The following is a 57,671-nucleotide window of genomic DNA, read 5'->3' on the forward strand; positions in this document are numbered from 1 at the left end:
TATTGGTGTGGTGTCGTTTGTTAGTGTAGCGTTAGCTTTATCTCATGGAAGCGCTTATTTTATCGGTATGGAGCCAGAGGTAGAACATTTACTACAAACCTTCTCGATATTGCTATTTGCATCACACGCTTTGTCTCATGATGAAGAGCAAGGGGGCCAAGTATTTTCTAGGTCTTGGTTGCTAGCATGTGCAGCTTGTTTAGCGACAATGCCGATAGCTTTGTTTTCTTTAAGTAGTTTTTTCATGGTGAATTTGCTGCTCTTTATTGCCAGTCGTTTGCTGTTAAACGGCAAACAGTTTGCTTCGCTAAATGTGGTGTTGGCGATGCAATTTTCTTCGATGATAGTTCTATCGGAACACGCCCAGCAAATCTCGCCTTTAGGTATAAATGGCAGTGTTGAATTGCTTTTTGCAGTATGTACATCTTTATTTTTGTTGACTGTTTTATTGGAGCATGCACGTTTTCAGCATAGTTTCGAGTACAGTCAGGTAATGTTAGTCACCATTGATGAACAAGGGCAAATTGTTCATGCAAGCAAGGGGTTTTTAGATGCCATGCAATGTGATTTCGAAGGCTTACAAGGGCGTTATCTGAGCGAGTATCTGAGCGAAGAAAATGCCAGTGATTTACTTAAATGTGGTGCACAAGGGCAGTCACATTTTTATTTACCAGAAGTGAAACTAACGACCTTCTCAAAACGCAAACTGTCATTAAGCCTATTTGCAGATGTGGTAGATGATAAAGACACACATACGCAAACAATTATTTCATTTCAGGATATCTCTGACAAGTTGATGCTAACCCAAGCGCTGTCTGAAGAAAAGGAGCTGTTAGAAGTCACCTTAAGCTCTATCGGTGATGGTGTTATCTGTACCGACAAATCTAGCCGCATTACCTATATGAACCCCGTTGCAGAAGCGGTTTTGGCGAAATTAACTAAAGAAGTGAAGGGTAAGCCATTTTCTGAGGTTATGCCTTTATTCAATGAGGAAACCTTGGAGCCCATTGATCAAGTGACAGATCATTGTATGAGGCAGCGTGCGACTTTAGGCTTGCCTGAGCTCACTTGCATTAAGAATCACTTGGGCTTGGTGTTTGCTATTCAAGACTCTATCTCACCAATTTATAGTAAATCAGGTGAAATCATTGGCTCTGTCATGGTGTTTCAAGATGTAACAGAGTCTCGAATGATGAGCAGAAAAATGAATCATCTGGCTCATCATGATGCTTTAACGGGCTTACCAAATCGTTTGTTATTACAAGATAGGCTGGCACAAGCTTGTAAGCGAGCAGATAGAAATCAACATGCTTTTGCTGTTATTTTTATTGATCTTGATAAATTCAAAAATATTAATGATTCTTTAGGTCATGATGCTGGTGACTTGCTGTTACAAGAGGTTGCGCACCGGCTAAACAGAGGTTTAAGAAGTTGCGATACCGTGGCGCGTATGGGCGGCGATGAATTTGTTATTTTAGTCGACAGCATTAAAGAGCGCGCGCATATCCATACAGTGATTGAGAAAGTACTGCTGACTTGTAGCGGGGAGTACGAGCTAAAAGGTATTCAACTGAATGTGACCTTGAGTGCTGGGATTGCTGTTTATCCTGATGATGGTACTAATTCTGAAATGTTGATGAAGCATGCTGATACGGCCATGTACAGAGCTAAAAAGGTCAATAAAAGTAATTACCAGTTTTACAATTCCCAGCTAGACAAAGAGGTCGAACAACGTATAGAACGAGAAGCTGAGCTGGTTCAGGGTCTCAAACATGGTCAGTTCGAGCCTTACTTTCAGGCTATCGTCAATGCGAAGAGTTTTGCACTGGAGAAGCTAGAAATGCTCGCTCGCTGGCAAACTCAGGAAAAATTAAAAGGGCCCCATGAGTTTATAAATATTGCTGAAGAAGCTGGCCTGATGAATAAGGTGACTTTGCAATTACTAGAAAAAGCCATGACGTCGTTAGTGCGCTGGATAACAACATCGGTGAGTTTGCAGCTCAGTATTAATCTAACGGCGGAGCAGCTATTAGATAATGACTTTTTGCGTGACTTTGAGCTTTTGCTAGATAAATATCAAATACCCCCTAAAAATATTGAATTAGAAATCACTGAAACTTCATTGATAGCGAATTTAGAGGACATGAGACATTCACTAGAAGTGCTTCAAGACAAAGGGTTTAGTATCGCCATTGATGACTTTGGCACAGGATATTCTAGTCTAACTTACCTTAAACATTTGAAATTTAACACACTGAAAATTGATAAAAAGTTTGTTGATGATCTTAATTTTGAAAGCGAAGATGATGACCTAGCTGTGGTGATCATCAATATGGCGAAAAGTTTAGGGGTAAGTACCGTTGCTGAAGGGGTTGAGTATTGCGGGCAAGCAAAGCGATTAGCTGATGCGGGTTGTTCCCAACTCCAAGGGTATTGTTTTGCCAAGCCTATGCCCATAGATGCCATTAGTAATATGGTCGAGCTGGGCACAGTGATGAGTCAAATACACAGAAAGATGACTTAATTAGGCTGAGCTTAAGCCTATGCTATTTATCTATATGCCCTAAGTCTCTATTTGGATCGAGTTTGTCTCGGACACGACGTTTTAGCTCTTTTGCCTCGGGGAAACCGCCATCTTGTTTTCTACACCAAATTAACTCGTCATCGTAGTAAATTTCAAACACGCCTTTTGAAGCCGGGGCCAGTGCTACCTGTTGTAAGTCATCAGCAAATGTTGAGAGTAGCTCTTGGGCAAGCCACCCGCTCCGCAGGAGCCACTGGCACAAAACACAGTAATGAATAGTAATGGTCGGTTTTTTCATTGTTTTTTAGCGTAAATTGGTATGATGCGCATATTATGTCTGAAAGGGTTTTGTTGTGAAAGCCAAGCTATTATTGATTTTAATCTTGTTATTTAGTCCTTTATTAAAAGCACTAGAAGTCGGCGCTGAGCGAGTGCAAACATATTTACCATTATTAAAAGATAAACGCGTTGCTTTAGTTGTGAATCAATCAGCTCAGGTGAAAGGGCAGCATCTACTAGATGTGCTATTAGAGAAGCAAATTGACGTAAAAAAAGTATTTTCTCCGGAGCATGGCTTTCGAGGAAAGCAGGACGCTGGCGCTAAGATCAATGACCAAATAGACGGTAAAACGGGTTTGCCAATTATTTCTTTATATGGAAAATCGAAAAAACCAAAGTTAACTGATTTGGCTGATGTGGATGTCATCATTTTTGATATTCAAGATGTGGGCGTTCGTTTTTACACTTATATCAGCACCATGCATTATGTACTTGAAGCTGCCGCTGAAGCCGGTAAAAAAGTCATAGTATTAGATAGACCAAACCCTAATATCAACTTAATTGATGGGCCAGTTTTAGAGCCTGAGTTTCAATCATTTGTTGGTATGCACCCAATCCCAGTATTGCATGGCATGACAGTTGGAGAGCTGGCAAAGATGATAGTGGGAGAGGGCTGGCTAAACACTGAAAAGCAACCTGACTTAACCGTGGTCGCAGTATCTGATTACGATTTATCCGAGCCGTTTGAGTTACCCATTAAGCCAAGTCCGAATTTGCCGAATAGTCAATCTATAGCGCTTTATCCCTCGTTGTGTTTTTTTGAAGCGACGCCTGTGTCAGTTGGCCGTGGTACCTATTTTCCATTTCAAATATTCGGCCACAATGAAGTGAAGCTGGGTAAATTTGAATTTACGCCCGTCTCGACGCCGGGTGCTGCGCTAAATCCAAAACTGAAAGACACAGTCGCTTATGGTCAAGACCTAAGAGTTCATCAAAGCGCAGGGTTTGACTTAGCTTGGTTTGTGGGTGCTTACAATAAATTTAAGGCAGAAAATAAGGTGTTCTTTAAATATCCAAAGTTTATGGACAAGCTGGCTGGTACAGATAAATTAAGAAAGGCGATGCTGTCAGGGCGGTCTTTAACTGAGATTGAGCAAAGTTGGCAGCCTGAGCTTAAGGGCTTTATGTTGCGCCGCCAACCTTATTTAATATATGAGCGTTAGTTGTGACGAATCGCACGCATATTGTCTGTGGCAAGGCTAGCGCGCTTTTGCCAACGACTGTGAGACTGGGTTAAGCCCAAAAATAACACATCGGTGATCAGTGTGCTTGCGGTACGAGTGAGAATACCCGCATGCTCTACAGGTTCTTTTTCGAAAGCAGTAAACAAGTTTAATTCAGCTTGCTCAGTTAATGCATTGTTTCCGTATTTAGAGATTGAGACCACACAGCATTCATTCTTTGCAGCTTGCTCTGCTAATGTCACGATACTCTTACTGTCGCCAGATGTGCTAATCGCAATAAACAAGTCGTCTTTGTGCATGGTTGCTAAATAAGCCGATGCACTGATTTCATCCACTTGTGATAGCGCCGGTAAGCCAATTTGTTGTAGTTTTAAAGCAAAGTCATTTGCTACTAGATTGCTGCTACCAATACCACAAATCAAAATTTTGCGTGCACTTTTAATTTTTGCAATGACCTGATTAAGATCTTCACTGTGGTTTAATTGTAATGTTTCTTCTAACACTGTGGTTTGGTGTTGGATCAGTTTAGCTGCCAAATCAGTAATAGGATCGTCGCTGTTTGAAGGTAGTCGCTCATTCGTATTTAGTTGTTTTAAGCTTTGTAAGTTTAGGTCATCGACGATAGCCAGTTTAAAGGCAGGAAAGCCCTTATAGCCTAGTTTTTGCGAAAACTTGATGACACTTGATTGGCTCACGCCTGCAGCTTGAGCAAGCTCGATAGATGATAGCGTTCTGATCTGCTGTGCGTTGTCTAGAACAAAATTTGCTAGCTTGGCTTCGCTGGTTGAAAGCTGAGGCAATAAGGCTTTAATTTTCGAAAATGATGACATGATGTTTACTTCTTAGATAACGTTGTACCTATTATAGGGTTTTATCTCAAAAAAGGTAGTACGTTTATTATTGTTATTTCCGATATAGTGTACCACTTTTGGTGAAAGTGTGACAAACGTGTTTTTCTTAAAACGCAAAAGCTTGGTTTTTCAAATATTACTCTTTAAGCTTACTCGTTTAATCGTGCTTAACGAATTACACTTCATTACAGTAATTTGTGGAAAATAATAAACCGCACTTAAGGAAATTTATGTCTTGGTATTCAATTTTACCGCCGCTGATAGCTATATTGGTGGTGTTCTGGCGTAAAGAAGTCATCATGGCTTTGTTATTGGCGGTAATAAGCTCAGAGTTTTTATTGCTATATACGCAAGGGCAGTCTGGGTTACTTACTTTTGTTAACAGCGTTGAACGTGTCATTTCTGTGGCAACGTCAGCAGGAAATAGCCGAATTCTTATATTCAGTATTGTGATTGGTGCACTATTGGCTTATATCCGTGAATCGGGTGGTGTCGCTGCGACGGTTAATAAATTGATGAATCTAGGGGTTGCCAAAAGCAAACGACAAGTTGGATTGCTCACCATGTTTACTGGCACGTCGGTATTTATCGAATCAAATATGAGTGTGTTGACGTCAGGTATTGTTTCACGGGGTTTGTTCGATAAATTTAAAATGAGTCGAGCTCGTTTGGCCTACATCATAGATAGTACCAGTGCGCCCGTTTGCATCCTGATTTTATTGAATGGTTGGGGGGCTTATGTACTTGGGTTATTAAGTAACTACGAGCTTGAACAGTCGGCTGTGAGCATTCTTTGGAGCTCTGTTGCCTTTAACTTTTACGCCATTATTGCGTTACTAATTGTGCTCTACACCATTGTATTCGATAAAGTGCACGGCCCTATGAAAGAAGCCGAGCAACAACTTGAAAAGCAAAACTTAGAAATTGATGCGGGTCCTGCTGCGAGTAAAGCACGTTTTATGTTAATCCCTTTGCTCACTTTAATTGTTAGTATGATTGGCTTTATGTTTTGGACTGGCAATGGCGAACTTGCCAGTGGTAGTGGCTCTAAGTCGGTGCTGTATGCCACAGTGTTAGCCTCTATGGTTGCCTATTTACAGTTAATTGCGCACAAGCAATTCACCCATCACCAGCTTGTTGATATTGGCTTCAAAGGCATGGGGGAGCTATTACCGCTAGTCAGCATTGTTTTGTTGTCTTTGACCTTAGGTGCAAGTTTAAAAGAACTGGGTACAGGACAATTTGTTGCTTCATTGGTTGGTGACTACTTACCTATCTATTTGATTGTGCCAGTTCTATTTTTAACTGGTGCGGTAATGTCGTTTACTACGGGGACGTCTTGGGGCACATTTGCTATTCTTATCCCAATTGGTGTACCGCTCATTCAAGCATTGGGCTTGCCTGCACCACTGGTGATTGGGGCGATTTTAAGTGGTGGTATTTTCGGTGATCACTGCTCGCCTATCTCTGATACCAGCGCGGTCTCAGCACTGGCATCAGGATGTGACTTATTGACGCATGTTAAAACACAATTACCTTATGCGCTTGTCGGTGGGTTTCTTGCATTGTTAAGCTTCTTTGTTGCAAGTCTTATCATGATTTAAGCAAGATAGATTAAGGGCAGCTATAAATGCCCTGGTTTTGATTAAGGGTTGTTAGGTTTACTAGCAGCCCTTTTTTATTGCTAGTAAGGGCTAGCAGCTCACCTTGACGAAGTTGCCCCTCAAGGTTGATATCAGATAAATCTCTCACCAATGACTTTTCAATCTCCAGTAAAGTGTTTTCTTTACAGTCAGCAATTAGTAAAAACTCACTGTTGTTATCAATGATCCGGCCATGGAATGAACGCGCTTGTGCGAGTAATTCTGAATGCTTTGCTTGTATGCTTTCAGGGCTTTGCAATGTGTGATTTCGAGTGACTTGCACTTTATATTGACCATCTTCTTTGCTGTGGTGCTCTATATGTTCGTACTGGGTCAAGTCAAGCGCATACATCTGAGTGGTTTCATTTTCAGGTTGTATCCATAACGCACCTAAAAATAGCAAACCAGCGCAAGCCATTGCCCATTGTGCTTGTTGCCAAAATTTGCTTTGTTTTGGCTGGCGACATTTGGCTTTCATCAGCTCAAGGTCTTGTTTGGTTAAACCCTGCTGTTGCTTACGCTGTTGGTAAGCTTGTTTCAAGGTCTTATCAAAATCATCATTATTCGCCATGGGAGTCTCCTAAACGCTGTTTTAAAGCTTGCTTGGCGTAGCGTAATCTGGTTTTTATGGTTTCTACTTCGCTGTGTGTGATCGTTGCGATTTCTTGTAAGCTGAAGCCTTCTAATTGCAGGCTGAGCGCTTCTCTTTGCAAAAAAGGCAGAGTGAGGAGTGCATCATAAAGTGCGTTTTTTTCATCCGCTGCAGTTTCGTTACTCACAGCTTCATGGTGTTGCTCATCGAGTGAAGATAGACGGTTCTGTTTCTTAAATTCGTCTAGTAAAGCATTACGAGCGATTGAGAATAGCCATGCTTTTGGTGTTTGCTGATCACGGTATAGATGGCTTTTTTCTACAACGGTGAGCCACGTTTTTTGGCAAATATCTTTTGCCAGTTCACGATCGCTTTGTCCACTCAAAAAATGAAACAGGTCTTGGCTATAGGTATTGATTAAAATCTCTATATAGATATCTTCGCCAGTCTGTTTATACGACTCTAGTGGATCTCTGCTGGGTGAAACCTTATGTAACCATGTTTTTAATGCTATCAGCATAGGCACTTTCCCGATTGTTCTTTTCCCTATTGATTGGCTTATTTCGCTGACAAGCCAATCAACTTAACTTATACCAACCCTCTTAATTAAGAGGAGTGGTATTTAGCTTATTGCTGTAATTTGAACTCTAACACAACTTGTAAACCTGTTTGCACTATCGCCTGGCCGTTTTCCATCTTAGGACGGTACTTCCAGCCTTTTAGTGCTCTTAATGCTTCTCGATTAAAAATACGTTTTGGCTCAGCGTTAATAACTTGTACATCAATTACATTGCCTGCTTTATCGATTGAAAATGCCATTTCAACCCAGCCCTCTTTGCCATCACGAGCAGCAACGGCTGGATATTTAGGATCCACCCTGACAATCGGTGTTGCATCGCCATCTTGTGGTGCGAATATTTGCGTGTTGATTGGCGTGCGATCTAATTCTATTACTGGGCCGCCTATACCAATTTGTGGCCCTGCTACCTCAGACGGTACCGATGTTTGTGGTCTTGGCGGCTGTGCTTTCGGTTGTGGCGGAGGTGGTAAAGGCCTTGTTTTAGTTTGTACCTCAGAGTCGGGTCTGTCTTGCATGATCTCTAATTCAAAGGGAGTTTTAACTTCAACGGGGGCTCTTTCTTCACTGCTGATCAAATAATCCATAAAGGCAAATGCAGCCAAGGTCACTATGGCACCGATTACAATTGATGTAGATACTTTAGTCATGGTTTGAGTCGGAGTTGGCATGGTGTAAGTCATCATAATAAGCGCCTCTTTTTTGTTTGCTTATCCCTAAAACGACACAGCAAGAAAAAAGGGGTGAAAAAATTTTAAATTTTTTTATCAACCGTTCCACAGTACAATACGTATAGGTTTGCCGAGGAAGTAATATGCAGTTACAAGAGATTGATAAAACGCGTTATAGAAAACATCTGAATAAAGTGATTTTTGCCTGCATTGCAGCGCTCACAGTGGGCAGTTTAGGTATAGCACAATTGCTGATTTTATTGTTCCCAGATGTTGATGGTAGTCATTTTCATTGGAATTTACTGGGCGTGGTTGTGACTTCAATTGTTATAGGTTTGACTTTAAAAAAGGTTAAGTCGCACCCATTTATGTATGAAGTTGCGTATGTGTGGGATTTAAAGCAAGCACTTAATCGCATCACACGTAAGATGATGGCAATTAAAAAAGCCGCCAAAGAAGGCGATGTTGATGCAATGTTGGCAATGCAGTTTAGTTATTCTGGGTCAAAACAACTTTGGACGCTAGATGACAACACCATCACTATGGAAGACTTGAGTATGTGGCAAGCTGAATTAGATGTATTGGCGCGTGAATATCAAGTTGAATTGGATATTACTAAATACGACGAGCGCATTTTAGCTAAGTTTTAATGGGCTCCTAAATTTCAAGCTATCAAGATTGTGATAGTATAACATTTTTTAAAATTATTAGGTTCGCAAAAGTCGTGGCAGAAGTAAGAGCGAGAGTGAAGCTGAATGTAGGACAGCACAGTCATATTCCTGCAGAAATTGTATCGTTTCATGGTTTACAAGATGGTGAAGAGCACGTTGCTCTAATCTTTAATGAAGCTGATAAGAATGAAGTACCGCTTATTCGTATGCACTCAGAGTGTTTAACGGGAGATGTCTTTCATTCTTCACGTTGTGACTGTGGTGAACAGTTAAATGAATGTATCGAAACCATGCATGAGCAAGGTGGCATCATTTTGTATTTGCGCCAAGAAGGTCGTGGCATTGGCCTTTACAACAAAATCGATGCGTATGTTCTACAGTCGCAAGGTATGAATACCTACGAAGCGAATAACCACTTGGGTTTTGATGACGACTTACGTGATTTCTCAGACGCTGTTTTGATGCTTCAGGCGATGGGCTTAAATCACGTTAAACTTATGACGAATAACCCTCGTAAACTTAATGCGTTAAAAAATGCAGGCATTGAAGTTGATAAGGTCGTGGGGACTCATGCACACATAAAAGACGGTAACCGTCATTATTTAGAAGCGAAAGTGAAGCATGGTTCACACATGTTAGATATGGAAAAAGTACCAGAGAAAAAGTAGCTTTTACCCCCTCTTTTGTATTCGAATGCACAATGCGACCTGCTATGGTCGCATTTTGTGTTTTGATAGGTATAATTCCAGTGTTTTGATTAGTTTTGGGTCTTTATGTCTTCAAAGATAAATGTTTTTAGTGCTTCTGCGGGTCTGCAGTGGTTAAAGCAAGGTTGGAATATATTTAAAACCCAACCGATGACTTTTATGTTTATGTACATCTTTATGATTGTCGTTGCATTGATCCCCTTGGTGCTTCCTCCATTGCAGTTAGTTGCAGCATTTACGGCGCCTTTTTTGACGATAGGCTTTTATTTGGCAGTGATTAGCAAGCAGCAAGGCAAAACCATCAGTCTTGCCGATATACTTAAACCGTTTTCAATCAAAGGCCGTCGTTTAAACTTATTTAGACTTGGCTTATATCAAATGGGCGCAGTGATTTTACTGACATTATTAGCTGACAGTTTATTTTCTGAAACTTTCGCGCTGATGCAGCAGGCAACAGAAAATCACAATCATGAGCAATTATTAGCTGAAGTGATGAATACCCTGTCGATTGGTAACCTTGGTGTATTTTTATTAGCCCATGCTTTGAATTTAATGGCCTTCGCCTTTGCGCTACCTTTAGTCTTTTTCAAAGGTGAAAACCGTATTTTTAAAGCGCTGGGGCAATCTTTAAAGGTGTTTCAAACGAATATGGCACCGCTTACTGTATTTAGCTTAGTGATCGGTGTATTAATGTTGGCAGCAATGCCATTAAGTTTTGTGCCTTTGCTTGTTATCATGCCAGTGGCTTATATTGGCTTTTTCTGTTCATATCAGGCGATATTTCCTGCTGATGATATCAGTGATAATAACAGTCAGGGCGAAAAACAAGCGTCGCAATCAAGCGCAATCAACACAGGCCGATTTGACGCTTAATGGATGAGCAAACAAAGCAAAAACTAAAAAACTACGTGTTGTGGCTGTTAGGTCGTCAAGAGTACTCAAAAAAAGAGCTCGCTCAAAAGCTGAGAATGAAAGATGCGAGTGAAGACTATATTGAACAGCTTTTAAGCTGGTGTGAGTCATTAGGATATATTGATGAGCATCGCTACTGCGAAAGCTTTTTACGCAGGCAAATAAATAAAGGCTTAGGGCAAAAACGTGTTTTGGCCGAAGCAACAAATAAAGGGGTTGATCGAGCCCAGCTAATGGCGCTAATTGAAGAACAAGAAATAGATTGGTTTGAATTAGCCCTAGAGACCTACCAAAGAAAATATGGTTTAGGCGATAAACAATTCGATTATAAAGAAAAAGCCAAACGAGTCAGATACATGATGTATCGAGGGTTTGGCTACGAAGAAATTAATTTTGCAATGCAAGCAACAATAGGTGACTGATCAGATGCAGCAAATGACTACCGCACAGTTAAGGCAAGCGTTTTTAGACTTCTTTGCCAAACAACAACACCAAGTTGTCCCTTCAAGTTCGCTAGTGCCAGGTAACGACGCGACGTTACTTTTCACTAACGCAGGTATGGTGCAATTTAAAGACGTATTTTTAGGTGGCGAAAAGCGCCCTTACACGCGAGCGACAAGCTCACAGCGTTGTGTTCGTGCCGGTGGTAAGCACAATGACCTTGAAAACGTAGGTTACACAGCTCGTCACCATACTTTCTTTGAAATGCTTGGTAACTTCAGCTTTGGTGACTACTTCAAAAAAGAAGCGATTCAATTTTCATGGCAATTTTTAACAGAGGTTGTTCAGTTACCAAAAGAAAAGCTGCTGGTTACTGTGTATCACACCGATGACGAAGCATTCGAATATTGGGCAAAAGATGTTGGTATTCCTGAAGACCGCATAATTAGAATTGATACGTCTGATAACTTCTGGTCTATGGGTGATACAGGACCTTGTGGTCCATGTTCTGAAATCTTCTATGATCACGGAGAGCACATTTGGGGTGGTCCTCCGGGTTCTCCAGAAGAAGACGGTGACCGTTTTATCGAAATCTGGAACCTAGTATTCATGCAGTACAACCGCCATGCTGACGGCACGATGGAGCCATTACCAAAGCAGTCGGTTGATACAGGTATGGGTCTTGAGCGTATTGCTGCAATCTTGCAAGGTGTTCACTCAAACTACGAAATCGACTTATTCCAAAACCTAATTAAAGCTGCAGCTTCTGTGACAAATGCGCAAGACTTAGAAGATAAGTCACTTCGCGTTGTTGCTGATCACATTCGTTCATGTGCTTTCTTAGTGGCTGATGGCGTGATGCCTTCAAACGAAGGTCGCGGTTATGTACTACGTCGTATCATTCGTCGTGCAGTTCGCCACGGTAACAAGCTAGGCGCAGAAGGTGCATTCTTCTTTAAGCTTGTTGCAGCACTTGTTCAAGAAATGGGTGAAGCGTATCCAGAGCTTGCTAAGCAACAAGAAATCATCGAAAAAGTGCTACGTATCGAAGAAGAACAGTTCGGTAAAACACTAGACCGTGGTTTGGCGATTCTTGAAGAAAATCTAGCAGATCTTAAAGGCGATGTGATCCCGGGTGACGTAGTATTCAAACTTTACGACACTTATGGTTTCCCAGCTGACTTAACTGCTGATGTTGCGCGTGAGCGTTTCATGACAATCGATGAGCGCGGTTTCCAAGAGTGTATGGAAGTTCAGCGTAAGAAAGCGCAACAAGCGGGTAAGTTTGGTGCTGATTATAATGAGCAGCTTAAGTCTGAAAAGTCGACTGACTTTAAAGGTTACGATTCAACTCATTACAGTGGTACTGTGGTTGAGCTATTCAGCCAAGGTGAAGCCGTCAATGTATTAGAAGATGGTCAAGAAGGTATTGTTGTACTAGACCGCACGCCATTCTATGCAGAGTCTGGTGGTCAGGTTGGTGATACCGGCTCTTTAAAAGTGGCTGGTGGCGAGTTTGTTGTTACTGACACGACGAAATTAGGTAATGCATTTGCACACCACGGTAAAGTAGTTGGTCGCATTGGTGTTAATGATAAAGCCGATGCACACATTGATGCTGAACGTCGTGAGCGTATTAAAAAGAACCATACAGCGACTCACTTAGTACACGAAGCTTTGCGTCAAGTCGTTGGTGAGCATGTAGCACAGAAAGGCTCATTAGTGATGCCAGATCGTTTACGTTTTGACTTCTCACATTTTGAAGGCGTGACTAAAGCACAGCTTCGTGAAGTAGAAGACCTAGTAAACGCTGAGATCCGTAAGAACTTCTCATTACAAACCGAATTAATGGACATCGACGAAGCGAAAGCAAAAGGTGCGATGGCGTTATTCGGTGAGAAGTACGATGATGAAGTGCGCGTTGTTTCAATTGGTGATTACTCTATCGAATTATGTGGTGGTACACACGTATCACGCGCGGGTGACATCGGTCTATTCAAGATTGTGTCTGAAGGTGGTATCGCAGCAGGCGTTCGTCGTATCGAAGCGGTAACTGGTGAAGATGCGGTTAACTATGTCTCTGAGCAAGAAGCACAGCTAAGCGAAATTGCAGCGCTTGTGAAAGGTGACGCAAGTAACGTACTTGAAAAAGTGGCAGCCCTAATTGAGAAATCTAAAGGCCTTGAAAAGCAAGTTACTCAGCTTAACGACAAGCTTGCAAGTGCAGCTGGTGCGTCATTAATTGAATCTGCCGTTGACGTAAATGGCGTGAAACTATTAGTTGCTAATGTGGCTGGTACTGAATCGAAAGCGCTTCGCGGCATGGTTGATGACCTTAAGAACAAGATGGGTTCTGGTGTTATCGCGCTAGGTGTTGCGAATGGCGATAAAGTAAGTCTAATTGCAGGTGTGACTAAAGATTTAGTTGGCAAAGTAAAAGCAGGCGAACTAGTTAATCACATGGCTGCACAAGTTGGCGGTAAAGGCGGTGGTCGTCCAGACATGGCGCAAGCGGGTGGCTCACAGCCTGAAAACCTTGACGCTGCGCTACAAAGCGTTAATGCATGGGTGAGCGAAAAGACGCAATAATTGCGATGTAACTCGTGGCATTAATTGTTCAAAAATTTGGTGGCACTTCGGTAGGCTCAATTGAGCGTATCGAGGCTGTCGCCGATATCATCATAAAAACCCAACAACAGGGTCATCAAGTCGTTGCCGTTGTCTCTGCAATGTCTGGTGAAACCAATCGTTTAATCTCTCTCGCACATGAAATTGATAGCCGTCCTAGCAGCCGTGAACTCGATGTTTTGGTGACTACTGGCGAACAAGTGACTGCGTCGCTTTTGGCTATGGCCATCATTCGTCGCGGACATCCAGCAATTAGTTTACTTGCCGATCAAATCGGTATTCAAACTGATAACATGTTTGGTAAAGCAAGAATTGAGTCCATCTGTACCGACCGCTTAAATCAAGAAATGGAACATAACCGTATCGTGATTGTGGCAGGTTTTCAGGGGCGAGATCGGGAAGGCAATATTACAACGTTAGGTCGTGGGGGCACAGACACAACGGCGGTTGAGTTAGCGGGCGCCTTGAAAGCGGCTGAATGTCAGATATTCACAGACGTAGATGGGGTTTACACCACAGATCCCCGCATTGAGCCGAATGCGCGTCGTTTAGAGCAAATTACCTTTGACGAAATGTTAGAGATGGCAAGCCTTGGTGCGAAGGTCTTACACTTACGCTCGGTTGAAGCTGCTGGTCACTATCGGTTACCACTAAGGGTGTTATCAAGCTTTTGTCACTCAAAGGGCACGTTAATTACTTACGAGGAGCCAGATATGAACAAAGCCCCAGTTTCAGGTGTGGCTGCTAGTAAAGATGAGGTGTTAATTACCCTTAAGCAGTTACCAAATCAACCACAGATCTTTGCAAGCCTACTCACCGTATTGGCTGATGCGGGCATTGCGGTAGATATGTTGAGCCAATTAAATCACCAACTTGATAAAATAGACTATGCTTTTACTGTGCACAGTAGTGATCATCATCAAGTTGTTGAGCTTTTGACACACCAGCAAGAAAGTCTCGGTTTTGTTGAATTGGCGTGTGATAAGGAAGTGGCTAAAGTGTCTGTGATAGGCATTGGTCTGAAGTCTCATGTAGAAGTTATCGCACAGTTTTATACGGCAATGTCTCACGAGAATATTCGAGCTGACTTAGTGACAACATCCGAAATGAAAATTTCGGCTTTGCTGCCGCAAAAGTACCTAGAATTGGCTGTTAGAGCATTGCACAGCACATTTTTATTGGAAAGTATTGAGTAAAATGGTTTTTTTGCTTACTTTTATGAATACTTTTCATTAAAATGAAATTGACGCGGAATCTTCTAATTTTTGGAATAACAGGAGCAATAGAATGCTAATACTAACTCGTCGAGTGGGTGAAACCCTAATGATTGGTGATGAAGTAACTGTAACTGTACTAGGTGTTAAAGGTAACCAGGTACGTATTGGTGTTAATGCACCTAAAGATGTTTCAGTTCACCGAGAAGAGATTTACATGCGAATTCAGGCTGAAAAGTCTGGTCCTGCTACAGGTAACATCTGATCAGCTTTTAGCGAATAATAAATACCAATTGCATTAAATTGGTCACTAAAGCCACTATTTATTAGTGGCTTTTTTTTGCGATAAAATAAAATCAACCGTTTCGTCATTCAATGCACTTAAAGATAAATATTGTGCACCTCGTAGCGAATAGATAAGTAGACCTCTGTCTGTTTTTATAACTTTTGTGATGTCTTGCCAATTAAACACAAATGACTTGTATGGGTTGGCAGCCTTAATTTTTTCTTCGTCAATTTCAACAATCACATTGGAGCCACTTGCTCTGCTGATCATCTGTCTGGCAACCCACCAAGGACGGCGATAGTAATATGAAATGCATTCAATGACTGCCAAAATGATTAAGAAATTTCCCAAGTAGCCATTCTCTAAACCATAAATAGACACTAAACCAAGCAGGGTTAAAAAACCGACTAACGCATATTTAGGTTTGTTAGCTTTACCAAATTTTTCTGACTCATCAAAGCACTCCTGATAGTAAGGCTTATCAAGGGTAAATTCGTGTTTATACATAGCAACTCATTAATCTTTATTTGCTGCCAATTTTATCAAAAAAGAATGGTGTATGCGTATTTGAAATTTTTTAATGTGAGCTGTCGATGTATGGGTATATTTTTTTATTCAATCATAACGGAGTTTTGCGTAGCGCTTGCTTGGTCTTACCATTTTTTGTCTCTGTTTGTAAAACTTGTTTATGTAACCTCTTTATCACTTTTATTTAAAAATATTTAAATAAACCTACGCTATTTTGAATATTTTTCATATTTATCTCAGTAATTCATTCGTTTAATCAGTATTTTACAGTTAAGTTGTTGCTATCGTTAAAATTTTAATATTGGTATTACCAATTTACAATGTTGTTTACAAGTTGAGCTCGTTTGTTATGATGTTGAATAAATATTTATAAAAAATGATTAATGACGCGAAGCGCGTTGTGAAAAAGGGGGAGAACATGGATATAGGCGCATTGTTGCTAGAGGCAGCCAGCTTAATGCTTACTGGCATGGTTGGGGTTTTTGCCTTCTTATCTATCTTAATTTTTGCTGTAAGCAAGTTATCACTTATCGCAGGTGGTGATGAGCCAGCAAAGCCACAACGTCAAACTACTAAACGCCCAACATCAACAGGCGTATCTAACGCGCACATTGCTGCAATCACTGCAGCTATCGCTCAGTACAGATCAAAATAATAAAGGGGTCCACTATGTCAAAGTTAAAATTAACTGAATTGGTTTTAAGAGACGCACACCAATCATTGCTTGCTACGCGAATGCGCCTAGAAGATATGCTGCCAATCGCAGAGAAACTAGATAAAGCCGGTTATTGGTCTGTTGAATCTTGGGGTGGTGCAACCTTTGATTCTTGTATTCGTTACTTGGGCGAAGATCCTTGGTATCGCATTCGTGCTTTAAAAGAAGCTATGCCAAATACCAAGCAGCAGATGCTTTTACGTGGTCAAAATTTACTGGGTTATCGCCATTATGCCGATGACGTGGTAGAAAAGTTTGTTGAACGTGCACATCATAATGGTGTCGATGTTTTCCGTATTTTCGATGCCATGAATGATGTCAGAAACCTCGAAACTGCGATTAAAGCAGCCATTAAAGTAGGGGCGCACGCGCAAGGCACTATTTCTTATACCGTCAGCCCGGTTCACACTTTAGACATGTGGTTAGATCAGGCGAAAAAGCTTGAAGCCATGGGCTGTCACTCAATTTGTATTAAAGATATGGCAGGTTTATTAAAGCCGTATGATGCCGAAGAGTTGATCACTGAACTTAAAAATACCGTATCGGTGCCAATTGCCATGCAGTGTCACGCGACAACGGGTTTAAGCACAGCGACATACCAAAAAGCAATCGATGCGGGTATTGATATGCTTGATACCGCTATTTCGTCTATGAGTATGACTTATGGTCATAGCGCCACAGAGACCATGGTGGCTATCACTGAAGGCACAGCGCGTGATACAGGTTTAAACCTTGGTGAGCTTGAAGAAATTGCGAGTTACTTCCGTGAAGTTAGAAAGAAATATGCGGCATTTGAAGGTAGCTTAAAAGGCGTTGATGGCCGTATCTTACTCGCTCAAGTACCTGGCGGTATGTTAACTAATATGGAAAACCAGCTTAAAGAACAAGGCGCGGGCGATAAGCTAGATGATGTTCTAAAAGAGATCCCGGCTGTTCGTAAAGACCTTGGTTTTATTCCGCTGGTGACTCCAACATCGCAAATTGTCGGTACTCAGGCGGTACTAAATGTTCTAACTGGTGAGCGTTACAAGACCATCACAAAAGAGACGGCGGGTGTGTTAAAGGGTGAGTATGGTTCGACCCCAGCTGAAGTTGACTCAGAGTTACAACAACGCGTATTAGATGGCGCAGAAGCGATCACGTGTCGCCCTGCTGATTTAATCGATGCTGAGCTTGATAGCCTTGAGGCTGAGCTAGTTGCGAAAGCCAAAGAAGACAACATAGAGTTGGCTGAAGAGCAAGTCGATGACGTGTTAACTTATGCGTTATTCCCGCAAATTGGTCTTAAGTTCCTTAAGAACCGCAATAATCCAGATGCATTTGAGCCGAAACCAACTCTAGTTACCACTGAAAAGCCTGCACCTGCTGCAAAACCGGCTTCTCCACAAAAACAATCAACAGAGCGTTACAGCGTGCAAGTTGACGGCAAAGTTTATGATGTTGTCGTTGCACCAGGTGGTGAACTTAAAGAAGTACAAGTCAAAGATAGTGAGCTTATTCCACAGTCAGCATCGGTCAGTACGAGCGAAACGCTCAATGCACCGCTTGCCGGTAACATCTTTAAGTTATTGGTGCGTGCAGGTGATGCAGTCGCTGAAGGCGATGTAGTCATGATCATGGAAGCCATGAAGATGGAAACAGAAGTGCGTGCGACGCACAGCGGTACGGTTGCAAATGTCTTAGTCTCTGAAGGTGACTCTGTCGCAACGGGCGATGCCATGATTGAGCTTGCATAGGAGGTCACATGGACGGGTTGTTAAATTTATGGCAAGCAACGGGCCTTGCCAACTTTACCGTGCCAGCTCTAGTCATGATGGCGGTGGGCTGTGGTTTACTCTACCTTGCTATAGCAAAAGGGTTTGAACCTTTACTCCTTGTACCAATTGGTTTTGGTGCAATCTTAACGAATATTCCAGTTGCAGGCTTAGCAGAGCCAGGTGGCTTGTTGTACTACGTTTACTATATCGGAATTGATAGTGGTGTTTTTCCTCTGTTGATATTTATGGGCGTGGGCGCGATGACAGACTTTAGTGCACTTATTGCAAACCCACGTATGTTATTACTGGGGGCTGCAGCGCAGTTTGGTATTTTCGCGACACTATTTGGCGCTATTGCGCTGAATTTTGTGCCGGGCTTTGAGTTTACCCTACAGGATGCTTCAGCAATTGCCATCATTGGTGGTGCAGATGGCCCAACAGCTATTTTCTTAGCCTCAAAGCTCGCACCAGAGCTTTTGGGCGCGATTGCGGTAGCTGCATATTCTTATATGGCATTAGTACCAATCATTCAGCCGCCGATCATGCGTGCACTGACATCTGAAGAGGACAGAAAGATTGAAATGCCACAACTACGCCATGTGACAAAGCGTGAGAAAATTATTTTCCCACTGGCGGTACTTGGTTTAGCGATTATGTTCTTACCATCAGCATCGCCGCTGGTTGGCATGTTCTGTTTAGGTAACTTAATGCGTGAGTGTGGTGTGGTCGATAGACTGAGTAACACAGCACAGAACGAGCTTATCAATATCGTAACTATTTTCTTAGGCTTAGCGGTGGGTTCTAAGTTATCAGCAACTGAATTCTTAACCGTTGAGACGTTAGGTATTTTAGTACTTGGTGCCTTGGCTTTCTCAATTGGTACAGCGTCGGGTGTATTTATGGCGAAAATTATGAATAAGTTCTCGAAGCATCCTATTAATCCACTTGTCGGCGCGGCAGGGGTATCAGCGGTACCAATGGCGGCACGTGTAGTGAACAAAGTGGGCCTAGAGAATAACCCGCATAACTTCTTGTTAATGCACGCAATGGGGCCAAATGTAGCGGGTGTATTAGGTAGTGCCGTTGCGGCAGGTATTCTTCTAGCACTTGTTGGCTAATCTTTATTTGGTAGTAATAAATTTCTTCCAACCTAAATGCGCAGCCAATTGGCTGCGCTTTTTTTATGAAGGTTAATATTAGGGCGTGTTTATCTTTGAGGTATGAATTTTGTTCAAATCAAAGGCTTTCAATACACGAAATGAGCTACGAAGCATAATGGGTTATGTGAGTGGCGAATGACAAAGTAGTGGAAGCCTTTGGTTGAACTCTCCGAGCAGCGCGAGTTGGTCATTTATTCGGCGTTATCGACTGACTTACATAGAACAACTATGCTACGCAGCCTCTGCCTGGCCTAAATACCCAACTCACTGCTGCAAAAACAAACAGCAAAGGTCAACACGCCCTAGTTATAACCATACAAAAAGTTTTGCTCTGTATGTTCTTTCTCTTGCTCTTCAAGCTGCATAAGATTTGCGACTTCTTGTTTGTAAGACTTACTTTTCTTTAAGTCTTCTTCGTTACTTTCTTTAATGACGCCTTGGCTCTTTAATTCACATGGCATTTGGGTGATTTCTGAAATCTTCATCTTATCTCTCCTCGAGTTGCACGCTTTGAAGTATTGGTATTTCTGTGTAGTTTGTTTAGCAGAAGTTGTACCAAGAAAAACTTATGTAGACACTTTAAGTAGTTATAGAAAAGATTTATTGATCTCGCTTGCTATTTCTTAAATTAATTGCATCAATAGCGGGCAGTGAAAGATCAATTTAGTGCAAAACAACCATGACAAAGCCATATTCTCAAGCATGTGAAAACAATAAAGACCCAATTCTAAGTAATATAAGAGCATATTTAACGGGTAAAGAAAGGATTTTAGAAATAGGAAGTGGCACCGGGCAGCACGCTGTGCATTTTGCAAAGCATCTTCCGAATATAATTTGGCAAACGGCAGATCAAGCCATGCATCATGAAGGTATTAACGCATGGTTAGATGAGGCTAACCTGAATAATTTAATTATGCCTATGACACTAGATTTAAATCATGATTGGCCTGTGACTGAAAAGTACGATGCAATTTACACTGCGAACACGCTTCATATTGTGTCTGAGCCTTTGGTTGAGAAGCTAATTATCGGCGCGGCTAAACACAGCCAAGCGAAAAGTCATTTATTCATTTATGGCCCTTTTAACTACAATGGCCAGTTTACCAGTGAAAGCAATCAAGGCTTCGATGCCATGTTAAGGGCAAGAGACCCTCACAGTGGTATTCGAGACCAAGAGTGGGTTGTGTCTTTGGCGAATAAACAAGGTTTTGAGTTAGCTCAAGACCATGAAATGCCAGCGAATAATCGACTATTGGTGTTTAAACGGTAACTTAGCTTCACATTCAATAAAGTACTGCTGTAAGGCTTGGGTTTCTCTTTCGCAATAGTCTTGTAGCGCGATTTTAAATTCAGGCCTAAACAAGGTGTGGTAAGAGTGACGCCAAACAGGTTCAAAACCTCGGGCTAGCTTATGCTCGCCTTGCGCACCGGCATCAAAAGTGGTGATGCCTTCTTTTATCGCAAGTTCAATACCTTGGTAATAACATAACTCAAAATGCAGTGAGTCATATTGCGGCTCAATTGCCCCCCAATAGCGGCCGTATAAGGTATCACCTGAAATAAAATAAAGGCTTGTGGCAACAATATCATCGCTCTTGAACGCGCAGCATAAGCGAACGGTATGCGGTAAGCTTTTTATTATCAAGGCGAAAAATTCGCGATTTAAATAGCCATTATGGCCCGAGCGCTTTAAATAAGTCAGACGGTAACTTAAATAAAAGGCATCGAGTAATGCCTCATTAATCTCATCGCCTGAGAACCAGTGTATGGTTAAACTCTGTTGTTGTACTTTTAATCGCTCTTTACTGATCATTTTTCGCTTTCGAGCATTAAGTGCTGATAAAAAGTCACTGAAGCTTTGATAGCCTTTATTTTGCCAGTGAAATTGCACATTGCGTCTTGGGATCAATGTAGTATTGCCAAAGTGTGCATGCTCAGATAAAAAATTAAGATGAATGCCGCTGAGACCATTTTCACCAAACTTCAGTAAAGTCGATTCTATATAACTTATTAATTCAGGTGTGATGTGCTTGCAAAGAATGCGAGGGCCTTTCACAGGAGTAAAAGGCACACCACACAGCCATTTAGGATAATACTCTAGCCCATATCTTTCATAGGCTTCAGCAAACGCCCAATCAAAGACGTATTCACCATAAGAGTGGTCTTTTAAATAGCCAGGTAAGATAGCCACAATATGATCGCTTTGTTTAATGACAAGATGCTGAGGCTGCCAGCCAGTTTGTTTGCTTACACACTCACTGATTTCCAATGCGCTGAGCCAAGCATAACTGGAAAATACATGGTCATTTGTCAATGAGTTCCAAGTATGCTCCGAGATATTTGAAATAGAGTCTATAAAGTCATGCTGGTAGGTCATTGGATATACAAAAATTAAGGCTACTCTAAGGGCATGATATCAGATTTTAATTTACCTTAAACAGACTGTAACAACTCAATTCATAACAGGTCTAGATATGTTTTCGTTCGAAAAGTGAGCAGTTTTTAAGTCTGGTCAATCAACACAATTTAATATTCTGTTTAATTGAACGGTACATAACTATATTGATTTATATACAATAATGTTGCATGTAAGCGTATGCCTTATGCTGTGTGAGAGATCTACCTGTAATTAAAAATTAATCATTTTTTGACCTAAAATCGTTTGACTTAGCTTGAGAGGGCTTTACTATGAAGACAGACAAAAATTTGTCAGTGTTTATAAATTTCCACCACGTTATTGTATGAGTCATACTTGTAGTACCGTCCTGAAGTTTTTAAGTACCGTCTAGTTTTTGCTCTATGCGCCCACAAGGGCATAGTTAATTTTAAAGATCAGGATATACATATTATGTCTAATACAGTTACTGGTACCGTTAAGTGGTTTAACGAGTCAAAAGGTTTTGGTTTCATTGCACAAGAAAATGGTCCAGATGTTTTCGCACACTTCAGCGCTATCAAAGGTGACGGTTTCCGCACTCTAGTTGAAGGTCAGAAAGTAGAGTTCACATTAGCTACAGGTCAAAAAGGCCCACAAGCTGAGAACATCACTGTACTTTAAGTGTTAATCACTTAACAAGAAAGCAAGCACTAGCTTGCTTTTTTTATGTGTAGTGCAAAATACACGTTGCGAAGCAAGGTTATTTTTGCGCAAGGGCGAAACGCGTCTTGAGGCTTGCGAGTGCGCGCAGCAAGACTAGCGTTGAGCGTGAGGCCTAATCGTGCAAAATATACGTCGCGAAGCAAGGTTAGTTTTGCGCAAGGTGAATTAAGCAGTTTTAAAAAGTGCCAAGACATTTTCAGGCTACATGGAAGTATTACAACTCAACTCTTATCAAGACCGAAACGAAGTTTCGCAGCACGAGGAGGTGAGAGTATGGATACCCGATGGGCTTAGCTACATATATGTAAAACAACACCGAGCCTAATCTCTCATAATTAGAACACTAGAAAGTAACTCTGGTTATAAAGCTACTCCCCAACAAAAAATTCTTCATCTATAACCTAGTCTATACACGACACCCCCCCAACATTCACCAAATTTATAAACACTATATCTAAATATTGTCGACAATCTTGTCGTTTCTAGGTTGACGCGCACGTAAACCACTACTATATTGTCTACAACTTATTAAACACGGCTTTTAAGATTTACTATGTCGATTTTTCAAGAAAATGCTGTAACAGCCTCAGATAAAGCGTTTTTTCGCTTAAGGAAAGAGATTGTTGAAGGTGTTATTCCAGCAGCATCGAAATTAAGTGAAACCGAGTTGTCGACAAAATATGAAGTAAGCCGTGCAGTTGTTCGAGAAGCAATAAACCGTTTAGAAAGCTGTCACTTGGTTGAACGAAAAGCCAATGTGGGTGCGCGTGTGGTGGCATTAAGCCCTGAGGGGTTAATCGAGCTTTACCAAGTTCGTGAGTCACTTGAAGGCATGGCGGCACGTCTTGCTGCAGCTAATATGTCTGATGACGAAGTAGCTGAGCTAAAGCAGTTACTAAATAGCCAGTCAGAAAATATCAAAACCACAGAGCGCTATTATCAAGAAGCGGGCGATTTAGATTTTCATTACCGCATTATTCTCGGCAGCAAAAATAATCATTTAATTAATATGCTGGTCAATGGCCTATATCACTTAGTGCGTATGTATCGCGTGCAGTTAGGTATGGCGGGTCCTCGTGTGAGTACCGCTTTTGATGAGCATAAACATATAGTGCAAGCCATCAGCAATCGCGACCCAGAGTTGGCCGAAATGCTGATGCGTCGACACATTATGTATTCAAAAAATAATATCGAAGCCAAGCTGAACCAGTGAGCTTCGTAAACTCATTTTCAGGATAACCAGAGAGATCATCAAGATGACAACAGGAACTATCAGTGCGGGTAAAAAATTCCGCGATGCATTAAAAGCCAATCAGCCACTACAGATCGTGGGCACAATTAATGCCTACAGCGCAATGATGGCAAAGAAAATCGGCCACCAAGCAATTTATTTATCAGGTGGTGGTGTTGCAAATGCCTCTTATGGTCTTCCTGATTTAGGCATGACTTCTCTAAATGACGTTATTGTTGACGTACAACGTATTACTTCAGCATGTGACTTACCTCTGATGGTTGATATCGACACGGGTTGGGGTGGTGCATTCAATATCGCAAAAACGGTTCGTGATATGGAAAAAGCCGGTGCAGCAGCTGTGCATATGGAAGACCAAGTTGCGCAAAAACGTTGTGGTCACCGTCCAAACAAAGAGATCGTTTCAACAGAAGAAATGGTTGACCGTATTAAAGCGGCAGTCGATGCGCGTACTGATCCTGATTTCTTTATCATGGCGCGTACAGATTCATTCGCACAAGAAGGCCTAGAAGCCGCGATTGAGCGTGCAAAAGCTTATGTTGCTGCGGGTGCGGATGGCATTTTTGCAGAAGCAGTACAAACGGAAGAGCACTACCGTGCATTTAGCGAAGCGCTAGATGTGCCAATTTTAGCGAACATCACAGAATTTGGTAAAACAGAGCTTTGGAACAAAGAAGAGCTTGGTGAGTGGGGCGTAGATATGGTGCTTTACCCATTAAGTGCATTCCGTGCAATGAACAAAGCTGCTGAATTGGTTTATCAAAGCATTTTACAAAACGGCGATCAAAAAGCTGTCATCGATACCATGCAAACTCGTATGGATCTTTATGATTACCTTGGCTATCACGACTACGAGCAGAAGCTCGATGCGTTATTCGCCGAAGGCAAAAATAAGTAGCAGTAATTTTGAAGTGCAGGCAACGAACCTGCACTCAGCACATATCAATACCCAGCAGGTAAAAATAATTCAGGAGACAACATCATGGCAAAAGTACTAAGCGGTGCAGGCCTACGCGGACAAGTAGCGGGTAAAACAGCATTATCAACAGTAGGTAAATCGGGTTCTGGCCTAACTTACCGTGGTTACGACGTAAAAGACTTAGCTGAAAAGTGTCAGTTTGAAGAAGTGGCGCACCTTATCTTAAAAGGTCACCTACCAACGCAAGCAGAGCTAGATGCATATAAAGGCAAGCTACGTGCGATGCGCGGTCTGCCACAAGCCCTTAAAGATGTACTAGAGCGTATTCCAGCAGATGCACACCCAATGGATGTGTTACGTACGGGTTGTTCAATGTTAGGTAACCTTGAAGGTGAAGCGACATTTGATGAGCAACAACAAGTGACAGATCGCATGCTAGCGGTTTTCCCAAGTATCATTTGTTACTGGTACCGTTTTAGCCATGATGGTGTGCGTGTTGACGTTGAAACAGACGATGATTCAATCGGTGGTCACTTCCTGACAATGCTGCACGGCGAAAAAGCAAAAGAATTACACGAGCAAGTTATGCATGTATCTTTAATTCTTTATGCAGAGCATGAGTTTAATGCTTCAACGTTCACAGCGCGCGTTTGTGCATCAACGCTGTCTGACATGCATTCATGTGTAACGGGTGCGATTGGTTCACTTCGTGGTCCACTACACGGTGGTGCGAACGAAGCGGCGATGGAACTAATCGAAGGCTTTACTTCACCAGATCATGCAGAAGCTGAAATGATGGGTAAACTTGAGCGTAAAGAGAAGATCATGGGCTTCGGTCACGCGATTTACTCAGAATCAGATCCTCGTAACGAAATCATCAAAGGCTGGTCTGAAAAGCTAGCGGCAGATGTAGGTGACGACGTACTTTACCCTGTATCAGTACGTTGTGAAGAAGTTATGTGGCGTGAGAAGAAGCTTTTCTGTAACGCTGATTTCTTCCATGCATCAGCTTATAACTTCATGGGTATTCCGACTAAGTTGTTCACGCCTATCTTCGTGATGTCTCGTCTAACGGGCTGGGCTGCACACGTGATGGAACAGCGTGCTGACAACCGTATTATCCGTCCTTCTGCGGAATATACAGGTGAAGAGCTACGTCCTGTAACGCCAATTTCAGAGCGTTAATTTAAAGTTTGAGTGACAAAGGCCGACTTTGTCACTCGCTACCGTCACTCAAACTTAAGCCAAGAGCTTGAGTTTTACCCTATGGATTTCATATTTCACGTAGGCGGCAATCGAATGAGTTCCATGAGCATAGTTTACCTATGTGATTGGGCGAAAGAGGCAGCCAACACCCGTGTAATTTGAAAGACGACGGGATAAAAAAGTCAGAAAATTATGAATACCAAATACCGTAAAATCTTACCCAACTCTCAACTTGCTTATTACGATACCCGTGAAGCTGTTGATGCCATTAAACCGGGCGCATATGCCACACTCCCTTACACATCGCGTGTACTTGCAGAAAACTTAGTTCGCCGTTGTGAACCAGAAAAGCTAGACGCAAGTTTGTCACAGCTAATTGACCGCAAACGCGACTTAGATTTCCCTTGGTTCCCAGCACGTGTTGTCTGTCACGATATCTTGGGTCAAACCGCCCTTGTTGACCTTGCCGGCTTACGTGATGCGATTGCTGCTAAAGGTGGCGATCCTTCTAAAGTAAACCCTGTGGTTCCGACTCAGCTTATCGTTGACCACTCGTTGGCGGTTGAGCACGCTGGTTTTGAACAAGATGCATTCGAGAAAAACCGTGCCATTGAAGACCGTCGTAACGAAGATCGCTTCCATTTTATTAACTGGACAAAGACCGCATTTAAAAACGTTGACGTTATCCAACCGGGTAACGGCATCATGCATCAAATCAACCTAGAGAAAATGTCGCCGGTTATTCATGCGCGTGACGGTGTAGCATTCCCTGATACATTGGTTGGTACCGATAGTCACACACCACATGTTGATGCACTCGGTGTAATCGCAGTAGGTGTAGGTGGTCTTGAAGCCGAAAGCGTCATGCTAGGTCGTGCTTCTTATATGCGTCTACCAGATATTGTCGGTGTTGAACTGACAGGTAAAGCACAACCGGGCATTACCGCAACTGATATCGTATTAGCAATCACTGAATTCTTAAGAGCTGAAAAAGTAGTCGGCGCTTACTTAGAGTTTTATGGTGAAGGTGCGGCAAGTTTAACGCTTGGTGACCGTGCAACCATCTCAAACATGACACCAGAATATGGTGCAACGGCGGCGATGTTCTACATCGATCAGCACACCATCGATTACTTAAAAATTACAGGTCGTGACGACGAGCAAGTTCAGCTTGTTGAAAACTACGCAAAGGAAACTGGTCTTTGGGCTGACAGCCTAGAAACCGCTGAATACGAGCGCGTTTTAACGTTTGATTTATCAACGGTTGGTCGTAATATCGCAGGCCCTTCTAACCCACATCGTCGAGTATCTACTTCAGAACTTGCTGCAGCGGGTATTGCAGGCACAGTTGAAAACGAAGAAGGCAAAATGCCAGATGGTGCGGTGATCATCGCAGCAATCACCAGCTGTACTAATACTTCTAACCCGCGCAACGTAATTGCTGCTGGTCTACTTGCGCGTAATGCCAATGCAAAAGGCTTAACTCGTAAGCCTTGGGTTAAATCATCTCTGGCGCCGGGTTCTAAGACGGTAAAAATGTATCTTGAAGATGCAGAGTTATTACCAGAACTAGAGCAACTTGGTTTTGGTGTTGTGGCATTTGCTTGTACGACTTGTAACGGTATGAGTGGTGCGTTAGACCCGAAAATCCAACAAGAGATTATCGACCGCGATTTATATTCTACAGCGGTACTTTCGGGTAACCGTAACTTCGATGGTCGTATTCACCCGTATGCAAAACAAGCTTTCTTAGCATCTCCACCATTGGTTGTTGCGTATGCGATTGCCGGTAGTATTCGTTTTGACATCGAAAAAGATGTACTTGGTCATGACCAAAACGGTAACCCAGTTACCCTAAAAGACTTGTGGCCAACGGATGAAGAGATCGATGCAGTTATCGCAAAAAGCGTGAAGCCAGAGCAATTCCGCCAAGTATATGAGCCGATGTTTGACTTAAACGTCGATTATGGTGAGAAGAACGACCCGCTTTATGACTGGCGCGAAATGAGTACTTATATTCGCCGCCCACCATATTGGGAAGGCGCATTAGCCGCTGAGCGTACCATGAAAGGCATGCGTCCACTTGCCGTACTAGGTGACAATATCACTACCGACCACCTATCACCTTCAAATGCGATTTTAGCAAGCAGCGCTGCGGGTGAATATTTGGCGAAAATGGGTCTGCCAGAAGAAGACTTTAACTCATACGCAACCCACCGCGGCGACCACTTAACGGCGCAGCGTGCAACCTTTGCAAACCCGAAACTGTTTAATGAAATGGTTTTAGACGAAAACGGTGAAGTAAAACAAGGTTCACTGGCGCGTATTGAGCCAGAAGGCAAAGTAACGCGCATGTGGGAAGCCATCGAAACCTACATGGAACGCAAACAGCCATTGATCATTGTGGCAGGTGCGGACTATGGTCAGGGCTCATCACGTGACTGGGCAGCCAAAGGCGTGCGTTTAGCAGGTGTTGAAGTGATTGCGGCAGAAGGTTTTGAGCGTATTCACCGTACTAACCTAATTGGTATGGGTGTATTACCTCTGCAATTCGAAGCCGGTACAACCCGTAAAACACTGGGTCTTGATGGTACTGAAACCTATGACGTTATTGGTGAGCCAAGCCCGGGTGCAACATTAACTTTATTGGTTAATCGTCAAAACGGCGAGCGTGTTGAAGTGTCTATGCTATGTCGCCTTGATACTGCGGAAGAAGTATCAATTTACGCGGCTGGCGGTGTTCTTCAAAGATTCGCACAAGACTTTTTAGAAGCTAATAATTAATAAATAAGCGAATGAGGCTTTCTCATTCGCTTTTGAAGGATTTTTAAATGGCTTTCAAACCACAAATTAAAGTGCCAGCAACTTATATGCGTGGCGGCACCAGTAAAGGCGTTTTTTTCAACCTTGCTGACTTACCCGCTGCAGCACAAGTTGCAGGCGAAGCACGTGACAATTTATTGCTGCGCGTGATTGGCAGCCCTGATCCATATGCAAAACACACCGATGGTATGGGCGGTGCAACGTCAAGCACCAGTAAAACAGTGATTTTGGCAAAAAGTGACGTGCCTGATCACGATGTAGATTACCTATTTGGTCAGGTTGCGATTGATAAGCCTTTTATCGATTGGAGCGGAAACTGCGGTAACTTAACCGCTGCGGTAGGCGCATTTGCGATCAGTAACGGCCTAGTTGACGCCGAACGTGTTCCTGAAAACGGCATTGCGGTTGTTCGCATTTGGCAAGCTAATATCAAAAAAACCATTATTGCGCATATTCCTATGACCAATGGTGAAGTTCAAGAAACCGGTGATTTTGAGCTCGATGGCGTGACTTTCCCTGCAGCCGAAGTGGTGGTTGAGTTTATGGACCCAGCTGACGGCGAAGGCGATATGTTCCCATCTGGTAACTTAATTGACAGCCTTGAAGTGCCGGGTATTGGTACTTTCCCTGTGACCATGATCAACGCGGGTATTCCGACCCTATTTTTCAATGCAGAAGATTTAGGGTACACAGGCACAGAGTTACAAGAAGCCATCAACAGCGATGCAGCCGTGCTTGAACGCTTTGAAACCATTCGCGCCCATGGTGCAGTGAAAATGGGTTTGATCAAAGATATCGAAGAAGCAAAAGTGCGTCAGCATACACCTAAAATTGCCTTTGCCGCACCTGCCCAGGCTTATACCGCCTCAAGTGGTAAAGCGATTGCTGAGTCTGATATCGATGTGTGTGTTCGTGCACTTTCTATGGGCAAGCTTCACCACGCTATGATGGGCACAGCGGCCGTTGCTATTGCGACTGCTGCTGCAATTCCTGGCACCATAGTGAATTTGGCTGCTGGTGGTGTTGAGCGTGAAAGTGTCACTTTTGGTCACCCATCAGGCACATTAAAAGTCGGTGCTGCTGCAAAACTTGTTGATGGTAAATGGCTCGCTGAAAAAGCGGTCATGAGCCGAAGCGCACGAGTGCTAATGGAAGGCTCAGTACGCGTACCGCAAGACTAGGTTAATTCGAACTCAAGTTAATTTAAGCAAATTGTTCATGAGTTGTGATACTCCCAAGGCCCGAGAGGGCCTTTTTTAATGGCTGAATCACTCCGTATTTATATTTTCAAAGTAAAGGGATTAGGAATAAATGATAGAAGCAGTTACCACCCTCGCACTCACTACCGCACTTTTATTGGGCTCGCCCGGCCCTGCACCGCTTGCCCTAGCAGGTGTCGGTGCCAGTTTTGGTTTTAAGCAAGGTTTAGGGTTTCTTGCCGGTATTCTACTCGGCTTGCTGGTGGCGATTTGTTTAGTTGCATTGGGGTTAGGCAGCTTGTTTGAGCAATTCCCGACGGCGAAACTCATTTGCCAAGGTATCGCAACCGCTTACTTAATTTATGTGGCGTACAAGATCGCGAGTAATACCAGCGGTATTGAGCAAAGAGCCGGCGCAGCACCAAGCTTTAAAGATGGCTTTATATTAAATTTAATCAACCCAAAAGCTTACGCCGCGTTTCTTGCTATTTTTGCAAACTTTATGATCCCAGCAAGTTCTCCTGTTTACAGTGCCATGTTAACTGCTACGGTCAGCTTTATTGTAGCCGTCATCGTTGATGGATTATGGATGGCAATTGGCAGTAAACTCAGACCCTTTTTTGCAAAACCTGAGCAAGCAAAATGGCTGAGGATTGCGTTTGCATTGCTGTTATTAGCGAGCATTGGCGCGTCTTATTTTCTTTAAGTTTTCACACCAAGCTTTTGTTGAAGGAAACACACAAATTGTTACTTATTAGTCGTTTACATAGTAAGCAGGGTGAGAGAGGCTAATACCAATCCGCAATAACACTTAATCATTTTGAGGGATTAAACCTGATGATAGCTGCGTTAAAGATTTCTCATTTAGAACAACTAAATAACGAAATATTTGCCTTGCTACCAACAAGGTTTTCTTGCCTCAAAATAGACTACTTAGTTAAGCGGACTGGTATAAGAGCAGAACTTCCAAGGAATCACCGATGTTGAATTTAAAATCTAGTCTACAAGTCATTGCGTTTGCAGCCGTTGTGTCTTTCTCTGGCGCAAGTAATGCAAAAGCCACCTTTAATGCTGAGCATAACGATATCGTTAAAACGGTAAACAGTTACTTTAAAGGTATCGCAGAGTCAGATGACGCCTTAATCGCGCAAGCTTTTGAGCTAGAAAATGGTCATATAAAGTCTATCGTGACAGATAAAGAAACTGGCAAGCAAAGTATTCGCAGTCAAACCTTAGGTGACTTTGCCAAGATATTTAAGCAGCCAACTAAAGACCATTGGCAAGCCCATATTCTATCAATTGACGTGGTTGATCAGCAGATGGCCATGGTTAAGTTGAATTTCGAAACATCAAAAACCCATTACATAGATTATTTGGTGCTTTATAAATTCAATGATGCATGGAAAATCGTGAACAAGACCTTTGTAGCCAAGCCTAAAGGTTAGTTTGTTTTTATAGAGCAATACGTTTCATTATGAATGAAGTATTAGTGTGGTGAACAACAAAGTTGTTCACCACACTAATTTCTCAACGGGTTAATTAGCTTTTAGAATCAACCGACTCTTTATCTTCAAGCTTTTGTTCTGAACTCGTCGGTTCTTTAACTTCTACTTTCTTTGGGTTTTTAATCACCCCTTTTTGCAGAATCAGTGTATTTGGATAGGTGATCAGTTCATCTTCACGGCGAATAAGTACATGAAACAGCGAAATCTCTTCAATAACACCTGAAATATCGTCGTCTTTGTCCATGACCTTAATTCTGTCGCCAACGCGATATGGAAAGCCGAAGAAGATGATCAAACTCGCTGTGATATTACTTAAAATCGACCACTGCGCAAAAAGTGCCACACCTAATACAGCAAACACTGATGACATAAATAACGCAACTTGCGAATAGGCAAGTCCAGAAATACTCACTATCAGGGGGATAATAAACAGCAGCGCAACGATATAAATGGTTTTACTGATGTATTTTATACGGAAAATGCTGACGCCTTTTTTATTGCCATAACGATGGATCAAAGTGTCGATAAATTTTAGTGAAAGAAAAAAGCCCAAAATAATGAGCGCGATCGTTAAGGTTTTCATGTTATTCCTAAACTTGTTTTAAAAATATGAAGCTGGCAAATACGTTACTACTGTACAGCTTAAATCTCAGTGACTTCAATAATCGCATCGGTATTAAGCTGGCCATAAATATGAGGAAATAACCCAAGCTCTGGATTGTTCGTTGCGCCTTCATATTTGACTTCAGGTTTGGTGAGACTTGGGTCTACTTTCAACAATGATAAAGGGCCTTGGTCTTTATAAAATCGCGCTAGTACATAATTAATTTGTGACTCAGAACACGCATGAATAAAGCCCTCAGTGTCAATTGAAGGCGTGCTGTAAAAAGCTTTACTGAGTGTTACAGCCACCTGCTCTGTCGGCAAAATTAAGTAAATAGCATCTTGCATTATAAAGTTCCTCATTCTGTAATTGACGAGATTGTACCTTAGAGTTTGCATTCATTGAGATCTGTTTTCTAAATTTCGCTCTATAATCATTTAGATGAAAGAATTCTGTATGACAAATTTGGACGTTGGACCCAAATCAATGCATTGACGGTTAAGTTTGTGATAATCATGTATGAACAGATCAGAAACGAAGGAGTTTTAGTGAGGCTTTTAAACAATTTAGTTCTGTTAACTTGCATGCTAGTAGGCGCAAAGTCATTAGCGGCTGACTCGCCTCCGCCTTCACAACCAAAGTGGAAGCCCGCGCCAGACTTACCCGTTACTTTTCAAGAGGTCTATCCTGCCGTGTTTATGGATAGGGTGTTCATTGGCGGTGGTTTTACTAAAACAGATTCTGACAGTTTTTATGGTTTAGGACCGACACGAAAGGTATTTATTCTAAATCCCGCTGAGCAATTTTGGGAAAAAGCACCTGACTTACCTGAGTCTCGACATCACTTGGGGATGACGAGCAATATTCATTATGTATATGCCATCGGTGGTTTTACCGGTCCTAAAGAGGATGCGTGGCAGCCACAGCGGGCTGTGTATCGTCTAGACAGCAGAAAGAGCCGCTGGATGAGTGCGTCGTCTTTACCAATTCCTATGGCTGAGTCTGTTTATGTAAATGTAGGTAAAAATATACATGTGATTGGCGGGAAAACCCGTAAACGAGGCGAGAAGCAAAATATCGACACCAACGCCCACTATGTGCTGGTGAATAACGCATATTGGCGCAAAGCCAAACCCGCACCGACAGCCCGTGCTTCTGCGGCAGGAGCGGTGGTTGGCAATGATATTTATGTAATTGGAGGCCGAACTGGCGGTGAAAACCGACAGAACTTAGACACTGTTGAAGTATATGACACCCAAACTGAAACTTGGCAAACTCGCGCTCCTTTACCGATTGCTGCGGCAGGCCTTGCTGCTGCCGTGATTGATGGCAAGATTATCGTCTCTGGCGGCGAAGCCTTTTCAAACACTGGCAATTGGCAAGATGGCAAAGTGTTTAACTCAGTGTTTATGTATGACCCTAACATTGACGAGTGGCAGGAGCTTGAACCCTTACCGACTCCGCGTCATGGTCACGGTAAAGTGAGCCTAAACGGAGAAGTATATGTGCTCGGAGGCGCTGCTAAAATTGGTCCGCAAGAAACCTTATCAAGCACTTTGATTTATCAGCCAACACAAGACTGATTAAAAGCAAAAAGCGTTAGAGTCTTCTAACGCTTTTGATTCAGGCTCTTCTTAGAAGCTATTATAAAACCAGTGTAAAGCTCGCCCCTTCACCTACTTCAGATGCCACTTTTATACGCCCTTTATGACGATGAATAATTTGCTGACTAAGGGCTAAGCCTATACCGGAGCCCTTAGATTTAGTGGTAAAGAAAGGCACGAAGATCTTCTCAAGTGCACTGGGTTCGATGCCATCGCCGTTATCTTGTATGGCAATTTCGCATTTTCCATAGCGGTTAATACTCGCAGTGATGTTCACTGCTTTCTCATTTTTTTGACTCAGCTTTAAGGCATCTAGGGCATTGGTGATTAAGTTAACCAGTACTTGCTCAAGCATCTTTTTATCGCCTGAGACAGTTAAGTTTTCGGGCTCAATCGATATCGTTAAAGCGATATTAGCCTCATCAAATTGTGGTTTCACGAGTGGTTGTAAATCATCAAACAGGTTTTGCACTAAAATTGGCTTTAGCTCTAAATGAGGAATATGCGTGAGCTTACGATAGTCTTCAATAAACCCAAGTAAGGATTGGCTGCGAATACCAATGGCGTTCAGGCTTTGTAAGTAGTCGTTAACTAAGTCTTGGTCATCTATTTGGTTTGCAAGTTGCTGCTCTGTGATGGTCGCCAGAGTGTTTGAGAGCGAATAAATTGGGGCAACAGAGTTACCAATTTCGTGAATTAATACACGAATAAGCTTTTGCCACGAATCCATTTGCGTACTTTCTATTTGCTCTGAAATGGCAGTAAATAGCCAAAGCTCGTAGCGATTATTATGATAATTAAAGGCGAAGTATTTAAACAACATGTCGTCTTCGACACTGGCACCTTGTTTGGTTTGTTCAAGAATAGGCTTTGCGCTTAGGAGTTCTTTTGCATCGCTAAACGTTCGAATATCTAGGCTTCGCTTAGCGGTATTGTTACACACTACTACGTCTTGCTGATTTTTGATGAGAATAACCCCAGCATCAATGTGTTGTAGCATGGTCTCAAAAATAGCGACTTGCTCTGCTTGTTTGAATTTATCTTCTTGTACTTTTTTGATCAGGTCATTGCAGATTTGTTGCTCTTTGGCACCTAAAGTGTGGGTTTCACTGAGGCGAAAACTGCTATCTTGATATTTCAGTGCGTTGATGACTTCGTTGAATTGCTGTTGCTGTTTGGCAAAAAGTTTGAGTGTTAGGGCTGCAAATAGGGCTGAACCAAATAAAGCCAAAATGCTGAGCAAAGTGGCATGGCTGAATGCAACACCATAGAGCCCTATACAGGCAAAGCCGACCGCTAAAACAAAGTAACCCAACACCGCTGCGCTGTTTTTATTAAACACCGTATTTCTCCATTTTGCGATATAACGACGCACGGGTGATACCGAGTGCTTTAGCTGCATGGCTGATGTTGCCTTTAAAGTCTGCAATGGCTCGCTCTATGGTCATTTGTTCAATGTCAGCAAGATTATAGGTGTCGAACTGGGCAGCACCGCTTTGCGTCTCTTGGCTGGACATGAGCTGAAATTGCAGTTGCTCACCGTCTGACAAAATTACCGAGCGCTCAACTAAATGCTGTAATTCACGAATATTGCCCGGCCACTCATAGGCAAGTAACTGCGCCATGGTTTTATCGCTCACTGTTTTATGGCCTAGCTTGTACTTTTTACAGTAAAGATCGGCATAAAATTCTATCAGCAAAGGAATATCTTGCGGTCTGTCGCGCAGTGCTGGCAGTGTGATCTCGACGGTATTGATGCGATACAACAAGTCTTGTCTGAACGAACCTTCACGCACCATGTCGTATAAATTCATGTTGGTCGCGGTGATCAAACGAATATCGACCGAAATTTCTTTGCTACCGCCAACAGGGGTGATCACGCGGTTTTGAATAGCAGTTAATAGCTTGCCTTGTAATTCGAGCGGAATATTACCAATTTCATCTAAAAAGAGAGTGCCGGTGTCGGCCAACTCAAAGCGACCTTGCTTGTTTTCTTTGGCATCGGTGAATGCGCCTTTGGCATGACCAAATAGCTCACTTTCAAATAACGAGCTGGCAATGGTGCCCATATCAACCGATAAAAAGGTATCGTTGGCCCGCAGTGATTGTTTATGAAACTCTCGGGCGATAACTTCTTTACCTGTGCCGCTTTCACCTAAAATCAGTACATTGGCATCGGTCTTTGCGGCTTTTTCGAGAGTTGTGAACACTTGCTCCATGGCAGGGCTTTTGGCAATGAGGTTCTCAAATGGACGATTTTGATCTGCCAAAGACAGCGCCGCGATCTGGTTCAGTTTTTTGCTTTTTTGGCGCTGTGCGCTTAAGTCGATACAGTTCGCCACGGTGGCCAGTAGTTTTTCGTTTTGCCAAGGTTTAAGCACAAAATCACTGGCCCCTTGTTTGATGGCATCCACTGCCATCGACATATCTCCAAAGGCTGTAAATAGCACCACAACAGCGTCTTCGTCTATGGCTTTGATTTGCTTTAACCAGTAAAAACCCTCGGCACCTGAGGTTGATTCTCGGGTGAAATTCATATCGAGTAAGATAAGAGAAAAAGACTCTTTCTCCATGGCGTCACTGATGTTATGTGGGTTATCTAGCGTGACAACACGTTTGTAGTGTTGTTTTAATAACATCTTTGTGGCAATTAAGATCTCGGCGTTGTCATCAACCACCAAAATCGACTTATCAATTACAGCCATGGCGTCTTTCCTTACTTTCAAAGTGTACGATATCGTACACCAAGTGTTTTAAAGTTTTACACTTTTATCTGTGTTAAATCGCACTCAAAGTTATAAGTCTTTGTTATATATGTATTTTTTATTTTGGCACAGTAATTGTCTTATATCTAACAAATCTAAACGATTAGGATGTTAGAAATGGATAAAGTGATCAGCAAAAAACGCACATTTAAAGCATGGTGGTTGGCAGTCCCTGCAATTGCCATTGCGTATTTTTTAATAAGCAATACGGCGAACAGCAGTGGTAGTCGTTATAACCTAGAAATGGACAAAATAAAGATAAGCACAGTCACTCGTGGTGAATTCACCGATATGATCCCACTACGCGGCAACATTACTCCGAGTAAATCAGTGTATTTAGATGCCATTGAGGGTGGCCGTGTAGAGCAGCGCTTTGTAGAAGAAGGCGCGATGGTTAAAAAGGGCGATAAGATTTTAGCTTTGAGTAACACAGGGTTACAGCTTGATGTTATCTCTCGTGAAGCACAAATTTCTGAGCAGTTAAATAACCTACACAATACCCGTTTAGCCATCGACCAAAACCGTTTAAATCTAAAGCGCAACTTATTAGAACTGGATTTCGAGATTAAACAGAGTGAACGCAAACTAGCTCAGCATAAAAAGCTGGTGGCGAACAACTTAGTGTCGCAAGACGAATTAAAAGCCGTGATCGACCGCACACAATATTTAAAAGATCGCCGCACATTGGTAATTGAACAGCAAGAGCAAGATGAGCTAATTCGTACCGCACAAATTGCTCAGCTTGAAGACAGTGTTGCTCAACTTAATAAGAACTTAAGCTTTGCCCGTAAAAACCTTGAAAACCTAGTGATCAAAGCACCGATTGACGGCCAGCTAACCGCATTCAATGCTGAGCTGGGTGAGTCAAAATCGCGTGGTTCACGTTTAGGTCAGGTTGATATTGTCGGAGAGTACAAGGTCAGCGCGTTAATTGATGAATTTTATCTGGGCCGTGTATTTGCTGGTCAAACCGCAAAAATCACCCACCAAGGTCAAGATTACACACTGACACTGGCAAAAGTTTATGCCGAGGTAAGCAATGGTCGTTTTGAAGTCGATTTAACCTTTAACGATGCCTTACCTGAGCGTATTCGTCGTGGCCAAACTTTACAGATGGAGTTACTACTTGCCGATGCAAAACCAGCCAAAATGATCCCAAATGGTGGCTTCTTTCAAGATACCGCAGGTAAGTGGGTGTTTGTAATCGAGCAAGGTAGTGATGTTGCAGTTCGCAAACAAGTTCGCTTAGGCCAGCGCAATAACAAATTCATTGAAGTGTTAGAGGGATTAAACGAGGGCGACAGAGTCATCACCTCAAGCTACAGCACTTTTATCGACATGCAGACTTTAAAGCTGACGCAGTAAACGTGCGTCATCAATGAACAATTAGAAAGATTTAAAAATTAAAAAAGAATTAGGACTAAACAGATGATCAACTTAACTAACATTAGCAAAATATTCCGCACAGAATCAGTCGAAACACATGCACTGGATAGCGTCTCGCTGAACGTAGAGCGTGGTGAGTTTGTGGCCATTATGGGTCAGTCTGGCTCGGGTAAATCAACGCTACTCAATATCGTCGGCATGCTCGATCATATCGACCAAGGTGAATACATTTTTGATGGTAAAGACATCAGTGGCTTCACCGAAAATAAGCTGGCCGACATTCGAAAAGACAACATTGGCTTTATCTTCCAAAGCTTTAACTTAATTGATGAATTAACTGTTTTTGAAAACGTTGAGCTGCCATTGGTTTACCAAGGCATAGCGAAAAAAGAGCGTGAGCAGCGCGTATTGGCAATTTTAGAAAAGGTCGACATTGCGCACCGTAAAGATCACTACCCGCAGCAGCTCTCAGGTGGTCAACAGCAAAGGGTAGCGGTTGGGCGTGCCATTGTCGCAGAGCCAAAAATGCTCTTGGCCGATGAGCCAACAGGTAACCTAGATTCAAAAAACGGTGAAGAGGTTATGAAGTTGCTTGCACAATTAAATCGTGAAGGCGTAACCATCGTGATGGTTACCCACTCAGATCACCATGCCAATTACGCGCACCGTGTGATCAATGTATTAGACGGTCATATCGTGTCACAAAATATGCAGGAGGTGCGTTGTGCTTAATAACTATTTGATCATTGCCTATCGCAATCTGTTAAAACAAAAACTTTACTCAGGTATTAATATTCTTGGCTTAGCTATTGGCTTGGCGATTTGTATCAGCATGGCAATCTTTGTTGAGTCTGAGTTAGGTTACGATAAACACATTAAAGGCCACGGAAACATTTACCGTACGTCATTAAAGATGACAGTGCCAGGCTCGCCTGCACAACATTTTGCACAAGGCTCGGTATATAACGCTGAACGTTTTTCGGCAAATTTTGATGAGATCCAAGAAGCAACTCGACTACGTGAAATCGGTGCCACTTTAGGGTTTGGCAATACACATTTTAGTGATGATGGCATTAATCTAGCCGATGCCAATGCGATTGAGTTTTTCTCTTTAGAAATGCAACAAGGCGATGCGCAAACAGCCCTTGCTGCACCCAACTCTGTGGTATTGACAGAGTCGGCGGCACAGCGCTATTTCTCTAGCACCAATGTGATGGGCGAAACCCTGATGTTAGCTAATCGCATTAGTTTAAAAGTCACTGGGGTAATTAAAGACTTACCAACACGTACTCACTTAGATATTTCGGCGCTAATTAGTATGGGTACTGCCCCTGAGTTTTTACAAAACCCAAATTGGGATCAAAACCCAAGCTTTAACTATCTGACTTATTTTCAGCTTACGCCGAATACAGATATCAAAACCCTTGAAGCTGGATTTCCTGATTTCTTAGAAAATCATGTGAGTAAAGGACTAAGCGAGGCGCTTCATTATACCCTGATCAATATTAGCGATATTTATTTAAACTCTAACTTTTACGGTGAAATGAAAGAAAATGGCGACATCAATATCGTCTATTCATTCAGTATTATTGCCGCGCTTATTCTACTGATTGCGTGTGTGAACTTTATGAACCTGTCTACCGCAACGGCGACTAAACGCGCAAAAGAAGTCGGGGTACGTAAAACCCTAGGCGCGAAGAAGCACAGCTTAGTTACTCAGTTTATGGTTGAAGCTATTATGCTTTGCTACATTGCTTTATTCATTGCAATTGCACTGGTTGAGGCGACCTTGCCTATCTTCGCAGATTTTATTGGCAAAGAGCTGGCATTTAACTACTTCGATTTAGGCACAGTGGCTATTTTGTTATCTCTGGGTTTATTTGTCGGGCTGATCTCAGGTGCGTATCCTGCGTTTTACTTAAGCGCTTTTAAACCTGCTAAAGTACTGAAAGGTGAAGTGACCCAAGGTAAAGCCGGCGCGTTGCTGCGCAAAGGTCTAGTCGTTTTTCAGTTCAGTGTGGCGATTATCTTGATTGTGGCAACCGTGGTAGCAAGCTTACAGTTAAGTTATGCGCGCAACATCGACCTAGGTTATGACAAGTCGAATACCTTTATACTGCGTGGTTTATATACCACAGAAGCCAGCCCACAGCGCGATGCCATTAAAACGCAATTATTGGCGAACCCAAATATTAGCAGCGTCACCAAAACATCACGCTTCCCAACAGGCTCTCTGACAGATGCTATGGGCTTAATTCATCCTGCAACGAAAGAGATGCAGCTTATGCCTGTGCTGGCAGTCGATGAAGATTATTTCTCGTCTTACAATATTAAGTTACTGAGTGGCCGAGGGTTCAGCCGTGATTTTACTGCAGATGCAATTTCTCGACCTTCAGAAGAAAACCCAAACCCTGAGTTTAGTGTGGTCATTAATAGCGTAGCCGCTAAAACATTGGGCTACACCCCTGAAGAAGCGGTAGGTAAACAGTTTAAAGTATTATTCACTCGTACCTCTGAAGGCACGGCGACCATTGTAGGTGTAACAGAAGACTATTATTTCTCGTCTTTAAAAACAGAAGTGGCGCCGACCTATCACTTGCTAAACCATAACAATGGTTACAATATGTCGATTAAATACACAGGCGACACCGCACAAGTTCGTGACTACATTGAGCAAACCTGGAGCAAATTTGTTCCAGAGCAACCGATCGCATTGGACTATCTAGACGATAGATTCAACCAAATGTATCAGCAAGAAGACAGAGAATTCATTGTATTCAACCTGTTCTCATTACTGGCTATTTTCATTGCGTGTTTAGGGCTATTTGGTCTTGCATCGTTCACCACACAACGCCGTACCAAAGAAATTGGTATTCGTAAGGTACTAGGCGCATCTGTGTTAGACATTGTTATCTTGATCAATAAAGAGTTCTCAAAGCAGGTGTTGATTGCCAACATCATTGCTTGGCCTGCTGCTTACTTCATTATGCAAGAGTGGTTAAACAGCTTTGTGTATCGTATTGATTTATCAATATTGCCATTTGCTGTTGCAACGACTTTGGCCTTTGTGATTGCGTGGGTAACGGTAGGCTCTTTATCGGCTATTGCTGCAAAAGAGCGACCAATCACAGCATTACGATATGAATAGGGTATATCAAGATATATTTCTCTTTGATAAAGCCAGACAGTGATAACTGGCATTAACTTTCAGCAAAAAAATGGCTTCTCTCCAGAAGCCATTTTGCTTTTGCACTACTTGTGTGAGTTACAAGTGATTTATATTTTTCTGAAATTAAGATTATTGAACCCCGCGCTTTTAATAAGTCGGGGCATTTTTGATGGTAAATAACAATGCCAATTAAGGTGAAGTTGCATAAAAGTTTGCGTTACTTGAGAGTTGATATTTCGCAAGGCGATGCGTTTGTACCATTTTTAACTGATCTTATTTTATTGCGCCAAATGGCATCTAGCTTTGCTGGCAGTGCGAGCAGTAACACAAAACCGACACAGGCTAAAACATCCCAATACCAATTTTGTGTAGTGAACGGGTTTGTTGCGGGCAAAATAAAATAGATGGCAACACAGTGAAATGAAAACACAGGCAAGGCATGTTGGCCAAGAAAAACAGGGTATTTTAGAGTGAACAACCAAGCGCATTTTCGCATTAGCAGCATAACCAAATAAGCTGCAAGCAGCAGATTAGCTTGATAAACCAAAGATGCACTGCCATGGCCTACAAAATAAGGCTGCATTAGGTCAGGGAACCCATGCTTAATAATAAAGAGTGCGGCAATACAGGTGAGCAAGAAGGTTTTTATCGCAATCGGAAACTCAAACGTATGGCCTTTATCAAACTTTAGGTGGCTTAGAATAACCCCCATATAAAAGTAAATTTGCCATGCAAATGGGTCGAAATAACTGACATTGAGTTTTATATCACTAAAAACAGCATTAAACGGAGCGCTCAGAAAATCTGCGCTAATAAATTGTGCCAGTAGCCAGACTAAGCACGATAAAGCACCCACTAAATATGCTTTACCTTGTTTAATCGCCAAAATTGCGAAAGGTAAGAATATCATTGGCACCAAATATAAAATCAGAATGTCGTGAAATCCTGGGTGTTCAAGCAAGACAATGGCAGAGCCAAAACTTTGCATAGATGAGATAAACCAGTTACCGGCATTAAAAAAATCAGTCCAAATGGGCTGAAACAACGGAAATAGCCAAACAAGCAAAAAAGTGCAGAAAATAGCAAAAAGGTGAAAACCATAAATGGTCGCACTTCTGCGCCAAATTTTTTGTTTTAAACGAGTTGGGTGTTCAACCAAACGACCGTAAACCAAGAACGCCACAAACCCAGATAAAAACACAAAACCTTCAGCGGCAGAAACAAAGCCAAGAGGAGTACGGGTGAACTCAGTAACAAAACTGCCGTATAAATGATTACAGGCAATAATGATAAGCAGCCAGCCACGAAGGCCATCGTAGGCGAGGTTTCTGTTCACGGGCTATCCTTGTTTGATTTGCACCTTATTTAGGTATTTATTTATACCTTAAAGCACAAATCAAACTAAGTGAGTTTTTCTCAACCCTTGTCGCTTATGATTGAGATGCATGGGGTGATCACTCGGCAATGTGGGTATCGCTGTTGCTAATGGCCGCATATCTTTGATTGACTCCTTGAATATGCGTTTTAAATGCCACTAACTCTTCGCCTTTCAACTGAATATTGCTTGGTTGCTTCATGGTTAATGGGTTAATTGCTCTGCCATTTTTATGCACTTCATAGTGTAAGTGACGGGCTGTAGACATACCGGTATTACCTAAGTAACCAATGATTTGCCCTTGTTTTACACTGGCGCCTTTTTTAATGCCTTTTGCGAACCCTTTTAAATGCGCATACAAGGTGCGATAGCCGCCATGATGCTCTAATAAAACACGATAACCGAAGCTTTTGCTGTAATTGGCTTTGAGTACTTTACCCTTACCAGCCGCCATAATAGGTGTACCAGTTGGGGCACTGAAATCAATGCCTTTGTGTTGGCGAGTGTAGCCTAAAACAGGGTGTTTTCTCTTACCAAAAGACGATGAGAGTCGCGCGCCATTGAGCGGTGTTTTCATTAAAAAGTTTTGCGCCAGTTTCCCATCTGAAAAGTAATAGGCGTCTTCAAACTGGTAGAGCTGATAAACGTCTTTGTTGTTCACAAATTCTATGGCAACGAGTTTTTGCGGGGCACTAAACTTTTCAAATAAATGTGCGTCTTGTTGCACCCTTGATTGGCTAAAGTTTAATGTGATCTTATCGCCAGTTCTGATCTCACGTTGAAAGTCGACAAAATGAGACATGGCTAAAATCGCACTGTTGATCACATTGGCAGGGATCTCTGCCTGACTCGCCGCTTTATAAAGGCTTTGACTGATCTCAAATGATTTACTGAAGCGGCGCTGTCTCACCTCTATTGAAAGAGGTGACAACTGCCAAGTGTTATCAATTAATGTGGCTTCAATTAATTCGCCATAGCTGGTGGCAAAGCGAAGGTGCTTTTGTTCTTTTACTGTGTCGGTGTCTGCGGTTTCGTTGCTGTTTATGTCGGCATCAGTCATTGTTTCAGCGGCCTTAACTGGCGCATTTACTGTATGCGTGACAACATCGAACTGAGTCCCAGATTTAATTTTCTTAAAATCAAAATGAGGCTTTATGTCGCGGGCTAGCGCATAAATTTGCGACAAACTGAATCCGGCTTCTTTTAAAACATGGGTTATGGTTTGGCCGCGTTTTAACGTATACGTTGTGATTTGAGGCGGAGTTTCAAGCGGCTCAGGCTCAGTGATAATCTCTGTTGGTAATTCAGTATTAGCTACATCTTTGTTGCTGTCAGCTACAGCTGTATCAGGGGTTGCCTGCACTGAAAGAGGTGCATTAGGTTGTGTTGCTTGTTCATTATTGTCTTTGCAGCCAACTAGAAATGCGCTTAACAATAACAGTCTTTTTAAAGCCATATTACTTCCTTGAAACATCGCTGTTGAACGAATGTATTTTCATTTTATTTTTATAGTTAGATTTTTTATCAGTTCAGGCATTCTAATCGCGCAGGGTGCACGTCAACTGAACGAGTCATTTAGTGTAAGGACTTTTTGGTGGGAATAAAACAAATAAACCCTGAAAATCAGGGTTTATTTAGGTGATTGAGTTAATTAGTAAAGACTAAATTAACCTTCGTCAGGTTCGACAGGCAAAGTCGCTGGTTGGTAGCTACCGTCGGCGCTTTTAGTTTGGTCAATTTTGTCGCCGCGAGGTGGATCTTTAGGTGGAGAAATACCGCCACCTATACCACCAATACCAGCAGTAACCCGTTCCAAATCTTTAAGCTTTAGTCGCTGCATAATTTAATCCTTTGAATCTAAAAGAAAGTGATAGAATAGCTAAAGTCGCTAATATATGTAGTATCAGCTGAAGTTTTGCTAAGATATAGTTCTTAAAATACATTACATCAATTAAGAAGCTTTTATACAAGAAAACTTCTACATAACTTATAGCATGACCAGCTACAGATATTAAACATAGGAGCATGATTGCAGCTTCCTGCGGACTAAACTTTAGTTTAGTAGCTTCATAAAAAAACTTATTACCTGTAATATTGTAAATTTTATGTGCTATTCTTTTTCTGAACAAAATTGGGAATATATATAAAAAATTAAAGAAAATAGCCCATGCATAATAATGGGTTGTCCAATGAATAGCGTATGTTTGAGTATACTCTTCAAAACATGCAACGGTTAGACTTAGAATTAGTAGCCATCTAGCGCCTATGTTGCTCCAATTATGAATCAATGCAAAAGTAGCGATAAGAAAAGGTAGGTAATTTATAAGATCTAAATATTCTGATAATGCTTCCATTTAATCTCTCCTTAAAAACGAAAAATAAGAATCAAGATCGACACCGAATATGAATAACACATCTAATAGTTGTGTCATGGTCATTTCACTTTTGCCAGACTCCCAATTACTTATCGTAGATTGATCAACATTGGATATCATTTTTTTAGCCAATTGTGCTTGTGACATGCCTTTACTTTGCCGCATTTGCCGTAGTGAACGTTGCACATGAAGCTTAAAGCTTTCAGCACTGCGCTTTCTTTCGATTTCCTTCATTCAACCCCTATCCGTGTTTTAACAAATTAATAGATAAAAACGGGGACAGGCTATCATGAGAATATTCATTTGTATATATTTTGTTAAATACCGTGCAAAATACACTTTGCGTAGCAAAGTTACTTTTGCGCAACCATAAATTAGCCATTTTAGCTGTAGTTGAGGTATTTTAAATTAGCCTTCAATTTTACTTCTTGTCGCGTTGGCGACGGCAACCAAAGGGCGGCTGCCGCCGACCGCCCTCTGGACTCCCACGGCGCCCCTCTATCTCGCTGTTTCTTCAAATAAGTAATTGATGTGAACGTAAACGGCTGAATAGTCCGTCCATGGACTAAATCAGCCTTGCAGCGCATCCATGCGCTGACATTACTCATCAATTGCTTACTTTCAGGCGATATAGAAGGGGTAGGGGCTGCCTGTTGGTTTTGTGTATTTCGTTTAGCAAATTTTGAGTCTGACAGTTTTTGTAGGTCGTCATTTATGGCGACAACGACCAAAGGGCGGCTGCGTCATTCAATTAAAAGTAGCTCCCAAACTCACCTCTGAAGTATCAGTTCGAAGGTCTCTGAACTACTCATCAATTGCTTACTTTCAGGCGAGATAGAAAGGGGATTTGCCTGTTGGTTTTATGTACTTCGTTTAGCCAAACTTGAACTCTAAACTTTCTTTTCAATGTAACTCGTCATCAATGACAACATTTAACACAAAGGCTCTAGTTCACTTTCCTATACTCACTCGGCGTTTGCCCCGTGACTTGCTTAAACGCCTTATAAAAAGACGAACGGGCGTTAAACCCTACGTCGAGTGCAATGTCGAGCACCGTATCTTTATTAGCGATGATTTTAGGTTTGGCGGCTTCTATACGCCATTGATTTACATAATCAAAAAAATTAATACCTAAGGTTTCATTTAAAGTTTGTGATAAATAATTAGGTGAAATGCTTAAGTGAGCGGCGAGTTTGTGTAGCGTTAAGCTCGGATCTAAATACAGGTGCTGCTCTTGCATCGCGGTATTTATCTTCTCGGCAATGCGGCTGGCTTGTTCTGAGTTCAGTGCCGAGCGTTGATACTTTTTAGCGGTATCAAGTTGCTGTGTGTTTAAAAGCTCAGATGCTGTCGCTTCAAGAGCGGATTGTTCAGCGCTAAGTTTATTCTCTAATAGGGCGTCTTGTGTATCTGCTTCATTGAAGACGAGTAAAACTGGTTTTTGCTGTAAACCAAAGTGAGCCAAACTCCATAACAAGCATAAAGTGATAAAGGCCTCTGTTCTGGCACTGAATAAAAATGCGTTAAACAAGCTTGATGAAAACACACTGACAAGAGACAGCAGCCAAAAACTGATTGCACAATACATCAGCCAGTTGAACCACTTTAAGTCATGATGCTCATTATTTGAGAAGAAATCCTTTAACCACTCTCGATAGTCTTTCAAACGCCTCACGATTAAATAAAGCGTAAAAACGCACTGAGCAAGCCAAAGCAACATCATGATTAATAAGCTAATAATAATTGTTTTGGCCAGTGGAGTAGAGGCGGTTCCATCATCTATAAAAATGGCACTGTGACTTGCTTCGGGCAACAATAACATCATGCCTGAAACCAAGACTGCCGGAGCAAGCAAAACAAAATGCAGAGCATGTTTTCTCTGCCAAATAAACGTTTGCTGGGCTGTTATGCCTTTTACATAAAACCACAATGAAGGGCAAAGCATGAATAACGTTGGAAACGCCATCACAGTATAAATGTGATACCACTGGGGGAGTGATTGCATGACAATGTTGTTCATTGCGAGTACCCCACAGCAAAACAAAAGTAACGCTAAGTGCAAATAGGTTGCTTGGTTTTTTGCACGCGCAAGCAGCAGCGGCACACTTAAGCAAGTCTGGCCCACAATCAGTAAGGTTAAAAACACCACAACGGGGTCGGTCACAGTTTATTCCTTTATTTCATTCCATTTATTCTTAGCACTGTTAGACACTTAATAAGTGTCCGCGCTTTTAGTCTCGGACGACATAACTCTTTATAAATTATATTTTTAGTCTCAGCAATTGATACCGCAAAACAATGATTCAAGACAAAAGGAGTGAACAATGACACCTAGCAGTCAAATAGCAAGCGGCTTTGAAGACATTAAAATTAACATAAAACTTAAACTCTCAGCACTTTGGGTGGCGGTGATGTTTTGTTATGTCTACGGCGATTATATTGAAGTATATGTACCCGGCGTCATATCTAAAGCATTAGAAGTAAGCCCTGATGACGCAAGCTTACAAGCCAAGTTTTTTGCTATCGCTTTATTGATGTCGATCCCCAGCGTAATGATCTTTCTGACCTTAGCATTAAAACCGACAATTAATCGTTGGCTTAATATCATCATCCCCGCTTTATTCATTATTTTGCTGGTTGGGCTAAATCTCGAAACCACATGGGGGTTTTATTTATATCTGACCGGGTTAGAAGTTATGTTATCGGCATTGACTATTTGGTATGCGTGGCAATGGCCAAGAACAGAAATGAGTGAATAACATAGTCGAAAGGAAAGTGCCTTATGAGTATGAGCTACATGACACTTAAAAGCTGTTTTAAGTGTCATGTAGCTCGTCATTTATAGCGACATTTTGGAGTTTGCCTTTAACTCATCTATTTTATCGCTTTCTTGAACAGCTGGTCTTAATTCTTAAAACTCAATACTTCAGCACAGTGAGGATATTCAAAGGCGGCTTGATAATACCGCTTAAGTTCAGGGTATTGATTTAGCAAGTTTAAATCGCCCTCTAAAGCATTAATGTAATCAAGCATTGGCAGTAAAATCGCATCAACTAAAGTGAAGAGCTCACCTAAAAACCAATTAGTTTTTTTACTTTGCGAATTATATTTTGCTGCCAATATTTTTAATGTTGAATGTGCTGCCAGCTTTCCCTTTTCCAAGGCTTCTAAACAAGGTGTTCCATCTTGATTTGCTGGAAACTTTAAGGTTAAAACATACAAAGAGATCAAATCACGATAACCATATATCGACAGCATGCTACTCCAAGCATCAATTAAGGCAGCTTGTTTTGTGTCGCTGGCAAACACGCTTGGGCCTGCAAGTGTATCTAGATAACGAGCAATGGCATTAGATTCTGACAAAATGAAATCACCATCAATTAATACCGGCACCTTGCCATAAGGGTGAAGCTTTAATAGCCCCTCGGAACCCAAAGTAACATCTTCACCTTGCCACTGGTTTTGCAACGTGTAGGGCAATGACTTTAATTTACAGATCATCTCAATTGAGCGAACAAATGTTGAAAAATCAGGGCCTACAATCTTGAGTGTGTTCATTTTTACTTTCCTTTTCTGAATGGTTGCACTCGATATTATTTGCAACGACAATATGTTCAAGATCATATTTTAAGGAATAGCTATGCCTTGGGATGTTACGCATAAAACTAAAAGCAAAGAGAAAATTCTGATCTGCGCTGCCAAGCTTTTTGTCGAAAAGGGCTTTGATGCTGTGGGGATCAATGATGTGATGAAATCAGCAAACATGACGCGTGGTGCCTTTTATGCGCACTTTAAGTCAAAGGCCGACTTATATAATCAAGCGCTGGTGGTTGCCGCTTTTGAAGCAAGAGAAAGCATTACTCAAGGTTGCGACCAAGGTTTTGCAAGCCTGCAACATAATTATTTACAGCAAGGGCAAGACCCAGCCTTGAAAGATAATCAGCAATGCCCGATAGCTTTGTTGATTTCAGACATCAGACAGCGTGAGCCATTAGTCAGAGAAACTTACGAAAAGGTGTTTAAAGGCTTTGTGAAATATATAGAGTCACAAGGACTAACAGAAGCAGAAGCACTTAAAGAAGCCGCAACTATGATTGGCGCAGTGGCTTTGTCGGAGTCGTTGACTGATAAAAAGTTGGTGGAGAAGTTATTAGCCGCGTGTGAGGAGTAAGGTGCAAAATATATGTTGCGAAGCAAGACTAGCATTGTGATTTGAATGGCCGAACCGGACCCAAGCTGCTTGGAAGTAATGCAACTCTAAACTTTTTCATTGTAGGTCGTCATTTATGGCGACATTTTGGGTTAGCCTTCAATTTTGTTCTTTGTCGCGTTGGCGACGGCAACCAAAGGGCGGTTAAGTATTTCTATTTTATACTGAGCAGAAAATCATCCCTGAAGCCTTTGTCAGTCGGCATCCATGCCACTATTTTGAAGAGCTCATTTTGTAGGTCGTGCTTTAGCGCGACAGGTTTAAAAGCTGCCTTCAATTTAACCTCTTGTCGCGTTGGCGACGGCAACCAAAGGGCGGCTGCCGCCGACCGCCCTCTGGACTCCCACGGCGCCCCTCTATCTCGCTGTTTCTTCAAATCAACAATTGATATGAACGTAAACGGCTGAATAGTCCATCCATGGACTAAATCAGCCTTGCAGCGCATCCATGCGCTGACATTACTCATCAATTGCTTATTTTCAGGCGAGATAGAAGGGGGAGGGGAGTTGTCTGTGGGGTTTGTGTTTAAGGTTGCACTATGGAAGATTGTATCCAGCGAATTTTCGAGATAAGAAATCAGGAAGTGGTTTTAATCAAAAGAATAAAATCAATGACTCTGACCCCATTGATTCAATAGTCCATCCATGGACTTAATCAGCCTTGCAGCGCATCCATGCGCTGACATTACTCATCAATTGCTTATTTTCAGGCGAGATAGAAGGGGAGTGGGTGTTGTTTGTTAGCTTTATGGGTAGGTTTGTAAGATGTAAAGTCTGATAGTATTGTTTTGGAATGAGTTTCTTTGGCTATGTAAAATTCGATATGCTTCTGCATTGTTAGATTGATACAATACGCCGAGCTTTTTACTTTCTTTTAATGCCTCATATGGGTTAGAGTATTAATTTAAAAGGCTTTATTGTTGTTTATAGGTGGAAATGGACAGGGATCAAATTTTTATAGACGAAAAGTTAAGCTTCACCGCTTTACCAGTAAACCAAAATACATTTAATTTGGTAAGGCATTTAGAAGCTATTGGAGACAAAAGACGGTTTTTATTAGATTTTTCTGAATGCACAGCTATATGCGCTTTAACAGCTTTGTATTTATTTGCATTGGTATCAGGTAGGCAACATTATGGTTCGAGAAAAATCTGCTCCTTTAAGTTACCAAAAGACAAAAGACTTAGACAAGAGATGGAGTATATTGGTTTTGTAGATGCTTTAAGTGCAGCTAAAAGCAATAAACTTTCTAGTTTGTGGAATCGTTCAAATTTTGTTTGTGGCAACCTTTCTAATGCAGCTCAGCTGCGTGATGCTATCAAAAGAGAGCTAAAATTAGATCAGTTACCTGATAAACTGTCATCAGCAATAAAAGAGACATGTTTAAATGTTTTTCATCATGCTTATGGTAAACCTACCAGGTTGTTAGACGTGCAGTGGTGGTCATATTTCTACAAGGATATAGACGAACATGGTGAATATCTGGACATCGGTATTTGTGATAGAGGGTTAGGAATTCCTGCTACTATTAGGCCTCTATATCCATTAGGCTCTCCTGATGATGCTTATCTTATAAAACAAGCTATGAAGAGATCCATAACGTCAACTAGAAGAACAGACAGAGGAAAAGGCTCTTTGGATATAATTAAGCCGATCAAATTTATGAAAAACTGCAATGATAAACTGTTAGTTTTAAGCGGTAATACAGGTGTGTACTATAGAATGAGTAATGACGAATTAATTGATACACATCTTCCTGAGTTTGAAGGCTCAATCAAGGGTACGATTGTCCAATGGCGTTTGTATTTAAATTAATGGAGGTTGTTAAATGAGCGAGATAGTTAAAGTAAGTGATTATACGCTTGATCCTTTAGGTAGATATCATGAGGATGGGCCAGGAAATGGTGAAGATTTTCGAAAAGAATTTTTGTTGCCACACTTAAAAGAAGGTAAAAAAATAGAAGTACATCTCGATGGAGTAAATGATGAATATGGCTCATCGTTTATTGTTGAGGCTTTCGCAAACTTAATAAGAGTTGAGAAATTAACACCAGATTTTATCAAAACCCATTTAATTTTGGTTACTAAGCATGCAGATTGGAAGTCAGAAATACTAGATTATATTCGCGAAGCTGAAATTGAATTTGAATTTGAGAACAGTAAGTAATGCTTGATTTCTTGATCAAATCTTTACCAATTGTATTTGGTTGGTATGTAATCCTTGATACTAGTAGGCACATAACTTCCAGAAATGAAGCTAGGAGCGCACTTGAAAGTTTAGTCAACAGCATTGATGATTGCTTAACTGAGTCTTTGAAAGACTGGCATGGTTATTGTGAAGATTTGAAGTCAGGTAAGCATGACCAAATAACTCTTAATATTCAAATGATGAAGCTTAATAGGATTAAAAGTCAGAGTAAATTACTGAATAATTATGGCTTGAAAGGGGTTAGTAATAATGAAGTTATCAAAATAAAAAAAATTTTAACGACAACCCCTGCATGGAAAAATTTTAATTCTGAAGATGAATATAGTAAATTTTTACGAGAAAAAATGGAAATGGCTAAATCAATCCAAGCAGAAATAACCCCTATTCTTTACGAAGAGTTTTATAAAGTTTACCCTCCGGTAGTAAGGCCTTTCATTTCTAATAAGTTTAAAGAGTATATTATCTGGCCTACTATGGTACTTTTCTTAGTAATTATTTATACAGAATCATTAAAAATAGTATTTGATTACTAGAACTATTCTGAATTCTTTCTAATTTCTTCAATTCTATATTTATATAATTCTCAATATAGTTTTAAATTAAAACCAGAAAACAACTCCAATTCCCTTTTATCACACCCTGAAAATAATGAATTGATGAGTAATGTGCTCGCATGGCGGGATTTTTGTTCCCGACAAATCCCAAGTCCCTAAATCCATTTAGGCAATGCGAGCCTAGCTATGCTCGTACATGGACGTAACTTCATGGCGTGTACGTTCATCGATATTTTTAACAACAGTTAAATAACCTTGCTTCGCAACGTGTATTTTGCACGATAAGTGTGATGAAGGGCGCCGTGGGGGTGACGAGTGACCGAAACGAAGTTTCGCAGCGCGAGGAAGTGGAGGCATGGATGCCGATAGGCCTAAGCTTCAGGGATTAACCTCAGCTCAGTAACCAATTGAAATGCTTAGCCTCCCCTTGGTTGTCGTCGCCAATGCGACAAAGAGTCAAATTGAAGACTAACCTCAAAATGTCGCCATAAATGACGACCTACAAAAAGAGTTTTGAGATCTGTGTTGTTTTACATCCATGTAGCTACGCCCATCGGGTATCCATACCCTCACCTCCTCGTGCTGCGAAACTTTGTTTCGGTCACTCGTCGCCCTTGCGCAAAAGTAACCTTGCTTCGCAACGTGTATTTTGCACCTACTAAAACAACTTACTCACCTTGCCACCCTCATAAACCACAGCTTCTTCAATCAAGCCAAACTCTTGCAAATACCGACCAATACTCGTAAAGCTGGTGGTCTGAATCTTTCGCCCATGGTCGTCGGTACTCACTCCTTTAGCAAACCAATTCCCTAATGCCAATTTGAAGCGGCTGACTTTCACTGGCTGTGGCGTGAAATAGGCTTCGGTATTGGCTTTAATACGCATCATGTCGTCGGTTTCGTATATTGCAGCATTGATCACATTCAGCGTGTGCTCTGTACAGTTTTGAAATTGGTTGTTAAATGGGTTGGCGATTAACGAGTAATTTGGGTTATGTAGTGTTTGGTTTTTACCTGATGAGATGGCTTCAATTAAACGAAGTTGCAAGTCGGGTGAGGGAATAATAATCCCAGCTTTTAGACTCTCTACGGCCCAGAAGAAGTCGACAGGGTAGTCGGTCATTAACGCACTTTTTGCTGGGTTATCGGCATTTTGATAGAGATTATAAATGGCATAACCTTTAGCCTTGTCGCCATTGTCTAACGTGATTTGAGAGTAGACGGCAATAGCTGTGTGAGTGAATTGAAAACCGCGAGGTAAGTCTTTTTCTGGTTGACCTAAACGCGCAATAATAAACGCACGGGCGCCTTGTTTCGCGGCGTACTTTTCGACGGATTTGGCAAACTTAGCCACTTCTTCGGCTGAAAATTTAGATTCGCTATTTTGCTGACTGCCTGCAAAGGTATTTAGAGAAAGCAGCAAAGCAAATGTGAAAATGAGAGATTTAAAGTAGCGCATAATGTGCTCCTTGATTAAAAGTCGTAAAGGGGCTTTACAGCTTTTGGTAGGTATTTGAGTTAAGTCGCTTAATTAGCCTTTCTTGTCTGACTTCTTCATTTGCTCTGCGGGTGAGCGGTCCACGGTAATGGTGATCTCGGTAATTTCGAGCGGTTCATGCTTATCGATTTTATGTTTGCCTGACGCAGCATCGATTAGTGACTCGCCAACAGCTTGGCTTGCTGATGCGGTGCTGCCAACAACTAATAATGGTACTGCAACAACGCCACTGGCCACTTGGGCGCTGGCTGTTGTGCTGTGTGCGCTAGCAAGTGCTGAGTGGCGGCTGCCTTTGCTGGCATGTTCTGACGCCGACTCTGCGTGTGATGCAAATGAGCTTAATGCAATTAAACCTAATGTGAAAAGTTGAGAAATGCGTTTCATAGTGGTGTCCTTTAAAATTCAACATACTGTGTTTGTTTGCGTTGAATACAAGTTAGACCAGAGGCTTAATTACGTAAACTCAGTTATTAGATGTAGCAATTTAAGAAACTCTAAGTATAGTAATCCTAAACTATCAGGCGTTTTACTCTGGCTTTTTCAATTGGCTTGATTGTTGGCGGTAATGATTTTCTTGCCATCTATGCACTTTTGAAAGTCATTGGTAATAAATATAAGGAATACTATGAGCCAAATTTCGCAGGTGAGCGATACACTTAAAATGCTGCTTAAACAGCAAAAGTTAACGTACAAAGACATTGCCGAAAAACTCGACATGAGTGAGGCAAATATTAAACGCATTTTTGCTCAACAAAGCTTTACTTTGCAACGCCTAGAAGAGATCTGTCATTTATTGCAGATTAGCTTGTCTGATTTATTTACCATCACCGAGAAACAACAAAACCAATTAACAGAGCTGACATTAGATCAAGAACAAGAGCTTATTGATAACCCTAAGTTGTTGCTGGTGGCGGTGTGTGTGCGTGATGCATGGCAGTTTGACGACATTATTGAGCAATATGATATCGACCAGTTTGAGCTTATTCGCTTATTTGCACGGCTTGATAAAATCAAGCTGATCCAACTATTACCAAACAATCACTATAAACTCCTCATTGCCCAAGATTTCAGATGGATCAAAAATGGCCCATTAGAGCGATTTATGGAACAAGAAGTGCTGCATCGTTTTATGGCGAGCAAGTTTGATGAAGAAGATAGCTTCCGTTTTTATTTACGTGGCCGTTATTCCAATTCTTCCATTGAGATCATTCAGCGTAAATTGAATCAGCTCACTAAAGAGGCTGCGATCTTGAATCAAGAAGATTCAGCGCTGCCAATTTCGAAACGTAAACATATGGGGCTTTTATTCGCGATGCGAGCATGGGAACCAACTTTATTCGAGCAGTTTAGACGCAATAAATCACAAGATTAGAAGGACACTTTCCATGTCAGTTAATACTATTTTCAATAAAGCGATGTTGAGCGCTGCGGTTTTCTCTATAAGTGCCTTCTCAGCTAATGTGTTTGCGGTCAATGTGTTTACCACTAAAGCCGCTAGTTCGCTTAACTGCGTGACAATTAATAACGACATTGCGCAAATCGAAAAGTTTAAACAAGCAGGCACCTATCGATTTGCCAAAGGCGGTGTTCAGCGCATCAACTTCAATTTTGCATCAAACAAACCTTTTCAAGATTACTTGGCTGCAGCGCGCGCGCATATTAATGCGCAAAACCCCAAAGCCAGTATGCCTTGCCCAATTAAAACAAAAACCAGCAAACGCTTGTATGCAGATAAACCACTTCAGGTTGTAGATTTAATCGCCCCGTTTGAACTCAAAGCCGATAACGAAAAAGCAGCGGTATTACTTATTCATGGTTTAACTGATTCTCCGTATTTATTTCATGATTTAGCCAATTCATTTGTAGAGCAGGGTATATCGGTGCGCACTCTGTTATTACCTGGGCACGGTACGGCTGCAGAAGCACTAGTTGATATTGACCAAGCTGATTGGCGACAGGCGGCATCGTATGCCATTAAAAGTATGCTTAACGATTTCGATAACGTGTATTTAGGTGGCTTTTCAACAGGCGGTGCTTTGGTTGTTGATTACTTGAGTCGCAATACCTTGAACGAAAGTGAGCTGCAAAAACTTAAAGGGGTAATGTTATGGTCACCTGCCAGTGAGGCTAAAGCGGATATGGCGTGGGCAGCGAAATACGTCAGTTGGTTTAAAGATTATTTAGATGAAGCGGCTGATATCGACTTTGCTAAGTATGAGTCGTTCCCTGCCAATGCGGGCGCACAAGTTCATGCGCTTATGAAGCGAATTAAACCGAAAAAGCTAAAAGGGCTGCGCAATACACCGTTTTTTGTGGTGGCGAGCGAAGTGGACCAAACCATCGAAACTGATGCAACGGTAAACATACTTGCCCGTTGGCATGCACAAAATGGCGCAGCGCAATCACAAGATAAACTTGTCTATTACTATGCAAATAAAGCTGTAGATCAACTTAATGCCTTGCCTAACTCATTAAAAACCGTCACGACCTTTTCATGCGAAGGGCAAGTTTATTGTAAGCGAGTGCTTGATATAGCGCACACATCCCCAACCAATGCGCCGAGTAATCCGCATTATGGTTGGCAAGGCAGTTATCGTAATTGTGAGCATTTAACAGGTACAGATCTATTTGCCAGTTGCAAAACAACGTCTTCACCTACTTTAGGTGAGTTAACAGAAGAGAACTTACAAGCAATGCCAAATTTGCAGCGCTTAACCTTTAACCCTTACTACGAGCAAATGCTTGAACAGATGCAGGGTTTTATTGCGAGTACTTTAAAGTAATCATTTCTGTGATTTTAAGGTTTGTTAACTAACTGGGTCCTGACCTCTGTCAGGACCCAGTAGGCAGTAAAACTGTATAAAAGTTTATTAAAACAATACTTTTAGTCCCCAAATACTAACCTTTGATAGTTTGGGTTTACTAAATTTAATGTGTCTCTAATACTGAAGCCACTTACAAGACGTAATGAATTTAAGATTAATGGAGACACAGATCATGAATAAACAAGTACTTATTAATAAACCAAGTAAAGCTTTTAGAATGGCGTCAGTTGCCATGTTAGTAGCGGGTGTTTCGGCATTCTTGATTGGTTTAGCAAATGCCACTATGCAATTGAATGAAAAAGGCTACTACCTAGCAGTATTGTTATTTGGTCTGTTTTCATTCGTGTCGTTACAAAAGACCATCCGCGATAAAATGGAAGGTCACACCATTTCAAAACCTTATTTTATGATGTGCTGGGCCGCTGCCGGTTCTGCAATTGCACTGTTAACTGTGGGTCTAGTAAACGCAGAATTGTTACTGAGCGAAAAAGGCTTTTACGCAATGGCGTTTTTATTAAGCGGTTTTGCTGCAATCACAGTGCAAAAGAATGTTCGTGACGTGATGGCATTGGGGGATGATGAAGTTAAAGAAGAAATTGACCTAGAGCCTCAATCATAAATAAGTATTACTACTTTACAAAAGCGTGGATTCCCTCACGCTTTTTTGTACTTACTTGCGCGACATAAAGTCGCGCCTACAGTCAGCTATTAATGCAGAGAGTTGGTTTTCCCTGAAGGCGTTGGTTTACCCTAAGCTTTTCTATTTGTATTACACTGCTCGACATAAAGTCGTGCCTACAGTCGGCGATTAATGCAGGGTGTTGGTTTTCCCTGAAGGCGTTGGTTTACCCTAAGCTTTTCTATTTGCATTACACAGCGCGAAATAAAACCGCACCTACAATAAACAACAAAGAACCGTTTTTACTTTACTAATCAATCCTGTGCTTTTAACTACACATAAAAGGTCTACTCAGGTATATTCTTACATGAGTCTAACTACGAGTTTTGTCTGTGAAAAAAGCAACGTCTTTCGATATCGCTTACCTTGCTGGGGTGTCGCAATCAACGGTCTCTCGCGCATTGCGAAATAGTCCTTTGGTGAATCAAGAAACCCGCGAAAAAGTGCAAAAAATTGCCAAAGAATTAAATTACAAAGTTGATAAAAACGCCAGTAACCTGCGTTCTCAACACAGTGATACGTTGGCCTTGTTACTTTTTGAAGACCCTACCGATGATGGCTCAGCCATTAACCCTTTCTTTTTATCTATGTTGGGCAGTATTACCCGTGCCTGTGCAGACAGAGGTTATGACTTATTAGTTTCTTTTCAGCAAGCGAGCAACGACTGGCATGCCGATTTTGAAGACAGTAACAAAGCTGATGGTCTAATTTTGCTGGGTTATGGAGACTACGTCGACTTTGCTGAAAAACTCACAAAACTGTCTGCGCAAGGCACCCATTATGTTCGCTGGGGGGTGGGTGAAGATCAACTTAAAGGCTCAGCAATTGGTTGTGACAACTTTGCAGGTGGTAAAGAAATAACGCAACATGTGCTGAAGCAAGGCTGTAAAAAGCTGGCTTTCTTGGGCACAGCATCCAGCCATGCGCCAGAGTTTTTCGACCGATATAAAGGTCACTGTGCAGCGCTTGAAGAGCATGATATTAAGGCTGATGAGAAGCTGCAAATAAACGCTTT

56 protein-coding genes (2 of these 56 running past the window's edge) are annotated in these 57,671 nt (G+C 41.8%); 35 read left to right on the top strand and 21 right to left on the bottom strand.

Features of this window, described 5'->3' with window-relative positions; genetic code table 11:
• Positions 1–2,524, top strand: partial view of a sensor domain-containing protein gene (locus tag AC1HJP_RS01155; RefSeq protein WP_480359786.1) — the 3' portion only. It extends 380 nt beyond the left edge of the window; 2,524 of the gene's 2,904 nt are visible here — the last part of the coding sequence; its start codon lies beyond the left edge, outside the window; it ends in the stop codon at positions 2,522–2,524.
• A 22-nt stretch (positions 2,525–2,546) separates the two neighbouring features.
• On the opposite strand, the gene AC1HJP_RS01160 is transcribed toward AC1HJP_RS01155, so the two are convergent.
• Positions 2,547–2,822: an Rdx family protein gene (locus AC1HJP_RS01160; RefSeq protein WP_480359787.1), complete on the bottom strand. Its 276-nt coding sequence runs from the start codon at positions 2,820–2,822 to the stop codon at positions 2,547–2,549.
• A 55-nt stretch (positions 2,823–2,877) separates the two neighbouring features.
• Here AC1HJP_RS01160 and AC1HJP_RS01165 point away from each other — a divergent pair, with 55 nt between their 5' ends.
• Positions 2,878–4,026 (top strand): exo-beta-N-acetylmuramidase NamZ family protein, encoded by a 1,149-nt coding sequence (locus AC1HJP_RS01165; RefSeq protein WP_480359788.1) that lies wholly within the window; start codon positions 2,878–2,880, stop codon positions 4,024–4,026.
• Here AC1HJP_RS01165 and AC1HJP_RS01170 read toward each other — a convergent pair.
• Positions 4,023–4,877, bottom strand: a complete 855-nt coding sequence (locus AC1HJP_RS01170; RefSeq protein ID WP_480359789.1) for a MurR/RpiR family transcriptional regulator — start codon at positions 4,875–4,877, stop codon at positions 4,023–4,025. The two genes, AC1HJP_RS01165 and AC1HJP_RS01170, sit on opposite strands and share 4 nt — an antisense overlap.
• Before the next feature lie 251 nt (positions 4,878–5,128).
• Here AC1HJP_RS01170 and AC1HJP_RS01175 point away from each other — a divergent pair, with 251 nt between their 5' ends.
• On the top strand, positions 5,129–6,502 hold the full coding sequence (locus AC1HJP_RS01175) for a Na+/H+ antiporter NhaC family protein (RefSeq protein ID WP_480359790.1): 1,374 nt from the start codon (positions 5,129–5,131) through the stop codon (positions 6,500–6,502).
• Between the two features lie 10 nt (positions 6,503–6,512).
• Here the strand turns inward: AC1HJP_RS01175 and AC1HJP_RS01180 are convergent, their stop codons facing one another.
• The 3 genes from AC1HJP_RS01180 to AC1HJP_RS01190 form a co-directional block, all read right to left on the bottom strand.
• On the bottom strand, positions 6,513–7,112 hold the full coding sequence (locus AC1HJP_RS01180; protein WP_480359791.1) for a hypothetical protein: 600 nt from the start codon (positions 7,110–7,112) through the stop codon (positions 6,513–6,515).
• Positions 7,102–7,653 carry an RNA polymerase sigma factor gene (locus AC1HJP_RS01185; RefSeq protein ID WP_480359793.1) on the bottom strand — a complete coding sequence of 184 codons (552 nt, stop codon included), beginning with the start codon at positions 7,651–7,653 and terminating at the stop codon, positions 7,102–7,104. Before AC1HJP_RS01185 ends, AC1HJP_RS01180 begins: the two co-directional genes overlap by 11 nt.
• A 107-nt stretch (positions 7,654–7,760) precedes the next feature.
• On the bottom strand, positions 7,761–8,396 hold the full coding sequence (locus AC1HJP_RS01190; protein ID WP_480359794.1) for an energy transducer TonB: 636 nt from the start codon (positions 8,394–8,396) through the stop codon (positions 7,761–7,763).
• A 128-nt stretch (positions 8,397–8,524) separates the two neighbouring features.
• Here AC1HJP_RS01190 and AC1HJP_RS01195 point away from each other — a divergent pair, with 128 nt between their 5' ends.
• From AC1HJP_RS01195 to csrA, 7 genes are all read left to right on the top strand, one after another.
• Entirely contained in the window at positions 8,525–9,031 is a 507-nt protein-coding gene (locus AC1HJP_RS01195) for a DUF3087 domain-containing protein (protein WP_480359795.1), read from the top strand.
• Positions 9,032–9,105: 74 nt separating this feature from the next.
• On the top strand, positions 9,106–9,720 hold the full coding sequence (locus tag AC1HJP_RS01200) for a GTP cyclohydrolase II (RefSeq protein ID WP_130255062.1): 615 nt from the start codon (positions 9,106–9,108) through the stop codon (positions 9,718–9,720).
• A 105-nt stretch (positions 9,721–9,825) separates the two neighbouring features.
• Complete coding sequence (locus AC1HJP_RS01205; RefSeq protein ID WP_480359796.1) at positions 9,826–10,632, top strand: BPSS1780 family membrane protein; 807 nt, start codon at positions 9,826–9,828, stop codon at positions 10,630–10,632.
• Positions 10,632–11,093 carry a regulatory protein RecX gene (locus AC1HJP_RS01210; protein WP_480359797.1) on the top strand — a complete coding sequence of 154 codons (462 nt, stop codon included), beginning with the start codon at positions 10,632–10,634 and terminating at the stop codon, positions 11,091–11,093. The genes AC1HJP_RS01205 and AC1HJP_RS01210 overlap by 1 nt, the downstream gene beginning before the upstream one ends.
• A gap of 4 nt (positions 11,094–11,097) precedes the next feature.
• Positions 11,098–13,701: an alanine--tRNA ligase gene (gene alaS / locus AC1HJP_RS01215; protein WP_480359799.1), complete on the top strand. Its 2,604-nt coding sequence runs from the start codon at positions 11,098–11,100 to the stop codon at positions 13,699–13,701.
• A 14-nt stretch (positions 13,702–13,715) separates the two neighbouring features.
• Positions 13,716–14,936: an aspartate kinase gene (locus tag AC1HJP_RS01220; RefSeq protein ID WP_480359801.1), complete on the top strand. Its 1,221-nt coding sequence runs from the start codon at positions 13,716–13,718 to the stop codon at positions 14,934–14,936.
• 91 nt (positions 14,937–15,027) lie between these two features.
• Complete coding sequence (gene csrA / locus AC1HJP_RS01225) at positions 15,028–15,219, top strand: carbon storage regulator CsrA (protein ID WP_058031817.1); 192 nt, start codon at positions 15,028–15,030, stop codon at positions 15,217–15,219.
• Between the two features lie 54 nt (positions 15,220–15,273).
• On the opposite strand, the gene AC1HJP_RS01230 is transcribed toward csrA, so the two are convergent.
• Entirely contained in the window at positions 15,274–15,747 is a 474-nt protein-coding gene (locus AC1HJP_RS01230) for a YcxB family protein (RefSeq protein ID WP_480359803.1), read from the bottom strand.
• A gap of 439 nt (positions 15,748–16,186) precedes the next feature.
• On the opposite strand from AC1HJP_RS01230, the gene AC1HJP_RS01235 reads away from it, so the two are divergent.
• Genes AC1HJP_RS01235 through AC1HJP_RS01245 form a run of 3 tightly spaced genes read left to right on the top strand, consistent with a single transcriptional unit; the run spans position 16,187 to position 19,358 of the window.
• The gene (locus tag AC1HJP_RS01235; RefSeq protein ID WP_480359805.1) at positions 16,187–16,423 is read left to right on the top strand and encodes an OadG family transporter subunit; all 237 of its coding nucleotides are present in this window, start codon (positions 16,187–16,189) and stop codon (positions 16,421–16,423) included.
• A gap of 14 nt (positions 16,424–16,437) precedes the next feature.
• Positions 16,438–18,219, top strand: a complete 1,782-nt coding sequence (oadA, locus tag AC1HJP_RS01240; RefSeq protein ID WP_349287754.1) for a sodium-extruding oxaloacetate decarboxylase subunit alpha — start codon at positions 16,438–16,440, stop codon at positions 18,217–18,219.
• An 8-nt stretch (positions 18,220–18,227) separates the two neighbouring features.
• Complete coding sequence (locus AC1HJP_RS01245; RefSeq protein ID WP_138479187.1) at positions 18,228–19,358, top strand: sodium ion-translocating decarboxylase subunit beta; 1,131 nt, start codon at positions 18,228–18,230, stop codon at positions 19,356–19,358.
• 344 nt (positions 19,359–19,702) lie between these two features.
• Here AC1HJP_RS01245 and AC1HJP_RS01250 read toward each other — a convergent pair whose 3' ends face one another.
• Positions 19,703–19,885 (bottom strand): hypothetical protein, encoded by a 183-nt coding sequence (locus AC1HJP_RS01250; RefSeq protein ID WP_480359808.1) that lies wholly within the window; start codon positions 19,883–19,885, stop codon positions 19,703–19,705.
• A gap of 194 nt (positions 19,886–20,079) precedes the next feature.
• On the opposite strand from AC1HJP_RS01250, the gene AC1HJP_RS01255 reads away from it, so the two are divergent.
• Positions 20,080–20,670 carry a DUF938 domain-containing protein gene (locus AC1HJP_RS01255; RefSeq protein WP_480359810.1) on the top strand — a complete coding sequence of 197 codons (591 nt, stop codon included), beginning with the start codon at positions 20,080–20,082 and terminating at the stop codon, positions 20,668–20,670.
• On the opposite strand, the gene AC1HJP_RS01260 is transcribed toward AC1HJP_RS01255, so the two are convergent.
• On the bottom strand, positions 20,650–21,777 hold the full coding sequence (locus tag AC1HJP_RS01260; RefSeq protein WP_480359811.1) for a GNAT family N-acetyltransferase: 1,128 nt from the start codon (positions 21,775–21,777) through the stop codon (positions 20,650–20,652). The genes AC1HJP_RS01255 and AC1HJP_RS01260 overlap by 21 nt on opposite strands.
• A 471-nt stretch (positions 21,778–22,248) precedes the next feature.
• Here AC1HJP_RS01260 and AC1HJP_RS01265 point away from each other — a divergent pair, with 471 nt between their 5' ends.
• The 8 genes from AC1HJP_RS01265 (at position 22,249) to AC1HJP_RS01300 (ending at position 31,344) form a co-directional block, all read left to right on the top strand.
• Entirely contained in the window at positions 22,249–22,458 is a 210-nt protein-coding gene (locus AC1HJP_RS01265; RefSeq protein WP_058031834.1) for a cold-shock protein, read from the top strand.
• A gap of 595 nt (positions 22,459–23,053) precedes the next feature.
• Positions 23,054–23,713 (top strand): GntR family transcriptional regulator, encoded by a 660-nt coding sequence (locus AC1HJP_RS01270; RefSeq protein WP_480359813.1) that lies wholly within the window; start codon positions 23,054–23,056, stop codon positions 23,711–23,713.
• Positions 23,714–23,771: 58 nt separating this feature from the next.
• A complete protein-coding gene (prpB, locus tag AC1HJP_RS01275; protein ID WP_480360250.1) occupies positions 23,772–24,650 on the top strand; it encodes a methylisocitrate lyase in 879 nt (292 codons plus the stop codon).
• A gap of 84 nt (positions 24,651–24,734) precedes the next feature.
• Positions 24,735–25,856, top strand: a complete 1,122-nt coding sequence (prpC, locus tag AC1HJP_RS01280; protein ID WP_480359815.1) for a bifunctional 2-methylcitrate synthase/citrate synthase — start codon at positions 24,735–24,737, stop codon at positions 25,854–25,856.
• A gap of 213 nt (positions 25,857–26,069) precedes the next feature.
• Positions 26,070–28,661, top strand: coding sequence for a Fe/S-dependent 2-methylisocitrate dehydratase AcnD (gene acnD / locus AC1HJP_RS01285; protein WP_480359817.1), 2,592 nt, complete (start codon positions 26,070–26,072; stop codon positions 28,659–28,661).
• Positions 28,662–28,708: 47 nt separating this feature from the next.
• Positions 28,709–29,881, top strand: coding sequence for a 2-methylaconitate cis-trans isomerase PrpF (prpF, locus tag AC1HJP_RS01290; RefSeq protein WP_480359819.1), 1,173 nt, complete (start codon positions 28,709–28,711; stop codon positions 29,879–29,881).
• 130 nt (positions 29,882–30,011) lie between these two features.
• Positions 30,012–30,605, top strand: a complete 594-nt coding sequence (locus AC1HJP_RS01295; RefSeq protein ID WP_480359821.1) for a LysE family translocator — start codon at positions 30,012–30,014, stop codon at positions 30,603–30,605.
• A 274-nt stretch (positions 30,606–30,879) separates the two neighbouring features.
• Complete coding sequence (locus tag AC1HJP_RS01300) at positions 30,880–31,344, top strand: nuclear transport factor 2 family protein (protein ID WP_480359823.1); 465 nt, start codon at positions 30,880–30,882, stop codon at positions 31,342–31,344.
• Between the two features lie 94 nt (positions 31,345–31,438).
• On the opposite strand, the gene AC1HJP_RS01305 is transcribed toward AC1HJP_RS01300, so the two are convergent.
• Together AC1HJP_RS01305 and AC1HJP_RS01310 are read right to left on the bottom strand one after the other, a co-directional pair.
• Positions 31,439–31,987, bottom strand: coding sequence for a mechanosensitive ion channel domain-containing protein (locus AC1HJP_RS01305; RefSeq protein ID WP_480359825.1), 549 nt, complete (start codon positions 31,985–31,987; stop codon positions 31,439–31,441).
• Positions 31,988–32,046: 59 nt separating this feature from the next.
• Positions 32,047–32,355, bottom strand: coding sequence for a DUF952 domain-containing protein (locus AC1HJP_RS01310; protein ID WP_480359827.1), 309 nt, complete (start codon positions 32,353–32,355; stop codon positions 32,047–32,049).
• Between the two features lie 201 nt (positions 32,356–32,556).
• Between AC1HJP_RS01310 and AC1HJP_RS01315 the strand changes: the two genes are divergently transcribed.
• Entirely contained in the window at positions 32,557–33,591 is a 1,035-nt protein-coding gene (locus tag AC1HJP_RS01315) for a Kelch repeat-containing protein (protein WP_480359829.1), read from the top strand.
• 61 nt (positions 33,592–33,652) lie between these two features.
• Here AC1HJP_RS01315 and AC1HJP_RS01320 read toward each other — a convergent pair whose 3' ends face one another.
• Together AC1HJP_RS01320 and AC1HJP_RS01325 are read right to left on the bottom strand one after the other, a co-directional pair.
• A complete protein-coding gene (locus AC1HJP_RS01320) occupies positions 33,653–35,014 on the bottom strand; it encodes a sensor histidine kinase (RefSeq protein WP_480359831.1) in 1,362 nt (453 codons plus the stop codon).
• The gene (locus AC1HJP_RS01325; protein ID WP_480359833.1) at positions 34,947–36,317 is read right to left on the bottom strand and encodes a sigma-54-dependent transcriptional regulator; all 1,371 of its coding nucleotides are present in this window, start codon (positions 36,315–36,317) and stop codon (positions 34,947–34,949) included. Before AC1HJP_RS01325 ends, AC1HJP_RS01320 begins: the two co-directional genes overlap by 68 nt.
• Positions 36,318–36,494: 177 nt before the next feature.
• Here AC1HJP_RS01325 and AC1HJP_RS01330 point away from each other — a divergent pair, with 177 nt between their 5' ends.
• The 3 genes from AC1HJP_RS01330 to AC1HJP_RS01340 all read left to right on the top strand — a co-directional run bounded on the left by AC1HJP_RS01330 (position 36,495) and on the right by AC1HJP_RS01340 (position 40,911).
• Complete coding sequence (locus tag AC1HJP_RS01330; protein ID WP_480359835.1) at positions 36,495–37,742, top strand: efflux RND transporter periplasmic adaptor subunit; 1,248 nt, start codon at positions 36,495–36,497, stop codon at positions 37,740–37,742.
• A 63-nt stretch (positions 37,743–37,805) separates the two neighbouring features.
• Positions 37,806–38,495 (top strand): ABC transporter ATP-binding protein, encoded by a 690-nt coding sequence (locus AC1HJP_RS01335; RefSeq protein ID WP_480359837.1) that lies wholly within the window; start codon positions 37,806–37,808, stop codon positions 38,493–38,495.
• Positions 38,488–40,911 carry an ABC transporter permease gene (locus AC1HJP_RS01340; protein ID WP_480359839.1) on the top strand — a complete coding sequence of 808 codons (2,424 nt, stop codon included), beginning with the start codon at positions 38,488–38,490 and terminating at the stop codon, positions 40,909–40,911. The genes AC1HJP_RS01335 and AC1HJP_RS01340 overlap by 8 nt, the downstream gene beginning before the upstream one ends.
• A gap of 238 nt (positions 40,912–41,149) precedes the next feature.
• Here AC1HJP_RS01340 and opgC read toward each other — a convergent pair whose 3' ends face one another.
• The 6 genes from opgC to AC1HJP_RS01370 all read right to left on the bottom strand — a co-directional run bounded on the left by opgC (position 41,150) and on the right by AC1HJP_RS01370 (position 46,846).
• A complete protein-coding gene (gene opgC, locus AC1HJP_RS01345; protein WP_480359840.1) occupies positions 41,150–42,268 on the bottom strand; it encodes an OpgC domain-containing protein in 1,119 nt (372 codons plus the stop codon).
• Positions 42,269–42,386: 118 nt separating this feature from the next.
• Positions 42,387–43,763, bottom strand: coding sequence for a peptidoglycan DD-metalloendopeptidase family protein (locus tag AC1HJP_RS01350; RefSeq protein WP_480359842.1), 1,377 nt, complete (start codon positions 43,761–43,763; stop codon positions 42,387–42,389).
• A 210-nt stretch (positions 43,764–43,973) separates the two neighbouring features.
• On the bottom strand, positions 43,974–44,147 hold the full coding sequence (locus AC1HJP_RS01355; protein ID WP_480359844.1) for a hypothetical protein: 174 nt from the start codon (positions 44,145–44,147) through the stop codon (positions 43,974–43,976).
• Positions 44,128–44,661 carry a hypothetical protein gene (locus AC1HJP_RS01360; protein WP_480359845.1) on the bottom strand — a complete coding sequence of 178 codons (534 nt, stop codon included), beginning with the start codon at positions 44,659–44,661 and terminating at the stop codon, positions 44,128–44,130. Before AC1HJP_RS01360 ends, AC1HJP_RS01355 begins: the two co-directional genes overlap by 20 nt.
• Complete coding sequence (locus AC1HJP_RS01365) at positions 44,662–44,916, bottom strand: helix-turn-helix transcriptional regulator (RefSeq protein WP_138479151.1); 255 nt, start codon at positions 44,914–44,916, stop codon at positions 44,662–44,664.
• A gap of 712 nt (positions 44,917–45,628) precedes the next feature.
• A complete protein-coding gene (locus AC1HJP_RS01370; protein WP_480359848.1) occupies positions 45,629–46,846 on the bottom strand; it encodes a helix-turn-helix domain-containing protein in 1,218 nt (405 codons plus the stop codon).
• 160 nt (positions 46,847–47,006) lie between these two features.
• On the opposite strand from AC1HJP_RS01370, the gene AC1HJP_RS01375 reads away from it, so the two are divergent.
• Positions 47,007–47,441: a DUF6326 family protein gene (locus AC1HJP_RS01375; protein ID WP_480359850.1), complete on the top strand. Its 435-nt coding sequence runs from the start codon at positions 47,007–47,009 to the stop codon at positions 47,439–47,441.
• 145 nt (positions 47,442–47,586) lie between these two features.
• On the opposite strand, the gene AC1HJP_RS01380 is transcribed toward AC1HJP_RS01375, so the two are convergent.
• Positions 47,587–48,240: a glutathione S-transferase family protein gene (locus AC1HJP_RS01380; RefSeq protein ID WP_480359851.1), complete on the bottom strand. Its 654-nt coding sequence runs from the start codon at positions 48,238–48,240 to the stop codon at positions 47,587–47,589.
• A gap of 82 nt (positions 48,241–48,322) precedes the next feature.
• Between AC1HJP_RS01380 and AC1HJP_RS01385 the strand changes: the two genes are divergently transcribed.
• The 4 genes from AC1HJP_RS01385 to AC1HJP_RS01400 all read left to right on the top strand — a co-directional run bounded on the left by AC1HJP_RS01385 (position 48,323) and on the right by AC1HJP_RS01400 (position 51,633).
• Complete coding sequence (locus tag AC1HJP_RS01385; protein WP_480359853.1) at positions 48,323–48,853, top strand: TetR/AcrR family transcriptional regulator; 531 nt, start codon at positions 48,323–48,325, stop codon at positions 48,851–48,853.
• Positions 48,854–49,827: 974 nt separating this feature from the next.
• On the top strand, positions 49,828–50,706 hold the full coding sequence (locus AC1HJP_RS01390) for an ATP-binding protein (protein ID WP_480359855.1): 879 nt from the start codon (positions 49,828–49,830) through the stop codon (positions 50,704–50,706).
• Positions 50,707–50,719: 13 nt separating this feature from the next.
• Complete coding sequence (locus AC1HJP_RS01395) at positions 50,720–51,058, top strand: STAS-like domain-containing protein (protein WP_480359857.1); 339 nt, start codon at positions 50,720–50,722, stop codon at positions 51,056–51,058.
• Positions 51,058–51,633 carry a hypothetical protein gene (locus tag AC1HJP_RS01400; RefSeq protein ID WP_480359858.1) on the top strand — a complete coding sequence of 192 codons (576 nt, stop codon included), beginning with the start codon at positions 51,058–51,060 and terminating at the stop codon, positions 51,631–51,633. Before AC1HJP_RS01395 ends, AC1HJP_RS01400 begins: the two co-directional genes overlap by 1 nt.
• Positions 51,634–52,312: 679 nt before the next feature.
• Here AC1HJP_RS01400 and AC1HJP_RS01405 read toward each other — a convergent pair.
• Positions 52,313–53,113: a DUF2145 domain-containing protein gene (locus AC1HJP_RS01405; protein ID WP_480359860.1), complete on the bottom strand. Its 801-nt coding sequence runs from the start codon at positions 53,111–53,113 to the stop codon at positions 52,313–52,315.
• 72 nt (positions 53,114–53,185) lie between these two features.
• Entirely contained in the window at positions 53,186–53,536 is a 351-nt protein-coding gene (locus AC1HJP_RS01410; protein WP_480359862.1) for a hypothetical protein, read from the bottom strand.
• Positions 53,537–53,777: 241 nt separating this feature from the next.
• Here AC1HJP_RS01410 and AC1HJP_RS01415 point away from each other — a divergent pair, with 241 nt between their 5' ends.
• From AC1HJP_RS01415 to AC1HJP_RS01430, 4 genes are all read left to right on the top strand, one after another.
• Entirely contained in the window at positions 53,778–54,524 is a 747-nt protein-coding gene (locus tag AC1HJP_RS01415) for a helix-turn-helix domain-containing protein (RefSeq protein ID WP_480359864.1), read from the top strand.
• 13 nt (positions 54,525–54,537) lie between these two features.
• Positions 54,538–55,935, top strand: coding sequence for an alpha/beta hydrolase (locus AC1HJP_RS01420; RefSeq protein ID WP_480359866.1), 1,398 nt, complete (start codon positions 54,538–54,540; stop codon positions 55,933–55,935).
• Between the two features lie 214 nt (positions 55,936–56,149).
• Entirely contained in the window at positions 56,150–56,596 is a 447-nt protein-coding gene (gene yiaA, locus AC1HJP_RS01425; protein ID WP_480359868.1) for an inner membrane protein YiaA, read from the top strand.
• Positions 56,597–56,988: 392 nt separating this feature from the next.
• Positions 56,989–57,671: the 5' portion of a LacI family DNA-binding transcriptional regulator gene (locus AC1HJP_RS01430; RefSeq protein WP_480359870.1), read on the top strand. Its footprint extends 331 nt past the window's final position; only the first 683 of its 1,014 coding nucleotides appear in the window; it begins with the start codon at positions 56,989–56,991; the stop codon falls past the right edge of the window.

The organism is Pseudoalteromonas sp. NFXS53 (genome assembly GCF_056629255.1).

Bases quoted from the DNA above. Each gene is read 5' to 3' on its own strand.
- AC1HJP_RS01160 (WP_480359787.1), bottom strand. From the start codon at position 2,822: ATGAAAAAACCGACCATTACTATTCATTACTGTGTTTTGTGCCAGTGG.
- AC1HJP_RS01170 (WP_480359789.1), bottom strand. From the start codon at position 4,877: ATGTCATCATTTTCGAAAATTAAAGCCTTATTGCCTCAGCTTTCAACC.
- AC1HJP_RS01175 (WP_480359790.1), top strand. From the start codon at position 5,129: ATGTCTTGGTATTCAATTTTACCGCCGCTGATAGCTATATTGGTGGTG.
- AC1HJP_RS01180 (WP_480359791.1), bottom strand. From the start codon at position 7,112: ATGGCGAATAATGATGATTTTGATAAGACCTTGAAACAAGCTTACCAA.
- AC1HJP_RS01185 (WP_480359793.1), bottom strand. From the start codon at position 7,653: ATGCTGATAGCATTAAAAACATGGTTACATAAGGTTTCACCCAGCAGA.
- AC1HJP_RS01190 (WP_480359794.1), bottom strand. From the start codon at position 8,396: ATGATGACTTACACCATGCCAACTCCGACTCAAACCATGACTAAAGTA.
- AC1HJP_RS01195 (WP_480359795.1), top strand. From the start codon at position 8,525: ATGCAGTTACAAGAGATTGATAAAACGCGTTATAGAAAACATCTGAAT.
- AC1HJP_RS01205 (WP_480359796.1), top strand. From the start codon at position 9,826: ATGTCTTCAAAGATAAATGTTTTTAGTGCTTCTGCGGGTCTGCAGTGG.
- AC1HJP_RS01210 (WP_480359797.1), top strand. From the start codon at position 10,632: ATGGATGAGCAAACAAAGCAAAAACTAAAAAACTACGTGTTGTGGCTG.
- alaS (WP_480359799.1), top strand. From the start codon at position 11,098: ATGCAGCAAATGACTACCGCACAGTTAAGGCAAGCGTTTTTAGACTTC.
- csrA (WP_058031817.1), top strand. From the start codon at position 15,028: ATGCTAATACTAACTCGTCGAGTGGGTGAAACCCTAATGATTGGTGAT.
- AC1HJP_RS01230 (WP_480359803.1), bottom strand. From the start codon at position 15,747: ATGTATAAACACGAATTTACCCTTGATAAGCCTTACTATCAGGAGTGC.
- AC1HJP_RS01235 (WP_480359805.1), top strand. From the start codon at position 16,187: ATGGATATAGGCGCATTGTTGCTAGAGGCAGCCAGCTTAATGCTTACT.
- oadA (WP_349287754.1), top strand. From the start codon at position 16,438: ATGTCAAAGTTAAAATTAACTGAATTGGTTTTAAGAGACGCACACCAA.
- AC1HJP_RS01245 (WP_138479187.1), top strand. From the start codon at position 18,228: ATGGACGGGTTGTTAAATTTATGGCAAGCAACGGGCCTTGCCAACTTT.
- AC1HJP_RS01250 (WP_480359808.1), bottom strand. From the start codon at position 19,885: ATGAAGATTTCAGAAATCACCCAAATGCCATGTGAATTAAAGAGCCAA.
- AC1HJP_RS01255 (WP_480359810.1), top strand. From the start codon at position 20,080: ATGACAAAGCCATATTCTCAAGCATGTGAAAACAATAAAGACCCAATT.
- AC1HJP_RS01260 (WP_480359811.1), bottom strand. From the start codon at position 21,777: ATGACCTACCAGCATGACTTTATAGACTCTATTTCAAATATCTCGGAG.
- AC1HJP_RS01265 (WP_058031834.1), top strand. From the start codon at position 22,249: ATGTCTAATACAGTTACTGGTACCGTTAAGTGGTTTAACGAGTCAAAA.
- AC1HJP_RS01270 (WP_480359813.1), top strand. From the start codon at position 23,054: ATGTCGATTTTTCAAGAAAATGCTGTAACAGCCTCAGATAAAGCGTTT.
- prpC (WP_480359815.1), top strand. From the start codon at position 24,735: ATGGCAAAAGTACTAAGCGGTGCAGGCCTACGCGGACAAGTAGCGGGT.
- acnD (WP_480359817.1), top strand. From the start codon at position 26,070: ATGAATACCAAATACCGTAAAATCTTACCCAACTCTCAACTTGCTTAT.
- prpF (WP_480359819.1), top strand. From the start codon at position 28,709: ATGGCTTTCAAACCACAAATTAAAGTGCCAGCAACTTATATGCGTGGC.
- AC1HJP_RS01295 (WP_480359821.1), top strand. From the start codon at position 30,012: ATGATAGAAGCAGTTACCACCCTCGCACTCACTACCGCACTTTTATTG.
- AC1HJP_RS01300 (WP_480359823.1), top strand. From the start codon at position 30,880: ATGTTGAATTTAAAATCTAGTCTACAAGTCATTGCGTTTGCAGCCGTT.
- AC1HJP_RS01305 (WP_480359825.1), bottom strand. From the start codon at position 31,987: ATGAAAACCTTAACGATCGCGCTCATTATTTTGGGCTTTTTTCTTTCA.
- AC1HJP_RS01310 (WP_480359827.1), bottom strand. From the start codon at position 32,355: ATGCAAGATGCTATTTACTTAATTTTGCCGACAGAGCAGGTGGCTGTA.
- AC1HJP_RS01320 (WP_480359831.1), bottom strand. From the start codon at position 35,014: ATGCAGCTAAAGCACTCGGTATCACCCGTGCGTCGTTATATCGCAAAA.
- AC1HJP_RS01325 (WP_480359833.1), bottom strand. From the start codon at position 36,317: ATGGCTGTAATTGATAAGTCGATTTTGGTGGTTGATGACAACGCCGAG.
- AC1HJP_RS01330 (WP_480359835.1), top strand. From the start codon at position 36,495: ATGGATAAAGTGATCAGCAAAAAACGCACATTTAAAGCATGGTGGTTG.
- AC1HJP_RS01335 (WP_480359837.1), top strand. From the start codon at position 37,806: ATGATCAACTTAACTAACATTAGCAAAATATTCCGCACAGAATCAGTC.
- AC1HJP_RS01350 (WP_480359842.1), bottom strand. From the start codon at position 43,763: ATGGCTTTAAAAAGACTGTTATTGTTAAGCGCATTTCTAGTTGGCTGC.
- AC1HJP_RS01355 (WP_480359844.1), bottom strand. From the start codon at position 44,147: ATGCAGCGACTAAAGCTTAAAGATTTGGAACGGGTTACTGCTGGTATT.
- AC1HJP_RS01360 (WP_480359845.1), bottom strand. From the start codon at position 44,661: ATGGAAGCATTATCAGAATATTTAGATCTTATAAATTACCTACCTTTT.
- AC1HJP_RS01365 (WP_138479151.1), bottom strand. From the start codon at position 44,916: ATGAAGGAAATCGAAAGAAAGCGCAGTGCTGAAAGCTTTAAGCTTCAT.
- AC1HJP_RS01375 (WP_480359850.1), top strand. From the start codon at position 47,007: ATGACACCTAGCAGTCAAATAGCAAGCGGCTTTGAAGACATTAAAATT.
- AC1HJP_RS01380 (WP_480359851.1), bottom strand. From the start codon at position 48,240: ATGAACACACTCAAGATTGTAGGCCCTGATTTTTCAACATTTGTTCGC.
- AC1HJP_RS01385 (WP_480359853.1), top strand. From the start codon at position 48,323: ATGCCTTGGGATGTTACGCATAAAACTAAAAGCAAAGAGAAAATTCTG.
- AC1HJP_RS01390 (WP_480359855.1), top strand. From the start codon at position 49,828: ATGGACAGGGATCAAATTTTTATAGACGAAAAGTTAAGCTTCACCGCT.
- AC1HJP_RS01395 (WP_480359857.1), top strand. From the start codon at position 50,720: ATGAGCGAGATAGTTAAAGTAAGTGATTATACGCTTGATCCTTTAGGT.
- AC1HJP_RS01400 (WP_480359858.1), top strand. From the start codon at position 51,058: ATGCTTGATTTCTTGATCAAATCTTTACCAATTGTATTTGGTTGGTAT.
- AC1HJP_RS01405 (WP_480359860.1), bottom strand. From the start codon at position 53,113: ATGCGCTACTTTAAATCTCTCATTTTCACATTTGCTTTGCTGCTTTCT.
- AC1HJP_RS01410 (WP_480359862.1), bottom strand. From the start codon at position 53,536: ATGAAACGCATTTCTCAACTTTTCACATTAGGTTTAATTGCATTAAGC.
- AC1HJP_RS01415 (WP_480359864.1), top strand. From the start codon at position 53,778: ATGAGCCAAATTTCGCAGGTGAGCGATACACTTAAAATGCTGCTTAAA.
- AC1HJP_RS01420 (WP_480359866.1), top strand. From the start codon at position 54,538: ATGTCAGTTAATACTATTTTCAATAAAGCGATGTTGAGCGCTGCGGTT.
- yiaA (WP_480359868.1), top strand. From the start codon at position 56,150: ATGAATAAACAAGTACTTATTAATAAACCAAGTAAAGCTTTTAGAATG.